The sequence below is a fragment of the Micromonospora parastrephiae genome (genome assembly GCF_016802865.1).
Taxonomy (GTDB): Bacteria; Actinomycetota; Actinomycetes; order Mycobacteriales; family Micromonosporaceae; genus Micromonospora; species Micromonospora parastrephiae.
Map to the genome: position 1 here is coordinate 1 of NZ_JAEVHM010000018.1, position 57,671 is coordinate 57,671.

The window sequence follows — 57,671 nt, forward strand, 5'->3', positions numbered from 1 at the left end:
CGGGCGGGGTGGGGTTGGCGCTGCCCGACGGGGCCGGCGTGGCGGCCGGCGGCGCGACGGCCGTGCCGCTGCCGTCGGCGGCCTTGAGCACCTTGCGGAAGCGCAACTCGGCGGCGCTGCCCACGTCGGTCAGGTCGCGGTTCTCACCGGGCAGGGAGATGACGATGTTCCGGTTGCCCTCGGTGACCACCTCGGCCTCGGCCACGCCGAACGCGTTGACCCGGCTCTCGATGATCTGGCGGGCCTCCTCGAGGTTGTCCGCCGTCGGGGGCTTGCCGTCGACGGAGTTGGTCGCCTCCAGCGTCACCCGGGTGCCGCCGATCAGGTCCAGGCCGAGCCGTGGCTCGAGCCGGTCCTTCAGGCTGCCGCTGGCGCCGGAGAAGAACACCAGAAGATAGAGGACCACGAAGATGAACCCGAGCACGGCGAGCTGCCGCCCGGGGCGCATCTGTCCCTGAGGTGGTGCCACGGCTGTCCTGTCTCCCTGTACGGTCGCGCCGCTGTGCGCAGCGGCGGCGGTGTCGGGCCGGGGGTCCCGGCCGACGGGTCTGACCTGGGTCGACGGAGCGCCGACACACAGGCCGGACGCGCCGGACGCGGGACGCCGACGGTCACGGGAACGTGCCGACGCCCGGTGTCGACCCAACTATCCAGTTTTCACGTCTCGTCCGCTGCCCCGTCGAGCGCGGCGGTCCCGAGGAAGGCTCGACCGGCCGTACGCCGGACTCACCACCGTCGGGAGGGAGGGTCACTCCTTGACGGTGTCCGCGTCCTCGGTGACCGGCTCGCTCGGCAGCTCCGCGCGGGTGACCACCCGGGCGATGGCGGGCCGGGCGTAGCGCGTCTGCACGCCGGGGGCGACCTCGATCAGGACCGTGTCGTCCTCGATGCCCGTGACCGTGCCGTAGAGCCCACCGATGGTGACGACCTCGTCGCCGGGGCCGAGCGCGGACTGCATCGCCTCCGCCTCGCGGCGGCGCTTCTGCTGGGGTCGGATCATCATGAAGTACATGACACCGAAGAGCAGGGCGATCATCAGGATCGGCGTGAAACCGCCGGCCCCGCCACCCGCTGCTGCGTAATGCACGGTTACTGACCTTCCCATTGGCCACCTGCCCGGCACGGGGGGTGCCGGAGCGGAGGCGGATTCTCACGTCCTGTACAGACCGCGGCGAAGTCTAATCCCTGCACCTGGGAACACCGAATGCGGCACAGATCACGTTCACATCACGGCTGATCGGTCTCCAACGAGAACAGATCGGGCACCGGTGGGACTTCTACACCAAATGTACCATTCGGTGGTGTTCGGCCCAGGTGCCGCCAGGCGGCCTCGGTGGCGACCCGACCTCGCGGCGTACGTGCCAGCAGACCGGCCCGCACCAGGAAGGGCTCACAGACCTCCTCCACCGTGTCCGGCTGCTCCCCCACCGCCACGGCGAGCGTCGACAACCCCACCGGGCCACCCCGGAACGAGTCGACCAGCGCGGTCAGCACCGCCCGGTCCAGTCGGTCCAGGCCCAGCGCGTCCACGTCGTACACCGTCAGCGCGGCGCGGGCGGTCTTCAGGGTGACCACGCCGTCGGCCCGGACCTCGGCGTAGTCGCGGACCCGGCGCAACAGCCGGTTGGCGATCCGCGGGGTGCCCCGGGACCGACCGGCGATCTCGGACGCGCCCTCGGCGGTGATCGGCACACCCAGGATCCGTGCCGAACGATGCAGCAGCGTCTCCAGATCGGCCGGGGCGTAGAAGTCCAGGTGCGCGACGAAGCCGAACCGGTCCCGCATCGGCCCGGTCAACAGGCCCGAACGGGTCGTCGCCCCGACCAGGGTGAACGGCTCGACGTCCAACGGGATCGCGGTGGCGCCGGGCCCCTTGCCGACCACCACGTCGACCCGGAAGTCCTCCATCGCGCTGTACAACAGCTCCTCGGCCGGCCGCGCGATCCGGTGGATCTCGTCGATGAAGAGCACGTCACCCTCGGCCAGGCTGGTCAGGATCGCCGCCAGGTCGCCCGAACGCTCGATCGCCGGGCCGCTGGTCACCCGGATGCCCGCGCCCAGCTCGGCGGCGACGATGTTGGCCAGACTCGTCTTGCCCAGGCCCGGTGGACCGGAGAGCAGGATGTGATCCGGTGGCGAGCCCCGCCGCATCGCGCCCTGCAACAACAGGTCGAGCTGGTCACGCACCCGGTCCTGGGCGATGAACTCGGCCAGCCGCCGAGGCCGCACCGTGGCCTCGGCGTCCCGGTCCGCGTCGCTCACGTACGCCGAGATGAGCCCGTCGGTCTCGCTCATCGGGTACGGCCCAGCAGGCGGATGGCCTGCTTGAGCAGGACCGGCACCGGCGGCGTCGCACCGTCGACGGTCTCCGCCACCGCGGCCACGGCCTGGTCGGCCTGTCCAGCCGTCCAGCCCAGACCGACCAGCGCCTGGCGGACCTGGTCGGGCCAGGCGCCACCGGTCACCCCGGCCACCCCGTCGGCGCCGATCGGCACCGGGCCGATCCGGTCGCGCAGCTCCAGCACCAGGCGCTCGGCGCCCTTCTTGCCGATCCCGGGCACCCGGGTCAGCGCCGCCGTGTCGGCGTTGGCGATCGCCTTGCGGACGGCGTCCGGGGTGTGCACGGCCAGCACCGCCTGGGCCAGCCGCGGGCCGACCCCACTGGCGGTCTGGAGCAGCTCGAACAGCGACCTGGCGTCGTCGTCGGCGAAGCCGTAGAGGGTCAGCGAGTCTTCCCGGACGATCAGGCTGGTGGCGAGCCGGGCGGTCTGGCCGACCCGCAGCTCGGCCAGTGTGCCGGGCGCGCAGTGCACGGCCAGGCCGACCCCGCCGACCTCGATCACCGCCTGGTCCGGACCCGTCGCGGTCACCGTGCCGCGCACGCTGGCGATCATCGCGTTCCTCCTCGTCGTGCCCGGTCGGCCGCCGCGGCCAGCTTGGAGCGGGTCCCGCCGCGCCACACGTGGCAGATGGCCAGGGCGAGGGCGTCGGCGGCGTCGGCCGGCCTCGGTGGCTCGGCCAGCCGCAGCAGTCGCGTCACCATCGCGGTCATCTGCGCCTTGTCGGCCTGACCGGAACCGGTCACGGCCGCCTTCACCTCGCTCGGGGTGTACGTCTGCACGGGCAGCCCGGCGCGCGCCCCGGCCAGCACGGCGACGCCGCTGGCCTGCGCGGTGCCCATCACCGTGCGGACGTTGTGCTGGCTGAACACCCGCTCGACGGCGACGCTCTCCGGCTGGTGCTCGGCGACCAGGTCGGTGAGGGACCGGTCCAGGTGCAGCAGGCGCAGCGCCAGGTCGTCGGCCGGGTCGGTGTGGACCACGTAGTAGGCGACCAGGGTGCACGGCCGGCCGGGCACGCCCTCGACCACGCCCACCCCGCACCGGGTCAACCCCGGGTCGACACCCAGAACCCGCACCACGCTCCCCTCCCCGCCAGTACGTGTGTTCGACACCCTACTTCCCGCCCTCCCACCAGCCCCACGGGACACGCCCTCACCTCCACTGCCGTGCTCCCAGAGCCAGGACCGTGACGGCCTGCCCGAGCCGCGAGCCTTGTCGATCATGGAGTTATGGTGGTGGATAGATCGGGCGAATCCACCGCAACTGGGCACCACGACTCCATGATCGACCGAGACCCTGGCGGGCGGCGGCGTGAGGGTGGGCGGTCGTTGCGGGTGTGGCCACACAGCTTTGCGCCGGAGTATGTGTCGCTGGCCCATGTGCCGGGGAGCACACAGCTCGTAACTTCTTGCGCCATGACGGCAGAACCCGTGGCGGTCCCCCACGTCGTACAGGTCGACCTCGCCGGTCGGACCGCCCTGGTCACCGGGGGCGGCAGCGGCATCGGGCGGGCGTGCGCCCTGCGGCTGGCCGCGGCCGGCGCCAAGGTGCTGGTGGTGGACCGCAACCTGGAGGCGGCCAAGGCGGTGGCCGCCGAGGCCGGCGGTCGGGCCGAGGGGGTGGACCTGGCCGACCCCGCCGCGGTGGACTCACTCGACGTGGACGTGGACATCGTGGTCAACAACGCCGGGCTCCAGCACGTCGCCCCGCTACAGGACTTCCCCGTCGAACGCTTCGAGTACATCCAGCGGGTGATGGTCGAGGCGCCGTTCCTGCTGGTCCGTCGCGCGCTGCCGCACATGTACGCCCGCGGCTGGGGTCGGATCGTCAACATCTCCTCGGTGCACGGGCTGCGCGCCTCGCCGTACAAGGCGGCCTACGTCTCGGCCAAGCACGCCCTGGAAGGGCTGTCGAAGGTGGTGGCGTTGGAGGGCGCCGCGCACGGGGTGACCGCCAACTGCATCAACCCGGCGTACGTGCGCACGGCGCTGGTGGAGAGCCAGATCGCCGACCAGGCGGCCAGCCACGGCATCGAGGAGTCCGAGGTGATCGAGAAGATCATGCTGGCCCGGGCCGCGATCAAGCGACTGATCGAGCCGGAGGAGGTCGCGGAGCTTCTGGCGTACCTCTGCTCGCCGCCGGCGGCCTTCATCACCGGCGCGTCGATCGCCCTCGACGGGGGCTGGACGGCCAACTAGTGCGCCCGAGCACAATGTCGACCATGTCGTCGCCGGTGGAGTTCCTGGAACTGCTCGCCCGTGAGGCGGCTCCGGTCGAGTTCGAGGGGCCGCTGGTCGCCGCGCGGGCCGCCGGCCTACCCGCCGACCGGCTGGCCGAGTTGGAGCAGGCCAAGACGGTGGCGCTGCGGGTCCGCGCGCTGCTGGAGCGTCGGCGCCGCCGGGAGACCGAGCTGTCCGGCCTGTACGACACGGTCAGCGACCTGGCCGGGCTGCGCGACCTGGACGACGTGCTGCGGGCGATCGTGCACCGGGCCCGCAACCTGCTCGGCGCCGACGTGGCCTACATGACGCTCAACGACGAGGAGCGCGGCGACACCTACATGCGGGTGACCGACGGGTCGGTCTCGGCCCGCTTCCAGCGGCTGCGGCTGCCGATGGGTGCGGGTCTCGGTGGTCTGGTGGCCCAGTCCGGCGCCCCGTACGTGACGGCGAACTACGGCGAGGACGAGCGCTTCCACCACACCGGGGAGATCGACGCCGGGGTCGGCGAGGAGGGCCTGGTGGCGATCCTCGGCGTGCCGCTGCGGCTCGGCTCCACGTCGATCGGGGTGCTCTACGCGGCCAACCGCTCCGCCCGGCCGTTCGCCCGGGAGGAGGTGGCGCTGCTGGTGTCGCTCGCCGCGCACGCCGCGGTGGCGATCGACACCGCCCGCTTGCTGGCCGAGACCCGCTCGGCGCTGGCCGAGCTGTCGGCGGCGAACACCACCATCCGGGCACACAGCAGCTCGGTGGAGCGGGCCGCGGCGGCGCACGACCGGATGACCGCGCTGGTGCTGCGCGGCGGCGGGGTGGAGGACGTGGCCGCCGCGGTGACCGAGGTGCTGGGCGGGGCTCTGCTGGCGTTGGACGCCGAGGGACGGCTACTGGCCCGGGTCGGCGAGATCGACGCGCCGGACCGGACGGACATCGTGGAGGCGGTGGCCGCGTCGCGTACCGAGGGGCGCAGCGTGCGCCGCGGCCCCCTCTGGTACGCGGCGGTGGTGGCGGGCGCGGAGAACCTGGGCGCCCTGGTGCTGCGCCCCGACGACGAGTTGGTCGACGCCGACCAGCGGATCCTGGAGCGGGCGGCGCTGGTGACCGCGCTGCTGCTGCTCTTCCGGCGTACCGTCGCCGAGGCCGAGGGTCGGGTCCGTGGCGAGCTGCTCGACGACCTGATCGCCCGGCCGTTGCGGGACACCGACGCGCTGCGCAGCCGGGCACGCCGGCTCGGGGTGGACCTGGATGCCCCGCACGTCCTGGTGGCCGTGGGCGACGACGCGATCGCCGCCACCGGCTCGGCCCGACAGCGGGTGCTCTCCTGGGCCACCACGTACGCCTCGGCGCGGGGTGGTCTGGCGGCGGCGCGCGACGGTCGGGTGGTGCTGATGCTGCCCGGACGCGACGCCGGTGGCAGCGCCCGCGCGGTGGCCCGGGACCTGTCCCGGGTGACCGGCCGCCCGGTGACCGCCGGTGCGAGCGGCCCGGCCGCCGGGCCGACGGCGTTGGCCGGCACGTTCCACGAGGCGGACCGGTGCCTGACCGCGTTGGGCGCGCTGGGCCGAGCCGGCCAGGGGGCGAGCACGTCGGAGCTGGGCTTCGTCGGGCTGCTGCTGGGCACCGTCGGTGACCGGGGCGAGACGGACGTGACGCAGTTCCTCAGCTCCACCGTCGGACCGGTGATCGACTACGACGCCCGGCGGGGCACGGCGCTGGTGAAGACGTTGGAGGCGTACTTCGGGGTGGGTGGCAGCCTGGCCCGCGCGGCCGAGCAGCTGCACGTGCACGTCAACACGGTGACCCAGCGGTTGGAGCGGGTCGGTCAGCTGCTCGGCGCCGACTGGCAGAAGCCCGAGCGGGCGCTGGAGGTGCAGCTGGCGCTGCGCCTGCACCGGCTGCGTACCCCCGCCGCCTGACCGTCGCCGGGCGGGCGGTTCAGCGGGCCTGGATGCCCGCCAGGACGGTGTCGACGACCTGCTCGGGCAGGGTCTGCTCGTCCAGTTCCGGATTCCATCGCAGCACCCGCTGGATCAGCATCGGCCCGGTGAGCAGCGCCATGGTCACCTCCAGGTCGATGTCGGCCCGGATCAGCCCCTCGTCGATGCCGCGGCGCAGCACCTCGCGCATCAGCTGTCGACGCGGGGCGATGATGTTCTGGTAGAGCCGGAAGTGGTCCGGGCTGCGGTTCACCTCGGGCACCAGGCACGGCATGATCTTCGACGCGCGGGGGTCGACGTTTCGCCCGATCGCTCCGACCAACAAAATCAAATCATCCCGCACGGAGTGCCCCTCGGGCTGCGCCATGACGCCCTTGAGCCGGCGGAGCGCGTCCAGCAGCAGTGCTTCCTTGCCGGCCCACCGGCGGTAGATGGTGGCCTTGCCGACCCCGGCGCGGGCGGCGATCGCCTCGATCGAGAGCGCCTCGATGGTGCTGCCCTCGGCGAGCAGGTCGAGGGCTGCCTCGACGATCGCCTCGTCGGCGCGGACGCTCCGCGGTCGCCCGGGCGACCGCGGAGCATCGGCGTTGGACGTCATGTCGGACATTGTCCCCGACCTATGCCGTGCCGGCCAGTTCCGGCTCGGCGACCGGTGCCGCCGGTGCGGCGGCCACGGTCTCCCGCCCCGGCATCCAGCGCATGACCACCAGCATCCCGAGCGCGGCGACCAGCGCGGAGATGGCCGCGGCCCAGTGCATGGCGGTGACGAAGGCGTCGTTGGCCGCCGCGATCAGTGTCGGCGCCGCCGGGCCGAGCTGCCCGGCCGCCGCGTACGCCCCGGAGATCGACTCGTTGGCCGCGTCCTGGGCCTGGGCGGGCAGCCCGGTCAGGGCGTCGCCCACGTCGGAGCGGTAGACCGCGGAAAGCACCGAGCCGAGGACGGCCACGCCGAGCGCGCCGGCGACCTGGCGGACGGTGTTGCTCACCGCGGAGCCGACGCCGGCCTTCTCCCGGGGCAACGCCGACATGATCGACTCGGTGGCGGGCGGCATGATGTTCGCCATTCCGACGCCCTGGATGAAGAAGACGACCAGCACGACCCAGATCGGGGTGGACGCGCCGATGAAGGCGAACGCGGCGAGCGCCACCACGGTCAGCGCGAGGCCGACGGCGGCGACCGCCCGGCCGCCGTAGCGACGGACCATCGCTGCGCTGCGCGGCGCGAAGATCAGCTGTGCGCCGGCGAAGGGCAGGAAGAGCAGGCCGGTCTGGAGCGGGCTGTAGTCGCGCACGAGTTGCAGGTAGAACGAGCTGAAGAACATCACGCCCATCGCGGCGAAGAACACGAGGCCGACGATGGCCACCGGCGCGGCGAACCGGGGCACCGTGAACAGCCGGACGTCCAGCGACGGGTGGTCGCTGCGGCGCTCGTGCTGCACGAACCAGGCCAGCACCGCGAGGCCGACCAGGATCGAGCCCCAGGCCACCGGGCGGTCGAAGCCGTGCTCGCCACCGTCGATGATGCCGTAGGAGAGGGCGACCAGGCCGACCACGGACAGCAGGACGCCGAGCACGTCGACGCGCCCGGGACGCGGGTCACGCGACTCGGGGACCAGCAGCGCGACCAGGACGACACCGGCGACCACCACCGGCACGTTGATCAGGAAGACCGAGCCCCACCAGAAGTGCTCCAGCAGCGCGCCGCCGAGGATCGGGCCGATCGCCACGGCCAACCCGACCGCGCCGGCCCAGACGCCGATGGCCCGGCCGCGCTCACGCGGGTCGAAGACGTTGGAGATGATCGACAGCGTCACCGGCATGATGGCCGCGCCGCCGACCCCCATCAGGGCGCGGGCCGCGATGAGCTGTGCCGGACTCTGGGCGTACGCGGAGAGCAGCGACGCCAGCCCGAACAGCACCAGGCCGATCATCAGGAAGCGCCGGCGGCCGGAGCGGTCGCCGAGCACCCCGAAGGTGAACAGCAGGCCGGCGAAGACCAGCGTGTAGGAGTTGATGGACCACTCCAGCTGGCCCTGGCTGGCACCGAGGCCGTGCACCGGGTCGGCCAGGGTGCGCAGGGCGACGTTGAGGATCGTGTTGTCGAGGACGACCACGAGGAGGCTGATCACCAGCACCCCCAGGATCGCCCACCTCCTCGGGTGTCCCGTGTTGTCGTGCAGTTCCATACCCGGTTCTCCCCCCGGTTCCACCCGCCGCGCAATACGATACGGGTCGGACTCGTAACGGCGATCAGACTACGGCCGGCATTAACGATACGGGACGGTTTCGTATCGAATGTGGTCGGCGTCACTCGCACCCGGGGCGGACTCAGCAGGATCGCGTGGTCGTCAGGTGAGCGTCGACCGCGGCCGGCAGCGTGTCCAGGCGGCGTGCCTTGCCCGGTTTCCACGGCCTCGGCCGGCGTCGGATCGGTCAGCACAGACGTACCCCCGGGTAGACGGTCTCTACCCGGGGTTCGCTACGACGAGGCGCGGCGGATGCGCCGGCCTCGGATCTACCGGCGGCGGGCCGCCAGCCGGTGTGCCAGAGCGGCGGCGCTACCCCAGACACCGCGCCGGAACAGCACCACCACGAGGACGAAGATGCCGCCGGTGACCAGGCCGATCGCCTCGAACCCGGAGAACGACAACCAGTCCTCCAACCGCACGACGATCCCGGCGCCGAGCACCCCACCCCAGAGGGTGCCGATCCCGCCGAGCACCACCACGATGACGGCCTTGCCGGAGGTCGTCCAGTGCAGCACGTCCAGCGAGACGAAGCGGTGGCCGACCGCGAACAGCCCACCGCCCAGGCCGGCGATGAAGCCCGAGAGGACGAACGCGGTCAGCTTGTAGCGGTGCACCGGGTAACCCAGCGCCCGGGCCCGGGCCGGGTTGTCCCGGATGCCGACCAGCACCCGGCCGAACGGCGAGTGCACGATCCGCCAGGCGGCGGCCAGCCCGAGCAGCACGATCGGCAGGATCGCGTAGTAGAAGTAGTAGTCGTCGGTGAGGTCGACGCCGAACAGCTCGCGGGGCACCCCCTGGAGGCCGTTCTCGCCCTGCGTCACCGACCGCCACTCGTTGGCGACGTAGTAGACCATCTGCGCGAACGCCAGGGTCACCATCGCGAAGTAGATGCCGGTCCGCTTCACCGCCAGGTAGCCGATCGGCACCGCGAGCACCGCGGCGGCGAGCGCGCCGGCCAGCACGGCGAGGGGGAACGGCAGGCCGGCGTGGATGGCCACCAATCCGGTGACGTACGCCGACGTGCCCCAGAACGCGGCGTGCCCGAACGACATCAGCCCGGTGAAGCCGAGCAGCAGGTCCACCGCGACGGCGAACAAGGCCCAGCAGAGGATGTCCACCGCCACCGCCGGGTAGAGGCCGTTGGGCAGCCACGCCGCGACGACCAGTCCGACGGCGAGCAGCGCGTAGCGCACCCAGCCGGGGGCGTGGGCAACGGCGACCAGACCGGACGGGGCCGGGCGGGACGCGTCGGCGGGAGTCTCCACGGTGCTGGTCATGCCGGCGCCTCCTCACGACCGAACAGCCCGGCCGGGCGCCAGAGCAGCACACCCGCCATCACGACGAAGACGATCGTCTGCGACACGATCGGGAAGTGCGACAGGTACGCCTCGCCCCACGCCTGCACCAGGCCGATGCCGAAGCCGGCGGCGACCGACCCGAAGATGGAGCCCAGCCCACCGATCACCACCACCGCGAAGACCACGATGATCAGGTCGGCGCCCATCAGCGGGTTGACCGCGCGCATCGGCGCGGCCAGCACCCCGGCCAGGCCGGCCAGCCCGATACCGAACCCGAAGACCGGGGTCACCCAACGCCCGACGTCGATGCCGAACGCGCGGGTCAGATCGGGGCGCTCGGTGGACGCGCGGACCACCATGCCGATCCGGGTCCGGGTGAGCACCCACCACACCGCGACGCAGAGCAGCACCGCGAAACCGAGGATGAAGACCCGGTACGTCGGGAAGTCGAAGAGTCCGAAGTTCACCGACCCGCTCAACAACGAGGGGGTGGCGTACGGGCTGGACTGCACGCCGTAGCGCAGCTTCACCAGGTCCTGAAGGATCAGCGTCAGGCCGAAGGTGAGCAGGAAGTTGTAGAGCGGGTCCAGCCTGGTCAGCCGGTGGATCACGGCGCGTTCCAGCGCCATGCCGAGCAGGCCCAGCCCCACCGGCATGATGAGCAGGGCCGCCCAGAACGGCACGCCCGCCTCGGTGAGCAGCACGTACGCCCCGAACGCGCCGAGCATGTAGAACGCGCCGTGCGCGAAGTTGACCACCCGCAGCATGCCGAAGATGACCGCGAGCCCGAGGGCGAGCAGGGCGTAGAACGCCCCGCTCACCAACCCGTTGAACGTGTTCTGCGCGAATCCGCTCACAGCGTCACATCCGTTCGTGACTGCGGGGCTCGCAAAACCGGCTCACTCCTCGCACTCACAGCTTGCAGTCCGCGGACGGCGCGCGGAACGCCTCCGCGGCGGGGATCGTCTTGAGCACCTTGACGTAGTCCCACGGCTCGGTCACCTCGGACTGCGGCTTGACCTGGGCCAGGTACGCGTCGTGCACCACCCGGTGGTCCTCGGCGCGGATCTTGCCGTTGCGCAGGAAGACGTCCTCGACCGTCTTACCCTCCAGGCCCTTGACCACGGCGTCCGCGTCGTCGGTGCCGGCGGCCTGCACCGCCTCCAGGTACTGCAACGCCGCCGAGTAGTTGGCCGCGTGCGCGAACGTCGGCCGAGTGCCCGCCTTCTGCTGGAAGCGGTCGGCGAACTCCCGGTTCTTCGCGTCGAAGTTCCAGTACCAGGCGTCGGTGTAGGTGGTGCCGGCCAGCGCGGCCGGGGTGAGCGAGTGGATGTCGGTGAGGAACATCAGCCCCACCGCCAGGCCGACGCCCTTGTCCCGCAGCTTGAACTCGTTGTACTGCTTCACCACGTTGACCAGCTCCGCGCCGGCCTGCATGGTGCCCAGCACGTCCGGCTTCGGGTTCAGGCCCGGCGCCTTGAGCAGGAAGGTGGAGAAGTCGCCGCTGGTGTTCGGGAACGGCGCGCCGTCCTTGCCGACGACCTTGCCGCCGGCCGCCGTGATGGCGGTGGAGAAGCTCTTTTCCATGTCCTGACCGAAGGCGTAGTTCGGGTACAGGATGTACCAGTTCTTGCCGATCTGCTCGGTGGTGGTCTTCCCCGTGCCGTTGGCCAGCATGTACGTGTCGTAGGCGTAGTGGAACGTGTACCTGTTGCAGCTCTTGCCGGTCAGGTCGGTGGTCGCCGCGCCGATGTTGAAGTAGAGCTTCTTCTTCTCCTTCGCCACGTCGGCGACCTTCAGCGCCGCCGACGAGGTGGGCACGTCCAGGATCAGGTCGACGCCCTTGCGGTCGTACATCTCCTGGGCCTTGGAGTTGGCCACGTCCGGCTTGTTCTGGTGATCGGCGGTCTCCACGCTGATGTCCTTGGTCACCGCCTTGTCGCCATACTTCGCGGTGAAGTCGGCAATGGCCATCTCCACCGCCGTCACCGAGTTCTTGCCGGACAACTCCGAGTACGCCCCGGACTGGTCGTTGAGCACGCCCAGCACGATCTTGTCGCCGGTCAGCTTCTGGTCGCCGCCCGACTGGGGGCCACCGCCGCCGCATCCGGCGACCAGCACCACCGCGGCCGACGCCGCGGCCACACCCACCGTCCTGCGCATGCCCACTCCATCCATCCCGCGCGTCGTCGCGCGGATCGTCGTTGGGAGAAATCAGATCCCGAGGTACGCGAGCAGCTCGCGTTCACGCGAACGCACCTCGGAGTTGTCCATCGCCTCGGCGACACGTCCCTCGGCCAGCAGGTAGTGCCGGTCGGCGACCCCCGTGGCGAAGTGCAGGTTCTGCTCGACCAGCAGCACGGTCACCCCGTGCCGCTTGGCCTCGCGCAGCAGGTCGCCGACCTGCTGCACCAGCAGCGGCGACAGCCCCTCGGTGGGCTCGTCGCAGAGCAGCAGCCGGGCGCCCATCCGCAGCACCCGGGCCAGCGCGAGCATCTGCTGCTCGCCGCCGGAGAGCATGGTGGCCGCCGAGTCCCGCCGGGTGTGCAGGGCCGGGAACGCCTCGTACACCCGCTCCAGCGACCACGGGTCGGGGCCGACGGTGGGCGGCAGCGTGAGGTTCTCGGTGACCGTCAGGGTGGCGTAGCTGCCCCGGTCGTCGGGCACCCAGCCCAACCCGAGGCGGGCCCGCCTGTGCGCCGGCAACCTGGTGATGTCCCGCCCGTCCAGCTCCACCGTGCCGCGCTGACCGGGGTGCAGCCCCATCACGCAGCGCAGCAGAGTGGACTTGCCGGCGCCGTTGCGCCCGACCAGGGTGACCACCTCGCCGGCGGAGACCTCAAGGCTGACGTCCCGCAGCACCTGCGCCTCGCCGTAGAAGGCGGACAGGTTCTCAATGCGCAGCATCAGCGGCTCCCAGGTAGGCGGTGATCACACGCTCATCGGCGCGCACCTGCTCGTACGGACCCTCGACGAGGACCTTGCCGGCCTGGAGCACGGTGACGGTGTCGGCGAGACGGCCGACCACGCTCATGTTGTGCTCCACCATCACCACGGTCCGACCCTCGCGGACCCGGCTGATCAACTCGACGGTGCGGTCGACGTCCTCCAGGCCCATTCCGGCGGTCGGCTCGTCGAGCAGCAGCACCTTCGGGTCCAGTGCCAGCGCGATGGCCAGCTCCAGGGCCCGCTTGCGGCCGTACGCCAGCGCCGCGGACGGCGCGTTCGCCAGATCGAGCAGCCCCACCATGGCCAGCAACTCGTCCGCCCGCTCGGTGTAGCGGCCCATCAGCTTCGCCGAACGCCAGAACCGCCAGCCCAGTCCGCTGGGCGACTGCAACGCCAGCGCGACGTGCTCCCGGGCGGACAGTTGCGGAAAGAGGCTGGTGATCTGGAAGGAGCGAGCCACGCCGAGCCGGGCGACCTGCTCCGGGGGCAGCCCGGTGACGTCCCGCCCGGCCAGCTCGATCCGCCCACCGCTGGGCGCGAGGAAGCCGGTGAGCAGGTTGAACAGGGTGGTCTTGCCGGCGCCGTTGGGGCCGACCAACGCGTGCACGCTGTCGGGCGCGACGTCCAGGTCGACCTGGTCGACCGCCCGGAAGCCCCGGAAGTCCCGGGTCAGCCCTCGGGCCGACAGGAGCGCTTGCCCGGCCATCGCCTCATCCTCCGCACGGTCCCGGCGACGGTCGATCCGGTGACCGTGGTCACAGGCCCGTCGCGTGGAGGAAACCTACGGCCGGTCGCGCGAGTCGAGCCATGTCGATGGGATCCATATTCGGCCCCCAGAAGGCGTGTGCCGCCGCCACTTCCCGCCGCCACGACCTTGACCCGACGTTCTAGGTTGATGATCCAATAGCCCGAGGAAAGGCCCCCAACCCATGCCCGTCGGCTTCACCATGGCGATCGTCTTCGCCGTCGCCCTGGTCGTCTGCGCCGTCCTGGCGCTCGTCGCCCCCAGAAGCGCGGTGAAGCGGACCGCCGCCCTCGCGGCGCTCGGCCTCCTCGCCGTCACGCTGCTGGTCGGTGTCGCCTCCAGCGCCCACTCCGTACCGATCCGCTCGGTCGGCATCGTGACCAGCTTCGGCAAGCCCACCGGCGAGGTGACCGGCTCGGGCCTGAAGTGGGTCGCCCCCTGGCAGAAGGTCGGCGAGTGGGACGCCGGCCGACAGAAGTACGACCACATCGGCGGCAACAACTGCGTAAGGGTCCGCACCGGCACACTCGCCGACGCGTGCGTCGAGGTGCTCGTCGAGTGGCAGGTCAAGCCGGAGAACGCGCCGAAGCAGTTCATGGACTACAAGGGAGACTTCGACAGCTTCCGGGGCCAGCGGATGGGCGTGCAGCTCGACAGCGCAGTCAACGACGCCTTCGCCGCGTACAACCCGCTGGAGAAGATCGACGGCCAGACCGGTGACGTCAACGTCGACCTGAAACCGTTCGCGGCGAACATCAAGACCAACGCGGAGACCCGGCTCGCCACCGACGTCGACATCCTCTCGGTGACCATCACCCGCGTGAACCACGACGACAAGACCGAGGGCAACATCAAGGCGTTCCAGGACAAGCTGGCCCAGACCCGAAACCTGGAGCAGGACCGCAAGAACGCCGAGATCTCCAAGCAGATCACGGAGACCAACGCGAAGGTCGACAAGGTCACCCGCTGCCTGGAGATCGCCGAGAAGAACGGCGCCAACCCTGGGCTCTGCATCAACCCGGGCATCGTCACCGGCAAGTGACCTCGCTGGGTCCACGAGCAGGGCGCCAGTGGGCCTGTCGGGGCGCACGGCCGCCGGACCAGAGCGGGGTCGTGACCAGACGGAAACCCGTCAGCCGCCGTTTCTGCTCTTGGGAGAACGGCTTGGTCGAAGCGCCCCGACAGCCGATCATCACAGGTGCCCCTCGCACCACCCGCGTGCGAGCCACCGCTGCTGTTCGACCCCGCGAGCTTCGAACCTCGGCGACACCATCATGGGAGTCGAACGACCTGGCGTCCCCAAGCTGCTCCACGCTGATCGCTGTCCTGATCCGGATGGAGGACCGATGCTGGCTCCCCTGCGGTACAGCGCGTTCCGGTACCTGGCTGTCGGCCGGCTGGTCAACATGCTGGGCAACGGTGTCGCTCCCATCGCGCTGGCCTTCGCCGTACTTGACCTGACGGGTTCGGTGCGCGACCTGGGCCTGGTGGTGGGTGCGCGATCGCTGATGACCGTGCTGTTCGTCCTCTTCGGCGGTGTGGTGGCCGACCGGGTTTCGCGCCGGCTGGTGCTGGTCGGCTCCAATGTGCTGGGTGCGCTGACCCAGGCGGCGGTGGCCGCACTGGTGCTCACCGGCACCGCGACGATCCCGCTGCTGCTGGCGCTCAGCGCGGCCAACGGCATCGTGAGCGCCCTGTCCCAGCCCGCCTCGGCCGCCGCGACGCCGCAGACGGTGCCGCCGGAGCTGATCCAGCAGGCCAACGCGCTCATCCGGCTCGGCATCAACGCGGCAATGATCGGCGGCGCCGCGCTCGGCGGCCTCCTGGTGGCCGCCGTCGGCCCGGGGTGGGGCCTCGCCATGGACGCGATCACGTTCGCTGTCGCGGCTCTCGCGTTCACCGGAGTCCGGGTCGCTGCCTCGCCGGCGAAGAGCACCAACACGGGCATCGTCGCCGACCTCCGTGAGGGCTGGACGGAATTCACCGCGCGGACCTGGGTCTGGGTGGTGGTGCTCGGCTTCATGGTCCTCAATGCGGCCCTGGCTGGCGGCGTGCACGTGCTCGGCCCGGTCGTCGCGGAGGACACGATCGGCCGTAGCGCGTGGGGTCTGGTGTTGGCGGCGGAAACCGCTGGCATGGTCGTGGGCGGGTTGATCGCCCTGCGGCTCAGGGTTCGCCGGCTGCTGCTGCTCGGGGTGGTCTGCATGCTCGCCGAGTCGTTCCTGCTGTTGGGGCTGGCCGTGGCGCCCACCATCGTCGTGCTGTTGTCGGCTGGAGTGGCGGTCGGCATCGCCGTCGAGCAGTTCGCGGTGGCCTGGGACACCTCGATCGCGCAGAACGTCCCGGCCGACCGGCTGGCCCGCGTCTACTCCTACGACATGTTGGGGTCATGGGTCGCCATCCCACTCGGCCAGATTGCGGTCGGACCGGTCGCCGCGGCGATCGGCACCCGGGACACGCTGCTGATCATGGCGACCCTGGTGGTGCTCGCCGTCCTCGGCATGCTGGCCAGCCGGGACGTTCGCCGGCTCGAGGTGGCGGCCCCCACCCGCGCTGGCACCGCAGCACCGATCACGCCGGTCGACACTGGACCGAGCGGCGGCCCTACCACGGAGTCCACCGAACCAGCCACCCGCGCCTGACCCGGCGTCGACCTCCTCGATGCCAGCCGCGCCTTCAGGTAGCGACAAGCAGGCGCAGGCCCACGGTGCCAAGCCGCGCGGTCAGGTGGATGCCGGTCTGCGGCGCAACTCCCGGATGACGCCGTGCCGCTTCAGCGCCCAGGCCAGGCGGCGGGCGGGACGGTGCCGCAGGAGCAGCAACACCGCCTCCCCGACCAGCGTCAGTCGACGGCTGCGGAACTCGTCCTCGACCACCTTCCACACCAGTGTCCGCATCCCCTGCGACTCGAGGGCGTCGCGGATCTCGGCGCGGACGGCGGGATCGTCCAGAGCAGACCGGATCGACGACGCGAGACCCGGGCGGTCGGCGAGGTTGTCCGAGATCGCGGCGGCGAGGCTGTGCCGGATGTCGTCGGTCTCTATCAGCAGCAGGACCGCGCCGCGGATCTCCGCTGTCTCCAACGCCGACCGCAGAAGCTCCATCGCCCGACGCCGCACCTCGTCGTCGTGATCGTCGACGGCCAGAGCGGCGAGCAGCGACGTCACCTCGTCAAGGTCGATCAGGTGCCGCAGGCCAGCCCGGAAGTCGGGTCGTTGCCAGGCGGCGAGCAGCACCTTGACCACGTTGCGATCCATGCCCTCACCTACCCGCTCGGCACTCGGAACGAAACGAGTGAGACATCTGCTGGAGCACGCGGCAAGGATCGAGCAGCGGCCGAGACCTCTCGGCTCAGTTCAGGGTGACCACCCAGCGGGCGCCCTCGCCGCGGGCGAGCCGGTCGAACGCCGTGGGCGCTTCGTCCAGCGGGATCGTGCCGCTGACCAGCACACGCAGATCCAGTGCACCGTCGGCCAGCTCGGCAGCCAACGCGGGTACCTCCCGGTCGGGGTCGGACGAGCCGTACACCGAGGAGCGCAGCGTACGGGCGGAGTGGAAGATGTCCAGCGCGCCGAGGCTCACCATGTCGTCCTTGGCGCCCATGCCGACCACGGTCACCGCTCCGCCACGCCGGGTGAGCCGCCAGGCAGCACGGATGGTGGCGGCGCGCCCGACGCACTCGAAGGCGTGGTCGACGCCCCGGCCCTCGGTGCGCGCCCGTACCTCCTTGGAGAGCCGGTCGTCGGAGAGCAGAAAGTCGGTCGCCCCCGCGGCGAGCGCCAGGTCCCGCTTGGCCTCGGCGACGTCGACAGCGAGGATCGTCGTGGCGCCGGCCCGGCGGGCGGCGGTGAGCACGGCCAGTCCGACCCCGCCCAGCCCGATCACCGCGACCGACTCGCCGGCGGCCACTCCAGCGGTGTTGTGCACCGCGCCGACACCGGTGAGCACCGCGCAGCCGAGCAGCGCGGCCCGCTCCGGGGGCAGACCGGCGGGGACCGGAATGACAGCCTTCTCGGGCACCACCACCGCCTCGGCGAGCGCGCCGAGGCCGAGGGTCAGGTGCAGCGGGACGCCGTCCTCGGTCTCGCCGCGCGGCACGGTCGGGGAGGTGGTGTCGGCGCAGAGCCACGGCTCGCCGCGCCGGCACCACCAGCACGCCCGGCAGGCCGGCGCCCAGTTGAGCACCACCGGGGTGCCGACCGCCAGCCGGACGCCGGGTCCGGTCTCGGCCACCACTCCGGTCGCCTCGTGCCCGAGCACCAGTGGGTACTTCGGGGCGAGGGTGCCGTTCACCATGGACAGGTCGGAGTGGCAGACGCCGGCGGCGCGGATCGTCACCCGCACCTCGCCGGGGCCGGGCGCGGCAGGCGTACCCGCTCGACCCGCCAGGCCGGCGCCGGACGCGCGCGCGACGAGCGCGCGCACGGTGACCGGCAGTGCGGCCCGCTCGGTGCCGCTCATCGCTGGATCGTCTTCAGCTCGCAGAACTCGGCGAGCCCGTGCACGCCCAACTCGCGGCCGATGCCGGACTGCTTGAAGCCGCCGAACGGGGCGAGCGGGTTGAACGGCGCGCCGTTGATGTCGACCGCGCCGGTGCGCAGCCGTCGCGCCACGGCGAGCGCGGCGTCGGTGTCGGCGGACCAGACCGCGCCGGCCAACCCGTACCGCGAGTTGTTGGCGATGGCGACGGCCTCGTCGGTGTCGGTGAACGGGATGACGGCGAGCACCGGGCCGAAGACCTCCTCCTGGGCGAGGGGGCTGGCGGGGTGCACGTCGGCGAAGACGGTCGGGGCGACGAAGTGACCCCCGCCCGGTACGGGGGCCTCCGGGCCGCCGGCGACCAGCCGGGCTCCGTCGGCGAGTGCCCGGTCGATGTGGCCGCGGACCCGTTCGGCCTGGGCGGCGGAGACCAGCGGACCCAGTCGGGTGGCCGGGTCGAACGGGTCACCGAGGCGGTAGCCGGCCACCGCCGTGGCGACCAGGTCGAGCGCCTCGGCGTACCGGTCGCGGTGCACCAGCATCCGGGTCCACGCCGTGCAGGTCTGCCCGGAGTTGAGCAGGGCGTTGCCGACGCCGACCTTGACCGCGGTGGCCAGGTCGGCGTCCGCGAGGATCACGTTGGCGGACTTGCCGCCCAGTTCCAGGGCGACGCGGGCGATCCGGTCGGCGGCGAGCCGCATGATCCGCGAGCCGGTGGCGGTGGAACCCGTGAACGAGACGAGGTCGACGTCACGGTGCCCGGCCAGGGCCTCGCCGACCACCGGGCCGGTGCCGGGGACGAGGTTGAGCACTCCCGGCGGCAGCCCGGCCTCGGTGACCGCGTCGAAGAGCAGGTACGCGGTCAGCGGGGTCAGCTCGCTGGGCTTGAGCACCACCGTGCAGCCGGCGGCCAGCGCGGGCGCCACCTTCGCCATCACCTGGTGCAGCGGATAGTTCCACGGTGTGATCGCGCCGACCACGCCGATCGGCTCGCGGACGACAAGCGAGTTGCCGATGCTCTCCTCGACCGCTGGGCGGGCGGCGAGCGTGACGTGGTCACGCAGCACGGTCAGCGGCAGTCCGACCTGCACCCGGGTGGCGAGTTTCAACGGTGCGCCCAGCTCGACGGCGATGGTGCGGGCGAGGTCGTCGGCACGCGCGGCGAGCGCGGTGTGCAGCCGGTCGAGGTGGGCGGCGCGTTCGGCGGGCGCGCTGGCCGCCCAGCCGGGGAAGGCGGCCCGGGCGGCGGTGACGGCGGCGTCCACATCGGCCGCCGTGCCGGCGGGCACCTGCCCGATCAGCTCGCCGGTGCTCGGGCTCTCCACGTCGATCACGTCGGCGCCGGCGGGGTGCGTCCACTCGCCGCCGATGTGCAGGTGGCGCCGGAGGCGCAGGGCGTCGGGTAGCTGCGACGGCGGGGCGGCGAGGTCCATGGCGTCCCTTCGGGGGTGGGCGACGGGGTCGCGGCGGGCGATGAAACTAGCGCTGGGAGTTTGGACGCTACCCGCTGGGCCGGGTGGACTCCACCGGGTCGACGGTGCGCGCGTACTCGGCGGCCAGACCGTGCAGGAGGGCGTCCAGCCCGAGGGCGAAGGCGCCCTCGTCCACGCTCTGCTGGTGTTCGGCGAGCCGGTGCGCCTGGCGCAGGTGCGGGTAGTGCGCCGCGTACAGCTCGGGGTCCTCGACGAAGCCGCGGGCGAACGAGCCGAGCGCCGACCCGGCCACGAAGTAACGCAGCGCCGCGCCGATGTGGGTGGCCCGGGCCGGCGGCCAGCCGGCGCGTACCAGCCCCCCGTAGACCGCGTCGGCCATGGCCAGTGCGGCCGGTCGCCGACCGGGCCCCTGCGCCAGGTACGGCACGATGTTCGGGTGCGCGGTGAGCGCCCTCCGGTACGACCAGGCCCAGTCGCGTAGCGCGGCGACCCAGTCCCGGCCGGCGAAGCCGCTGGTGTCGACGGCGCCGGTGACCGCGTCGGCGACCGCGTCGAGGATCTCGTCCTTGGTGGCGAAGTGGTTGTAGAGCGAGGGGCCGCGCACGCTCAGCTCGGCGGCGAGCCGGCGGGTGGAGAACGCCGGCAGTCCCTCGGCGTCGATGAGCGCGGTGGCGGTCTCGACGATGAGCTGCCGGGTGAGCCGGGGCTGACGGGGTCGGGGCACTGCGCTCCTCGCGGTCGCGACGGCCGGGTCTGGACGCGGCAAAACTTACACCGCTAGTTTAGGGGTGACCGGCAGCACCGACGCCAGGAGGACCACCGTGGACTTTTCGCTGACCGACGAGGAGCGGGCGGTGCGGGACACCGTCCGGTCGTTCATCCGCCGCGAGGTGATGCCGTTGGAGGCGGAGGTGCTGCGCCGGGAGCGGGCGCACCAGCCGGGCCTGGACCACTCCGAGGTGCGCGAGCTGCAACTCAAGGCGCGCAAGTTCGGCTTCTGGGGCCTGGCGACCCCCGAGGAGTACGGCGGGATGAACCTGCCGGCCGTCCTCCAGTCGTTGATCTGGACGGAGCTGGGCCGCACGTTCGTGCCGTTCCGCTTCGGCGGCGAGGCGGACAACATCCTGTTCCACGCCACCGAGGAGCAGAAGCGGGAGTTCCTCATTCCGACGATCGAGGGCGAGCGGCGTTCCTGCTTCGCCATCACCGAGCCGGGCGCCGGGTCGGACGCGGCGAACATCCGACTGTCCGCCCGCCGCGACGGCGACGACTGGGTGCTCGACGGCGAGAAGACCTTCATCACCGGCGGCCACGACGCCGACTTCGCCATCGTGGTCGCGGTGACCGACCGGGAGAAGGGCGCCCGCAAGGGCGGCGCACCGCCTTCCTGGTGGACCGGGAGATGGGCTGGCGCTCGGAGTTCATCCAGACCATGGGCGAGGGCGGGCCCGCGTCGCTCATCTTCGACGGGGTACGCGTGCCGCACCGCAACATCCTCGGTGAGATCGGGCAGGGCTTCACGCTCGGCATGGAGTGGATCGGCAAGGGTCGCTACACGATCCCGTCGCACGCCATCGGCATCGCCGAGCGGGTGCTGCAGATGGCGATCGACTACGCCAACACCCGGGAGACCTTCGGCGCGAAGATCGGCACCAACCAGGCCATCCAGTGGATGATCGCCGATTCGGAGACCGAGCTGGAGGCGGCCCGCTGGCTGGTGCTGCGCTCGGCGTGGACCGTCGACCAGGGTCTGGACCCCCGGCACGCCTCGTCGATGGGCAAGCTCTACGGCGCCGGGATGGTGAACCGGGTGGTCGACCGGGTGCTCCAGATCCACGGTGGCATGGGCTACACCCGTGAGTTGCCCATCGAACGCTGGTACCGGCAGGTCCGGCTCTACCGGATCTTCGAGGGCACCGACGAGATGCAACGACTGATCATCTCCCGCGACCTGCTGCGCGGGTACACCAAGATCGGCGGCCACCTGGCCTGAGACCGAACAGGGTGTGTCCGTCGTGGACCAGGTGGGTATGTCGAACATCTATCCATCACCGGTTCGACAGCCAACGGGGAGACGCGCATGCACCTACGTATCAAGGCCACTACGATGGCCCTGGCCACGGTCGGAACACTCGCCGTCGCGGCCGCACCGGCGTCCGCGGACGTCAACGAGGGGTACGTCACGGGCACGGGCACCTGGACGGACGACTGGGCGGACGAGGGCCCCATCTCCGAGGCGACGCACTCGTACAACAACGTCGTCGCGGCGTGGCAGATGATGCTGTACGCCGATGGCTATTTCCCCCAGTGGGCCATCGACTGCGGCTTCGGCCCGACGACGACCGCGGCCACCAAACGTTGGCAGGCCGCCCACGGTCTCGTCAGTGACGGCATCGTCGGACCGGAAACGTTCGCGAAGGCGGCGACGAAGCTCAGCGTCTATGAAGGGGAAGGCTGGTTCTACTACGACGGGCGCGGTGACCGGTTCGCCTACTTCGGTCGCGACGCCGACGGCAAGTGGGACATGAGCCTTGGACCGGATCTGGAGTGGCAGACCCTCACGTACACCGAGGCGACCTTCAGCATCTGCTCCTGATCACCGGGACTCAGGTCAGCGCCTCCAGGGCGGCATCCACATCGGCCTCGGTGGAATAGATGTGGAAGGAGGCGCGGACCCTCCCGGCGCGCACGGCCGCCCGGATGCCGGCCGCCGCAAGGCGCTGCTCCGCGTCGGGCACGTCGACGGTGACGATGGCGCTCTCCCCCGGTGGCCGGCCCAGGCCGGTCAGGAACCGGTTGGCCAGCGCCACGTCGTGTTCCCGGATCGCCGGCACGCCGATCTCGGCGACCAGCTCCAGGGCCGGTGCCGCACCGACCCAGCTGAACCAGGCCGGTGAGATGTCGAACCTGCGGGCGTCGTCGGCCAGTCGCAGTGGCGGGCCGTAGAAGGAGGCGTGCGGGTCGCGGCCGGCGTACCAGCCGGCGGCGTCCGGGCGCAGCCGGTCGCGCAACGCCGGGGCCAGATAGGCGTACGCGGTGCCGCGCGGGTTCATCAGCCACTTGTAGCCACCCACCGCCACCGCGTCGGCCCGGCTCCCGTCGAAGGGCAGCCACCCGCACGCCTGGGTCGCGTCCACCACCACCAGCGCGTCGTGCGCGCGGGCTGCGGCCACGATCTCGTCGTACGCGGCGACCGAGCCGTCGGACGACTGCACCAGGCTGAACGCGACCACGTCCGTGTCGGCGTCGATCGCGTCGACCAGCCGGTCCGCCGGCACCGTGCGGACCGTGACACCCCGCTCCTCCTGCACCAGCCAGGGGAACAGGTTCGAGGTGAACTCGATCTCCGGAACGACCACGGTGGCGCCGGTCGGCAGCGACGCCGCCACCGGCGCGAGCATCTGGGAGACGGTCGCGCCGACCGCCACGTCACTGGCCGGCACGCCGATCAGACCGGCGAACACGGTACGGGAGCGCTGTACCGAGTCGCCCCAGCCCTCCCAGGACGTGCTGCCGACCCGCCAGGCGGCCAGGGCCTCCTGCAACGCCGTCCAGGCCGGCTCGGGCGGCAGCCCGTAGGAGGCCGTGTTCAACCAGCCGGGCTCCGGCTTCCACAACTGCTGTGCCTGCGCGATCTCCATGTCGCCGACGCTAGACGGGCTCGTCGCGAAGGGGCACGGCCAATCGCAGTCCTGCGGCCTGCGGGCTCACGGTGGCTTGCGGGCTGCGCCCGGCACCCGCCGCTTGCCACCCGGAGCCAGGCGCTGGGGAGGGCGTGATGACCGCTGAGGTATAGATATGACTCTGAGGTATATCGCTCACGAGCAACCTGCCGCCGAGGAGACCACCCGGGCGCGGGCGGCGACGTCATCGACGCCGATTCGCGCCCGCGGGGTGGATCCGGGTGAGGCTGTCGGCGAGGCCGGCGAGCCATCTGTCGACCTCCACCAGGTGCCGCACCGCGGCGGAGTCGACAGCGCCGAGCAGCGGACGGATCCGGTCCACCTCGTCGACACAGTCGGTCGGGGCTGGCACCGTGCCCGAGGCCCGGCCCTGCGCCACCTCGGCGGCCAGCTCGTCGTACGCCGACCGCAGCTGACCGGCCGCATCGCGCAGCAGGACCGCCGCCGCCGGCCAGCCGGCGAGGCAGCCGGGCGGGTTGCGGCGCAGCAGCGACTCGACGCCGGGCACCACGTGCTGCCCGGCGCCCAGGGCGGCGTCCCAGTCCACGCGTGCGCGCTGCGGGTCGTGGCGCTCGGAGTGGTACTGGCAGTAGGACGAGTCGACCAGGACCATCCGCTGGCGAACCCGATCGAGGTCGTCCTCGGGCGGCGGCGCGTCGCCGAGCACCGCCTCGACGGTCTGCTCGACCGCGTTCCCGCTGGCCGTCAGGTAACGCGCGGCGTTGTGGCGCAGGTCGTGGCTCGCGCCGCGCGGCCACATCGCGACGCCGGCGAGCACCCCGATCACCGCGCCGAGCCCGACGTCGACCAGCCGCGCCTCGGCGAGCCGCCAACCCTCCGGGCTGAGCTGGCTGAACACGACGGTCAGCAGCAGGGTGAACAGCGCCTGCTGCCAGACCGGGCCGAGCAGGCGACCGACACCGAACGCCAGCAGCAGCGTGACCGGCAGAACGACGGCGTACACGATGGGGTCCCCGATGAGGAGCACCAGCAGGCCGCTGACGACCACGCCCGCGATCGTGCCGAGCACGGCGGGTCGCAGGGCGGTGCGGGTGTCGGCGGCCGAGGTCCGCAGGACCGTGAGTGTCGCCAGGAGCACCCAGAAGCCGTGGTTGAGCTGCAACACCCCGGCGGCCACCCGGGCGACCGACAGCGCCACGGCCAGCCGCAGCGCGCTGTGCAGGTGGGCGGAGCGGGGAGCCAGGTGGGAGCGGAACTGCCACCAGTACAGCGTCCACGGGCTGTGGCGCGCGTACTCGAAGAGTTTGGGGTATGCCTCGCCCCCGGCGGGCCGTGCCCCGACGGCGACCCGGGCACCGACGGCGAAGACCCGCACCTGGTCGGCGAGGGCCAGCGCTGTCGCGTCCCGGCACATCCGGGGTACGTCCGGCGCGTCGCCGCCGCCCCGCCCCACCGGGTAGGCGGCCTCGGCCGCGCGGATCGCGACGTCCAGGCCAGCGAGGTCGATCGGCGGCGCACCCGGTGACAGGCTCCGACCGGCGGCCCGGGTCGTGTCGGCGCAGGTGCGCAGCAGCCGCGCCGCCGCCAGATCCGGGATCGGCTCCGGCGGGGCGTCCCCGGCGAGCCGGTCCGCCTCGGCGAGCACCTCCCGCAACGCCGCCGCCGAGATCCGCAGCGCCCGGTCCTGGGCGCCCGCCGCGGTCGGCGCCCGCTCCGGCGGGTTACGACCCAGACCGAGCGGGGCCACCAGGTCGTACGCCCGAGCGCGCCGACTGTCCCGACCACCGTGACCGGCGTGCGGGTCGGTCAGCGCGTCGGCGGCGTCGTCGAGGAACGCCCCGACGCCGTCCGCCGCCCGGGTGAGCATCTGCCGGAAGGTGACAGGCACCGGATCGGGCCAGAGCAGCACCTCGGCCGCGGCGAGCAGCACGACCGCGAGCGTGACCCCGGCCAGTCGCTGCGGCAGGGTGTTCGGTTGGTACGGCGGAAAGGACGCCAGGATGTAGAAGAGCTGGAACGCGCTGGCCAGACCCACCAGGCGCGGATTACCGACCCCCGCGAACGCCACGACGAACCCGACGACAAGCATTCCGCCGGCCGCCGCCCACGTGCTCCACGCCAGCAGCGTGCCGGCCGCGATCAGCGCCCAGATCGCCGGCAGCGACGTGACGAGGATCCGCGCCCGCTGCGGCGCCGGACCGGGCAACTGCGCGAACGACCCGGCGGCGATCGTGCCGAACAGCCCGTACGTGGCGAGCACCGGGCTGCCCGCCCCGTAACGGCAGGCGTAGAAGATGACCGACGCGACGAGCGTCAGGCGCACCGCGCGCCGCAGGACGGCGTCCCCCGGGTCACGGCGGCGCAGCCGGCCAAGGAGGCTGGTTGCGAGCACGCCTGCTCCCCCGGTTTGTCGCGGCACCCCTTCCCGACCCACAATTGTTCTCCGGGTCGGCCCGGGGGCGGCGCGTTTCGCGACTGAATCACCGCCGCGAGGGCCACCGGCCGACAGCGCGCTACGCGGTGGTGCGTCGCCACTGCTGGCTGGTGCCGGTGCCGCAGGTCCACTGCACGGCCTGAGCACCGTCCGCCGTGGCGGCGTTCAGCACGTCGAGGCACTTCCCGCTGTGGCGGGCCACGAGCCGAACGTAGCCGGTTCCGAGGTCCTCGACGCGCCACTGCTGGTTGGTGCCGCCGTTGCAGGTCCACTGGATCACGCGAACGCCGTCGGCGGTGGCACCCGCGCCGCCGTACACGTCGAGACACTTGCCGCTGCTGACACTGGTCACCGTCGAGTAGCCGCCACCGGCGTCGGAGAACCGCCACCGCTGGTTGGCCTGCCCGTTCGCGCCCCACTGGACGACGTTCGCGCCATCGGCGGTGGACGCGTTGAAGACGTCGAGGAGCTTGCCGCTGTGCCGCGCGGCCACCGTGTAGGTGGTCGGCGTGGGGGCGGTGGTCAGCGGCGCCACCCGGTACAGGCCGCTGCCGTGGGCGGGGATGGATCGGGTGAGTGTGCCGGTGACGGTGCCGAGACCGGCGCCGGACCACAGGTCGGTGACGGTGGCCGAGCCGATGCCCAGGTCGGCCAGGTTCACCGAGACGTTGGCGGTCGCGCTCTCGCGGTTGAACAGCGCCACGTACCGGTGGTCGGTGCCGGGGACGTCGGCGGTCCACACCTGCCGGGTGCCGCCGACGAGCTGCCGGTTGTTGGCGCTGTTCTGGTCGACGGCGAGCACCGCCGCGTTGGTCATCAACGCCAGCTCGGTGGCGCGGTTCTCAACCAGGTTGCCGCCCCACATCAGCGGCGCCCGGTTGATCGACCACAGGGTCATCAGCGTGCGCTGCTCGTCAGCGGTGAGCCCGGAGTAGCGGGGTGCGCCCACCGGGCCGTACTTCGACAGCCGCCCGATCGGGATCATGTCCGGATCAGGCCACGCGCCCGTCGTCCGGTACGGCGTCCAGTTGCGCAACTGGTCGAACAGCGCGTCGAGCGACGACCAGTTGTCCCACAGGTCGTTGACGATGCGCCACATGTGCGCGTTGTCCCGCACGTGCCCGCCACTCGCCAGCGGTGTCGCGCCGGGCGAGAGGCTCAGCACCATCGGCCGACCGCTGTGCTGGATCGCCGTCCGGTAGCCCTCGACCTCGGCCTGCCGGTACGTCGGGGCCGCGATGTCGTCCACCTTCACGTAGTCGACACCCCAGCTGGCCAGGAGCTGGAAGACCGAGTCCAGGTACGCCTGCGCGCAGGCGTTGGACATGTTCAGACCCCACATCAGGTTGAGCCAGGCCGCAGTGGTGCTGTTGTTGATCTGGTTGGCGCGGCAGGTGGTGCCGAGGATCGGCACGTTGTCCGCGACCGCCTGCCGCGGGATCCCGCGCATCAGATGAACGCCGAACTTCAGCCCCTGGTCGTGCACGTAGTCGGCGAGAGGCTTGAACCCGTTGCCGCCCGCCGCCGAGGGGAACCGTGTGGTGTCCGGCAGCAGCCGTCCGTTGGCGTCCATCCGCAGCCGGGGATTGAGGTTGGCGTCCTGGTTGGGGCTGTTGTTGTGCTGACCCGGGTAATACCAGGCCCAGTCGATGACGACGTACTCCCAGCCGTGCCGGCGCAGGTTGTCGCGCATGTAGTCCGCGTTGGCCCGGACGTCCGCCTCGGTGACGCGCCAGTTGAACGAGTCGTAGCTGTTCCACCCCATCGGCGGGGTGTTCGCCGTGCCGTTGTCCCACGCCGCCGCCGGCTTCGGGGAGATGACGGTGAGGCCGACGGCGAGCAGCACGACCAGAGCAGTGAGGCCGGCCATCCGCCGTGCGGTGGAACGCGCGAGGACGAGCGTCATCGAACCTCCAACGGGAGCGCCGACCAGGTTCGGCAGGCAGTGGTGGTTGTCGATGTTAACGCTCACACATCGTGTGTCAAGTGCACCGGGGGTAGACAGAATCCGTGACCTACTTCGCGGACCTGACGCCGTACACGTACCTGGAGCGGCATGACGAGGACGGGCATGGGGCATCCGACGAGCTGCTGCTCAACGTCGGCTGGCTGGACGCCTCGCATCCGTTCCCGACCGGCGCTTCCCCGGACGAGCTGATGCCCGCTCTGATGAACCTGGCCACGGTGCGAGTCCGCCAGACACGCGGCTACCACTACTGCGAAATCTGCATCCTGGACATGGGCGACGACGCCATGGAGGCCATCCGGCAGGGCACCATCGCCCGCGAGAGCGCCGAATTCGAGGTGCGGGGCGAAGGCTTCGTGTACGCCGCACCTCAACTCCTGCTCCACTACCTGGCCGCCCACGAATACCTGCCACCAGCCGAGTTCTGCACGGCGGCCCTAGGGGCAACGAGTTGACGCGGGTCAGCGCGTCATACCAGGCGTTGGATGCGGACCTTTGGGCGCTCGTTCCGCAGGTGACCCTGCTTGTGCTGGCGGACCTGCTCGTCCCAGATTCCCTGGTCATAGTCGGGGGTTGGGCGGGATCCACCTGTGTGACCCGTCGCTGTAGTGGAACTTCTCGTCTCCGGGCCGAAGGATGCTCACCGCACCCAGCCGAGGAATCGGTGGTGCAGGTGACCGGCGGGGACGCAGGCCAGGTGTTGCGTAGCAACGACGAGTTGTGCGGCCAGGTAGACGGTCAGGGACAAGCGACATCCGTCGTACTCGGCCAGCAACTCCCGCCGGCCCGGCTCGCAGGGCCAGTCGGCGCCACAACACCCGCAGCTCCAGAGGGGCGAGACCGGTTGATGAGTGGTCGTCACGACGTGCCCTGGCTGGGCCAGTGGTCGCGGTTGATTGGGAGGCGATGACGGCTTCGGCACGGCAGGTCGGTTCCGCAACGGCAGATACGTCGCCAGTGCCGCCAGGACCAGACGGGCCGATGCCTGCGAGCCAGGGTCAGGGCGACCGCCGAGAGATATTCGTCGTACGAGACGCGTCGCACGCGTCCTCCCCGTCATCACGAGGGCGGCCAGCCGCCCCTGAGGTTGAGGGGGACGCGGCGGCCAGGCGAGTCCGCACCGCCCGCCGCATCCCGTGACGGGGACGTTACGGACGGTCGTGGCGTCGCATGGGTAGGGTTCGTACCCCTAGATCAAGAGACGAGGCCGACCTTCAGTGCGAGATCTCGGGCGTCCTTGCGGGTGGATGGCGGCCCGTTGAGCAGATCCAGGGTGATCTGTCGGGCGTAGCCGTTGAAGCGGATCGTCTCCGGAGCGGACTCGTACGCCTGGCGAAGGCTCACCATGGCGGTTTCACCGTCGTCCCTGCCGTAGTGAGCGCGAGCGACCTCGATGAGGTGTCGCGCGCGGCGCGGCCGCGACGGGATGGCCGCTGCATCATGGCGATGTGCCTGTCGCACCGCTTCGCCGGACTTCTGCAACTCGACGGCCACGGTGACGGCGTGGGCACCCATGATGACACGGGAGAACGATGTCTGCGGCTGGTAGAAGCCCTGCGGTAGGCGCTGTGCGACCCGATCGGCGCGGTCCCAGTACCGCCAGGCCCGGCCTTCCTCACCCGCCCTCGCGGCGGTGTAGGCAGCTTCAAACTGAAGCGCTCCGACGAGGGCCAGAAGGTTGGTGGTGGCATCCGCCGCGCGCGACTCCAGTGCGGAGAGGACGTCGAGCGTCACCGCCATGGCGGTGTCCCAGTCACCGGCGTCCCGGTGCACCTGGCACAGGAACCACCCCGCGCAGGCCAGCGCCTCGGGATCCCCGGACTCCTGCGCGGCCACCATGGCACGGTCGGCGACCCGCCACATGATCTCGGCGGCTGGCTGGTAGGCGAGGAACATCTGCGCGAGCCCGAGCGCCTCGGCCAAGAGTGCCTGAGCACGTCGGCGCTCGGCACCCTCGTACGTCAGCGCCGCGCATTGGGCATTTCGAAGCAGGTCGGGCAGGAGGGCGCCCAGCACTCGGCGCTACGCCCAACCAGGCCACCGAGCACGGCACGAGTCTTGCCCGAGCGCTCACGGTAGACCTTCAGCCGCTGACCGAAGGTCAACTCCGGCATGGAATCCATCCCGAACCTCCTCGTGGCGCGGGACGCCGTACCGGCTCATCCGCCGCCACGCCCCACGCTACCGACAGGGCTGCCGCCCGGTAACCCTCACACGCGTCGGCCGGCGCCTCTCGGTGGTGATCGACACGAGATCAGCGATATCGGGGTGTCCTACGCGCTCGGATACCCCGATATCGCCGATCTGAAGTCGATCACCACCGTGGGCGGTCAGGCCGGCAGGGCCGTCGCCTTCTCGTCGTCGGACCGACGCGGCTCCGAGTCGTCCTCGTCGTCGTGCTCGTCGAGCATGGTCGCCTCGTCGAACGGGTCGTCGCCGCGCAGCACGCCGGCCGCCCGGTCCCGGTCGAACTCGCCGGTCCAGGTTCCCACCAGGACGGTCGCCACCGCGTTGCCGGCGAAGTTCGTCAGTGCCCGAGCCTCCGACATGAACCGGTCGATGCCGACGATCAGCCCGACCCCGTCGACGAGGTCCGGTCGGTGCGACTGAAGTCCACCGGCCAGCGTCGCGATGCCGGCACCGGTGACGCCCGCCGCACCCTTCGACGCGATGATCATGAACAGCAGCAGCGACACCTGCTCGCCGATGGACAACGGCTTGCCCAGCGCGTCGGCGATGAACAGCGACGCCATCGTCAGGTAGATCGCCGTGCCGTCGAGGTTGAAGGAGTACCCGGTCGGCACCGTGATGCCCACCACCGGCTTGCTGACACCGAAGTGCTCCATCTTGGCGATGAGCCGGGGCAGCGCCGACTCGGACGAGGAGGTCGACAGGATCAGCAGGAACTCCCGGCCCAGGTAGCGCAGCAGCGAGAAGATCGAGATGCGGGCCACGAACCACAGCAGCGCGCCCAGGATCACCAGCACGAAGATCAGACAGGTGGCGTAGAAGCCCACCATGATCTGGGCGAGGCTCTTGAGGGCGTCCACGCCGGTCGCGCCGACCACGGCGGCCATCGCGCCGAACGCGCCGATCGGCGCCAGCCACATGATCATGGCGAGGATCTTGAAGACGACCCGCTGGATGACGGTGATGGCGCCGAGCACCGGTTCGCCGCGCCGGCCCATGGCCTGTACGGCGAAACCGACCAGCAGTGCGACCAGCAGCGTCTGGAGCACCTCGCCCTCGGTGAGCGCGGAGACCAGCGTGCTCGGGATGATCCCGAGCAGGAAGTCCACCGTGCCGGCGGCCTCGTCGCCGGCGGCGGCCTTGCCGGAGCCGGCGAGGTCCTCGCCGAGGTTCAGGCCGGAGCCGGGTTGGATGATGTTGCCGACGACCAGGCCGATGGCGAGCGCGACGGTCGACATGGTCAGGAAGTAGCCGAGGGCGAGACCGCCGACCTTGCCGACCTTCGCGGCCTGCCGGACGGAGCCCACGCCGAGCACGATGGTGCAGAAGATGACCGGGCTGATCATCATCTTGATCAGGTTGACGAACCCCGTGCCGATCGGCTTGAGTTCCTTGCCGAAATCGGGGGCGACCAGGCCGACCACGACGCCGGCGAGCACGGCCACGATGACGGCCAGATACAGGTAACGGGTACGGTCCCGGCGGACTGCCGGTTCCGGGGTGGTGGCGGATGCGGTGGTGTCCATGTCGACAATGTGAAGCGCGTCTCACCCGTTGACAGCCTTGCGGTCATTCTGTTCACCGCGAATGCGGCAACGGCGGCGCGACGGGGAGGTGGTGGAGGTGGCCCGACGTCAGTGGAGCATCGCGGGGCAACTCTTCGCCCTCCAGGCGGTGGTGGTGACACTGCTCGTGCTGGCCGGGGCGGCGGGCGCCGTCTGGCTGGCCCGCAGCGACTCCCGTCAGGCCGCGCAGGAGGAGGTGCTGTCGGTGGCGCAGACCGTGGCCGGCTCCCCCGACGTCCGCGCGGCCCTCACGACCGCCGACCCGGCGAGCGTCCTGCAGCCGTACGCCGAATCGACCCGGCACGCGACGGGCACCGACTTCGTGGTGGTGATGGCCCCCGATCGCACCCGTTTCTCGCACCCCACCCGGGACCTGATCGGCCAGCCGTTCGTGGGGGAGATCGGGCCCGCCCTGGCGGGCCGTCCGTTCACCACCACCAACGTCGGAACGCTCGGCGAGTCGGTGCGTGCGGTGGTCCCGGTGTACGACGAACAGCAGCGCATCGTCGGCCTGGTCTCGGTGGGCATCACCACCCGCGCGATCGACCGTAAACTGCTCGGCCAGTTGCCGGTGCTGCTGGGTGTCGCCGCACCGGCTCTCGCGCTCGCCGCGACGGGTTCCTGGCTGCTCAGCCGGCGGCTGCGACGCCAGACGCACGGTCTGGGGCCGGCGCAGATGACCCGGATGTACGAGTACTACGACGCGGTTCTGCACTCGGTGCGCGAGGGTCTCGTGGTGCTGACCACCGACCGGCGGGTGGCGTTGATCAACGACGAGGGTCGCCGGCTGGTGGGGCTCGACGCGGACACGCCGGTGATCGACCAGCCGGTCGACGGGATCGACCTGCCGCCCGCGGTGGCCGAGTTGCTCGGCTCCGGCCGTGACGCCCGCGACGAGCCCGTCCTCGCCGGTGACCGGGTGCTGGTCGCCAACCAGCGGACCACCCGCTTCGAGGGCGTGGTGCTCGGCACCGTCCTGACGCTGCGCGACCAGACCGAGTTGCGCACGCTGGCCAGCGAACTGGACTCGGTGCGAGCCCTCACCGAGGCGTTGCAGGCGCAGACCCACGAGTCCGCGAACCGGCTGCACACGGTGCTGACCCTGGTCGAGTTGGGCCGTACCGAGGAGGCCGTTCGGCTCGGCACCCGGGACCTGGCCCTCGCCCAGCAGCTGACCGACCGGGTGGTCGCGCGGTCACCGAGCCGGCGCTGGCGGCGCTGCTGCTCGGCAAGTCGGCGCAGGCCGGCGAACGTGGGGTGGACCTGGTCATCGAGCCGGACTGCCGCCTCGACGACAGCCCGCTGCCGAGCGGGGACCTGCTCACCGTGGTCGGCAACCTGGTCGACAACGCGCTCGAAGCGGTGGCCGCGACGCCGGCGCGCGCCGGGTGCGGGTCTTCGTCGGCGCGGTCGACGACGAGCTGGTGGTCCGGGTCGCCGACAGCGGCCCCGGGCTGGCCCCGGAACGGGTGGCCGACGCGTTCCGGCGCGGCTGGTCCACCAAGAGCACCGGGCGGGGCCTCGGCCTGGCGCTTGTCGGTCAGGTGGTCCGCCGGCACGGAGGCAGCTACGAGGTGGGCCGCTCGGACGACGGCGGCAGCCTGTTCACCGTCCGCCTGCCCGGCGGGGGTGAGCGCTCGTGACCGACATCCGGGTGCTGGTCGTCGAGGACGAGCCGCTGCTGGCCGAGGCGCATTCCGCGTACACCGAACGGGTTCCCGGTTTCACGGTCGTCGGGGTGGCGCACACCGCGCGGGCGGCGATGGCGGCGTTGCGCGCCAACGACGGCGGCGACGTGGACCTCGTACTCCTTGATTTCCGGCTGCCCGACCTGCACGGCCTGGACGTCTGCCGGGCGCTGCGGGCCGCCGGCAGCAGCGTCGACGTGCTCGCGGTGACCTCCGCGCGGGACCTGGCGGTGGTACGCACCGCCGTGTCCCTCGGGGTGACCCACTACCTGCTCAAGCCGTTCACGTTCGCCGCGTTCCGCGACAAGCTGGAGCGCTACGCCGACTACCGCGCCCAGGCGCTCGCCGACGGCGAGGTGGCCGCCCAGCACGACGTGGACCGGATGTTCGCCACGCTGCGCGGCACCGCCGGGCACAGCCTGCCCAAGGGGCTCGACGCGCAGACCCTCAACCGGGTACGCGCCGCGCTGGCCGGCGGAACCGGCGCGCAGGTGGGGCTGTCCGCGACCGAGGTGAGCGCGTTGACCGGCATCTCCCGGGTGACCGCCCGCCGCTACCTGGAATACCTGGTGACCATCGACCGGGTCGTCCGCAGCCCCCGCTACGGCACTCCCGGCCGCCCCGAGGTCGAGTACCGCCCAAGGTGAGCGGGTCCCGCTCCCCGCGCTCGGCGCCTCTCACGTCGATCATGGAGTTGTGGTGCCCCACAAATCGGGCAGCGGCTGACATGACGCCCACCACTACTCATGATGACCCGCCCTATCGCCTGGCGGGGCGAAGATCCGTTGTTAGACTCGGCGCGTTGGGTTAGCGGTACGACCAGGGAGACCAGACATGGCGGGTGACGACGACATCTCCGGGTGAGACCGGATGTGTTCGGCCATCGGTTCGGCGCGCCTCCCGCGCAGCCGCGGTGGCCAATTGTCGTTCCACCGGTTCCCGTTGTCGTCGGGCGGCTACGGCGCGCCCACCCCACCCTCTGAGGTCACTCGCATGTCTGATGCGTTCATCGTCTGCTCGAACCTGTCCTTCTCCTGGCCGGACGACACCCCGGTCTTCTCGGAGCTGTCCTTCACCGTCCCGGGCGGTCGCACCGGCCTGGTCGCGCCCAACGGCGCCGGCAAGAGCACCCTGCTGCGGCTGATCGCCGGGGAGCTGCGGCCCAGCGGCGGCAGCGTCACCGTCGACGGCCTGCTCGGCTACCTTCCGCAGACGCTGCCGTTGGCCGGTGACCTGACCGTGGCGCAGGTGCTGGGCGTCGCCGAGCGGATCGCGGCGCTGCACGCCATCGAGGGCGGCGACGCCAGTGAGGAACACTTCGCCACCATCGGCGACGACTGGGACATCGAGGAGCGTACCCGCGCCGAACTGGACCGCCTCGGCCTCGGTGGGCTGGCACTCGACCGGCGAATGCACACGCTCAGCGGCGGCCAGGTGGTCTCCCTCGGCCTGGCCGCGCAACTGCTCCGACGCCCGGACGTGCTGCTGCTCGACGAGCCGACCAACAACCTGGACCTGGACGCCCGGCACAAGCTGTACGGCGTGCTGACCGACTGGCCCGGTTGTCTGCTGCTGGTCAGCCACGACCGGGAGCTGCTGGACCGGATGGACCGCATCGCGGAACTGGACCGCGGTGAGATCCGCTGGTACGGGGGCAACTTCACCGCGTACACCGAGGCGGTGCAGGCCGCCCGGGAGGTGGCCGAGAGCAACCTGCGCAACGCCGAGCAGGAGGTCAAGCGGGAGAAGCGGGAGATGCAACAGGCCCGGGAGCGGGCGACCGGCGGGCCAGCAACGCCTCCAGGAACCTCAAGAACGCCGGCCTGGCCCGGATCGTCGCCGGCGGGCTGAAGCGCAGCGCGCAGGAGTCCGCGGGCCGGGCGCAGGAGACGCACTCCAGTCGGGTCGGTCAGGCCCAGGCGCGCCTCGACGAGGCCGGCCGGGCGGTACGCGAGGAGGACCGGATCGTCGTGGACCTGCCGGACACCACCGTCCCGGCCGGCCGCACCGTCTTCTCCGGCCAGGGGATGCGGGCCCGCTTCGACGACCGGGAGCTGTTCACCGGCGACGGCGCCGACCTGGTGATCCGGGGGCCGGAACGGATCGCGCTCACCGGGGCCAACGGCGTCGGCAAGTCGACCCTGCTACGCCTCGTCAACGGTGACCTCGAACCGGCCGGTGGCGACATCCGCCGCGCCGACGGGCGGATCGCGTACCTGTCGCAGCGGCTGGACCTGCTGGACCTCGACCGCACGGTGGCGGAGAACCTCGCCGCGTACGCGCCGAGCCTGCCGGACGCCAGGCGGATGAACCTGCTCGCCCGGTTCCTGTTCCGGGGTGCCCGGGTGAACCTGCCCGTCGGGGTGCTCTCCGGCGGTGAGCGGCTGCGCGCCACCCTGGCGTGTGTGCTCTGCGCCGAACCGGCACCGCAACTGCTGCTGCTCGACGAGCCGACCAACAACCTGGACCTGATCAGCGTGGCCCAACTGGAGAGCGCGCTGACCGCGTACCAGGGGGCGTTCGTGGTGGTCAGCCACGACGAACGGTTCCTCGCCGAGATCGGCGTGCAGCGGTGGTTGCGGCTGGCCGACGGGCGGCTGCGGGAGATCGCGGCCCCGGACCGGGACTGAGCCGGCGCCCCGGCCCGGTCAGCTCACGTTGGCCGGGCCGAGGACGCTCTTCAGATCACCCATCAGCGCGGTCGTCGCCGCCACCCGGAACGGACCCAGCCGCAGGGTGGTGGTGCGCCCACCGTTGAGCAGCTTGACGTGCACCTCGGTGTCGCCGGGGTGCAGCACCAGGGTCTCCTTGAGTCGTTCCACCAGCGGTGGCGTGCACCGGTGCACCGGGATGGTGAGGGTGACCGGCTTGTTGGTGGCGCTGGTGCTGACGTCCGGCATGGACATGTCCATCGCCATGATCCGTGGGGTGTCGTCGCGGCGGTCCACGCGACCCTTGACCACCACGATGGCGTCCTCGGCGATGTACTGCCCGATCACCTCGTACGTGTTGGGGAAGAACAGCGTCTCCACCCCACCGGCAAGGTCCTCCAGGGTGGCCGAGGCCCAGGCCCGGCCCTGCTTGGTGACCCGGCGCTGCACCCCGGAGAGGATGCCGGCGAGGGTGACGACCGCGCCGTCGGGCACCCCGCCCTCCTCGGCCAGCGCGGCGATGGTGGTGTCGGCCGCCGCGTTGAGGATGTGCTCCAGGCCGAACAGCGGGTGGTCGGAGACGTACAGGCCGAGCATCTCCCGCTCGAAGGCCAGCTTGTCCCGCTTGTCCCACTCACCGTCCCCGATGACCGGCATCACGGTCGTGCTGCCGGTGTCGGCGTCGCCGAAGCCGGCGCCGAACAGGTCGTACTGGCCGACGGCCTCCTTGCGCTTGACGTCGGCGTACGCGTCGATGGCGTCGGCGTGCACCGCCAGCAGCGCCTTGCGGCTGTGCCCCATCGAGTCGAAGGCGCCGGCCTTGATCAGCGATTCGATGGTCTTCTTGTTGCAGACCACCGCGTCCACCTTGGACAGGAAGTCGTAGAAGTCGGAGTACTCGCCCTTCTCCTCCCGGCACCGCATGATCGAGGCGACCACGTTCGCGCCGACGTTGCGCACCGCCGCCAGTCCGAAGCGGATGTCCCTGCCGACCGGGGTGAACGGCCCGGCCGAGGTGTTCACGTCCGGTGGCAGCACCTGGATGCGCATCCGGCGACACTCGGACAGGTACAGCGCCATCTTGTCCTTGTCGTCGCCGACGCTGGTCAGCAGCCCGGCCATGTACTCGGCCGGGTAGTGCGCCTTGAGGTACGCCGTCCAGTAGGAGACCAGGCCGTACGCGGCGGAGTGCGCCTTGTTGAAGGCGTACCCGGCGAACGGGACCAGGACGTCCCACACCGCCTGGATCGCCTCGTCGGAGTAGCCGCGCTCGCGGCAGCCGTCCCGGAACGGGATGAACTCTTTGTCGAGGATCTCCTTCTTCTTCTTTCCCATCGCCCGGCGCAGCAGGTCCGCCTGACCGAGGCTGTAGCCGGCCAGGATCTGCGCGGCGCGCTGCACCTGCTCCTGGTAGACGATCAGGCCGTGGGTCGGCGCCAGGATCTCCCGCAGCGGCTCCTCCAGCTCCGGGTGGATCGGCGTGACCTCCTGGAGGCCGTTCTTGCGCAGCGCGTAGTTGGTGTGCGAGTCGGCGCCCATCGGGCCGGGCCGGTACAGCGCGATGACCGCGGAGATGTCCTCGAAGTTGTCCGGTTTCATCATCCGCAGCAGCGACCGCAGCGGCCCACCGTCGAGCTGGAACACGCCGAGGGTGTCGCCGCGGGCCAACAGCTCGTAGGCGATCTTGTCGTCGAGCGGCAGGGCCAGCAGGTCGAGCTTCTTGCCGTGGTTCAGCTCGATGTTCTTGACCGCGTCGTCGATGATCGTCAGGTTGCGCAGGCCGAGGAAGTCCATCTTCAGCAGCCCGAGCGACTCACAGGTCGGGTAGTCGAACTGCGTGATGATCGCCCCGTCGGCGTCGCGGCGCATCAACGGGATGTGCTCGATGATCGGCTCGGCGGACATGATGACGCCGGCGGCGTGCACGCCGGTCTGCCGGATCAGCCCCTCGATGCCCTTGGCCGTGTCGATCACCTTGCGGACGTCCGGGTCGGAGTCGTACAGGCCACGGATCTCGCCGGCCTCGGCGTAGCGGGGGTGCTTCGGGTCGAAGATGCCGGTGAGCGGGATGTCCTTGCCCATCACGGCCGGCGGCATCGCCTTGGTGATCCGGTCGCCGACCGCGTACGGGAAACCGAGGACCCGGGCCGAGTCCTTGATCGCGGCCTTCGCCTTGATCGTGCCGAAGGTGGCGATCTGGGCGACCTTGTCCTCACCCCACTTGTCGGTGACGTACTTGATCACCTCACCGCGCCGACGCTCGTCGAAGTCGATGTCGACATCCGGCATCGAGACGCGCTCGGGGTTGAGGAACCGCTCGAAGATCAGGCCGTGCTGGATCGGATCCAGGTCGGTGATGCCCAGCGCGTACGCGACGAGCGAACCGGCGGCCGAACCACGACCCGGGCCCACCGAAATGCCCTGGTTCTTGGCCCACTGGATGAAGTCCGCGACCACGAGGAAGTACGACGGGAAGCCCATCTGGTTGATGACACCCAGCTCGTACTCGGCCTGGACGACGTGCCCCTCCGGGATGCCGCCCGGGTAGCGGCGGGCCAGGCCGGCGAAGGTCTCCTTGCGGAACCAGGACTCCTCGGTCTCCCCCTCCGGCACCGGGAAGCGCGGCATGAGGTTGTGGAACTCGAACATCCCGGTCGGGTCGACCTTCTCGGCCACCAGCAGGGTGTTGCGGCAGCCCTGCTGCCACAGCTCGGACGAGTCGACCGCGCGCATCTGGTCGGCGCTCTTGATGAAGTAGCCGCCGCCCTCGAACCGGAACCGGTTGGGGTCGTCGATGTTGCTGCCGGTCTGCACGCAGAGCAGCACGTCGTGCGCGGTGGCCTGCGCCTCGTGGGTGTAGTGCGAGTCGTTGGTGACGACCGGCGGGATGTCGAGTTTGCGGGCGATCTCGGTGAGCCCGTCACGGACCCGGCGCTCGATGGAGAGGCCGTGATCCATGATCTCCAGGAAGTAGTTGTCCCTGCCGAAGATGTCCTGGTAGCTGGCGGCGACCTTGAGCGCCTCGTCGAACTGCCCCAGCCGCAGCCGGGTCTGCACCGCGCCCGACGGGCAGCCGGTGGTGGCCATGATGCCCTCGGCATGCTCGGCGATCAGCTCCATGTCCATCCGTGGCCACTTGACGTAGTGCCCCTCCATGGACGCGCGCGAGTTGAGGGTGAACAGGTTCTTCAGGCCCTGCGCGTTCTTCGCCCACATGGTCTTGTGGGTGATCGCGCCGTTACCCGAGACGTCGTCGCTCTTCTGCTCCGGCCGACCCCACTTGACCCGCGCCTTGTGATAGCGCGACTCCGGCGCCACGTACGCCTCGACACCCAGGATCGGGGTGATCCCGGCGGCCATCGCCTGCTTGTAGAAGTCGTTCGCGCCGTGCATGTTGCCGTGGTCGGTGATCGCCACGGCCGGCATGCCGAGCCGGTTGGCCTCGGCGAACAGGTCCTTGAGACGGGCCGCTCCGTCGAGCATCGAATACTCCGTGTGCACGTGCAGATGCGCGAACGAATCGGCCATGCCTGGCGCCCCCCGGCGGTGTGGATCTCGATGGTCGGAGCCGACCGGGACCTACCCTACCGAGGTGATCTCGACGGCTCCACCGTCCGCGCCGACGGTCGTGGCCCGCATCTCGTCCGCCGCCCGGGCACGGGCGCGTCCGCGCTCGAACTACCTGGCGAACCCGACTTCCCCGTCGGCCCGCCGAACGTGAGGGCGAGGCCAACTGCCGCGAGAAGGGGCGCCAGCCCGAACGCCGCACGGTGCCCGGACTGGTCGACGAGGAGGCCGGCCACCGCTTGACCGGCGGCCGTACCGACCGGTCCCGCCGCGCAGACGATCGTCATCGTCGCCGTGACGCGAGTGGGAGCCAGCCGCTCGGTTGTGGCGTAAATGGTGATCATGTGAGGCGCGATGGCGAGCCCCGCCACGAGGACCACCGCCCACAGCGGTATCCAGAAGTGACCAACAGGTAGCAGGGCCGTCGCGATCAGAAGCCCGAGGTTGAAGGTCCGGTGGCGAGTCCGCAGGGACACACGTGCCGGGATCCAGGCGTAGGCGATACCGGCGACGGCACCGCCCAGTCCGAGGGCCGCGTACAGGAGTCCGGCAGCGGAGGGGCGGCCTGCCGCCATGGCGTACGCCGTCACTCCCACCTGCACCGCGCCGAAGATGCCGCCCATGATCGCCATGGCGGCGACCATGAGCGCCACACCAGCCCATGGCAATGGCGAAACCGATGGTCGGGAGGACGTGCTGATGGGTGCGGTCGCGTAGAGAAGCGCCACCGGCGTGGCCGCCGCGAGGAGGAGCACGATGCACGCGAGCAGCGGCGCGGCCGATGGCACGGGAAGGTGGACCGCCGCGAGGAGTCCCACCAGCGCGGGACCGACGATGAAGCTGGCCTCGTCCGCGGCCGCCTCGTAGGACAGCGCGGTGGTCATCAGGCCAGGCCGTTGGGGACGGGAACGCGCCAGGTAGGACCAGTGGACCCGGATCAGGGGGCCCACCTGGGGTTGTGTCGCGCCAACGAGGACGGCAGCGGCGAAGACCACGGGGCGGCCGGCGGCGGTCGCGGTGATGAGGCCCGCCAGAGCGGCCGCGTTCGCCATCGCCATCCAGACGCCGAGACGGCGGATGCCCATGGTGTCGGCGAGCCGCCCGACGACGATGCCACCCGCGCCGATGGCGAGACTCTGCGCCGCGGCCGCCAGACCGGCGAAGGCATAGCTTCCCGTGGTGTGCTGGAGCAGCACGAGCGTACCCAGAGGCGTCATCGCGTACGGCAGTCGCGCCAGGAAGCCGCCGGGAAAGACGGCGACGTGGGTTGCGCGAACGAGCTCTCGATATGACACGACGGTCTCCTCGCACAGCGAAGAGACGCGCCTACCCAGCCACCGGACGCGTGCTGATCCCGATTCTTCGCGCAGGATATCAACGTCGATGTCGTCGCGCCCGGAGCCCTCGCCCTCGCCCGCGCCCGGGACGGGCATGCCTCCTGGGCAGCGCCTACGCTCGGGGGATGGCGAGGTACTACGACGTACACCCGGAGAACCCCCAGCCCCGGATCATCGGTCAGGTCGCCGACCTGATCCGAGGTGGTGGGCTGGTCGCCTACCCGACGGACTCCTGCTACGCGCTCGGCACCCGGCTGGGCGACCGGGACGGGCTGGACCGGATCCGCGAGATCCGACACCTCGACGACCGGCACCACTTCACCCTGGTCTGCCGGGACTTCGCGCAGCTCGGTCAGTTCGTCCAGATCAACAACGCGGTGTTCCGGCTGGTGAAGGCCTCCACGCCGGGCAGCTACACGTTCATCCTGCCGGCCACCCGGGAGGTGCCGCGCCGGATGCTGCACCCCAGGAAGCGCACCGTCGGCGTCCGCGTACCCCGGCACACCGTCACCCAGGCGCTGCTGGCCGAGCTGGCCGAGCCGCTGGTGTCGAGCACCCTGATCCTGCCCGGCGACGACGAGCCGATGACCCAGGGATGGGAGATCAAGGAACGGCTCGACCACCAGCTCGACGCGGTGCTCGACGCCGGCGACTGCGGCAAGGAGCCGACGACCGTGATCGACCTGTCCGGGCCCGAGCCGGAGATTCTGCGCCGGGGCGCCGGAGACGTCTCCCGCTTCGAGTAGCACCAGTTCGGCTTGCCAGCAGGGCCCGCGCCACCCGGTGCGGGCCCTGCTTCTTGTCTCACCCTCCGACACAACACTGTCGCCGTAGACAATGCTGTGTGGCACACAGTATGGTGTGACACATGGTTAGCGAGGATGTTCTACGGACGCATCTCCAGGAGCTGCGTCGAGGCACCGTCGTGGTGGCCAGCCTGGTCGCGCTCCGCCGACCGAACTACGGCTACGCACTGCTGCAACGGCTCACCGACCACGGCTTCCCGGTGGACGCCAACACGCTCTACCCACTGCTGCGCCGCCTGGAGGACCAGGGCCTGCTGACCAGCGAGTGGAACACCGAGGAGAGCCGGCCGCGCAAGTTCTACCGGACCAGCGACGAGGGCGAGTCCATGCTGAGCCGGCTCCTCGACGATCTCGCCGCCGTGCAGACCTCCATCACCGGGCTCATCCAAGGAGTGGACCGATGAACACCCTGACCGACCGCTACCTCGCCGCCACCCTGCGCTCGGTGCCCGCCCCGCGACGCGACGAGATCGCCACGGAGCTGCGCGCCTCCATCGGAGACATGGTCGAGGACCGCACGAGCGGTGGCGCGGACCCCGCCGCCGCCGAGCGCGAGGTGCTCACCGAGCTGGGCAACCCCGACCGGCTGGCCGCCCGCTACGCCGACCGCCGTCTGCAACTCATCGGCCCGACGTACTACCTGGTGTGGTGGCGGCTGCTGAAACTGCTGCTCAGCTTCATCCCTGCGCTCGTCGGCACCGTGGTCGCCATCGTCGACGTCGCGGACGGCAAGGGCTTCGGGGCCATCGGGACGGGCATCGCCACCGCCCTCCAGGTGGCCGTGCAGATCGCCTTCTGGCTCACCCTGACCTTCGCCCTCATCGACCGGTTCCAACCCACCGCCGACCTGCCGGACTGGACGGTCGACCAACTGCCCGACGTCCCGGCGCACCGGGACATCTCCCTCGTCGAGACCGTCGCGTCGGTGGTGATGCTGCTGGTGACCATCGGATACCTGCCGTTCCAGCACTACCGATCATGGGTACGCGCCACCGACGGTGACAACATCCCGATCCTCGACCCGGCGCTCTGGTCGTTCTGGCTGCCGGCGCTGATCGTCGTCCTGCTCGCCAGCGTGGCGTTCGAAATCGTCAAGTACCGGATCGGGCGCTGGACCTGGGCGCTGTTCGGGACGAAGGCGCTGCTCAACCTCGCGTTCACGGTGTCGGTGGTGTGGTTGGCGCTCTCCGACCGGCTGCTCAACCCGGCCCTGGGCGAGCGGCTCAGTTGGCTGGCGGACGCGGACAACCGCAACGTCCTCGGCACCGCCGTCGCGGTGGGTGCGGCCGTGATCGTGGTCTGGGACCTGATCGACACCGCCCTGAAGGCCCGCCGCCAGACGGTGTGAGCGAGACCCCACACGGCGCCCGGCGCGTACCTCGCGCCGGGCCGCCGCCCGTCGACGTGACGGAGCGGCACCGGCCCGCCCGGTCGGCGGGCACGACGGGTGACGTGGCATCGTTCCCGGATGACCGTGGCACCGCGCGAGGAATGGCGTCGTCCGGGCCCGACGCCTGAGCAGCGCCGGATCGACCTGTGGCTCGGGCTGGCGGTGACCGGGCTGGCGCTGGTCAGCCTCACCCTGGCCCGTAGCACCGGAGCATTCCTGCTGGGGCCACCACCGTCCGGGCCGGAGCAGCTGGTCTGGACCGTCGCGGTGACCCTGCCGCTGGTCTGGCGGCGGCGCTGGCCGGCCGCGACCCTGCTCGTCGTCTCCGTGGCGCTCATCGCGGCGCAGGCGCGATCGGCCCCGGAAACCCAGTTCTCCTCCTGGGCCCTGTTCTGCGCCCTCTACACGCTGGGCGCCTGGGGACCGGACCATCAGTTGGCCCGTCGACTGCGGATCGGCGTGATCGCCACGATGTTCGCCTGGCTGGGCGTCTACTACGCGGTGACGATCGACCACATCCCGCCCGGCGCCTTCGCCGACGCGGTCGGACCGGTGCCGCCGGTGCTCGCCGCGATGGTCACCGGCGTCCTGGTCAATGTGCTGGTCTTCGGGTTCGCGTACTTCTTCGGCGAGACCGCCTGGGTGGCCGCGCGGCGCGAGCACGAGCTGCGCGAACAGGCCGAGGACCTGCGCCGGTCCCAGGCCGAGGCCCGGGAGCGGGCGGTGCTCGGCGAACGGGTCCGGATCGCCCGGGAGTTGCACGACGTCGTCGCGCACCACGTGTCGGTGATGGGGGTGCAGGCGTCCGCCTGCCGCCGGGTGTTCGACCGCGACCCGGGCAAGGCCCGCACGGCGCTGACCGCCATCGAGCAGAGCGCCCGCACGGCCGTCGACGAGCTGCGCCGCATGCTCGGCGTGCTGCGGGCCTCCGGCGACGCCGACGTCGGGCGGTCCGCGGCCGGCGACGTCGAGCGGATCGGTGAGCTGGTGGAGCGGGCGCGGGCCGCGGGCCTGACGGCCACCCTCGGGGTGTACGGCAATCCCGTGACGCTGCCCGAGTCGGTCTCGCAGGCGGCCTACCGGGTGACGCAGGAGGCGGTGACCAACACCCTGAAGCACGCCGGAGCGGACCTGCTGGACGTGCGGGTCCGGTACCTGGCCCGGGAGGTGGAGGTCGACGTGACCGACGACGGACGGGCCGGCGGCCGACTCGACGCCGCCGGGCTCGGCCTGATCGGGATGCGCGAGCGGGTCACCGCACACGACGGCGACCTGGAGGCCGGACCCCGCGCCGGCGGCGGTTGGCGGGTCCGCGCCCGCTTTCCGCTCGCGGACCCCGTGCGCGGGCAACGGGAGACCAGCGACGGAGGATCCCTGACGGCCGCCGCGGAGCAAACGGCGTGAGCGCCGCACCGGGTACGCCGATCCGGGTGCTGCTCGCCGACGACCAGCACCTCGTCCGCACCGGCTTCCGGGTCATCCTCGAGGTGGAGGACGACATCGAGGTGGTCGGCGAGGCCGCCGACGGCGAGCGCGCCGTCACCATGACCCGGGCCACCAGCCCGGACGTGGTGCTGATGGACGTGGAGATGCCCGGGATGGACGGGCTGGAGGCCACCCGGCGGATCAGCGGTGACGGGCCCGGCGCGCCCGCGGTGCTGATCCTCACCACGTTCGACCGCGACGACTACCTGTTCGCCGCCCTGCGGGCCGGGGCCAGCGGCTTCCTGCTGAAGAACGGCACACCGGAGGAACTCGTCGAGGCGATCCGGGTGCTGGCCCGGGGCGACGGCCTGCTCGCCCCGGAGATCACCCGCCGCGTGATCTCCACCTTCGCCCGTCCCGGCGACCCGTCCGGCACCGCCCACCGGGGTCCGGACGCCGACGCCGCGCTGCGCGGGTTGACCCCGCGCGAATCCGAGGTGCTGGTGCTGCTCGCCGCCGGGGCGAGCAACGCGGAGATCGCCGTCGAGATGCACCTGGGTGAGGCGACGGTGAAGACCCACGTGAGCCGGGTGCTGGCCAAACTCGGTCTGCGCGACCGGGTCCAGGCGGTGGTCTTCGCGTACGAGAACGGGGTGGTACGCCCCGGCGGCTGACCGGCCTCCGTCGCGGGACGGACCCGTCGACTCAGCCGCCGGGCGGACGGCACGCAGACGTACTGGATCTAGCGTGGGTGCGTGACCAGAGCGCTGCGCCTGGACGGCGTCGACCGCAGCTTCGGCGACCGGCAGGTACTCAAGAACGTGTCCTTCGAGGTGGCCGCCGGCCGCATGACCGGCTTCGTGGGCGCCAACGGCGCCGGCAAGACCACCACCATGCGCATCATCCTGGGCGTGCTCGCCCCGGACGCGGGCGACGTGAGCTGGGGTGGCGCGACGTTGACCCGGCAGGATCGGCGGCGCTTCGGCTACATGCCCGAGGAGCGGGGCCTCTACCCCAAGATGACCGCGCGGGAGCAGGTGACCTACCTGGGCCGGTTGCACGGCCTGGACGCCGCCGCCGCGCGACGCGCCACCGACGCCCTGCTGGAACGGGTCGGTCTCGCCGAACGGGGCGACGACCTGCTGGAGACGCTGTCGCTGGGCAACCAGCAGCGCGCCCAGATCGCCGCCGCTCTGGTGCACGATCCGGAGGTGCTGGTGCTCGACGAGCCGTTCTCCGGGCTGGATCCGCTGGCCGTCGACACGGTCGTCGCCGTGCTGCGGGAACGGGCCACCGCCGGTGCTCCGGTGCTCTTCTCCAGCCACCAACTCGATGTGGTCGAGCGGCTCTGCGACGACCTGGTGATCATCGCCGACGGCGTGATCCGGGCCGCCGGCAGCCGGCAGCAACTGCGCGACACGTACACCGTGCCCCGCTACGAGCTGGTCGTGGCGACCGACGCCGGCTGGGTACGCGACGAACCCGGGGTGACCCTGGTCGAGTTGGACGGCGCGCGGGCGGTGTTCGACCTGCCGGCCGGCGCCGACGAACAGTCCGTGCTGCACGCCGCGCTGGCCCGAGGCCCGGTCCGCGCCTTCCGCCCGGTCAGCCCCTCGCTCACCGAGATCTTCCGAGAGGTCACCCAGTGAACGTCACCCAGGCCACCCGGCTGGTCGCCGAACGCGAGATCCGGGTCAAGCTGCGCGACCGTACCTTTTTGTTCGGCACGCTCTTCTTCCTGCTGATCGCCGCGGCGGGCACGATCCTGCCGCCGCTGCTCTCCGGTGGACCGGACAGCGTGGCGGTCACCCAGGGCGCCGCCGATCCGCTGCGGGCCGCCGGCCTCGACGTCCGCGTCGTGCCCGACGACCGGGCCGCCGAACAGGCCGTCCGCGACGGGGACACCGACGCCGCGGTGGTCGCCGGCCGACGGTGCTCGCCATGGACGAGGCACCCGACGACGTCGTACGCGCACTGAGCAGCGCGCCGCCGGTGCGGCTGCTCGACCCGGACGCGGTCGACCCGGTGGTGGCGTTCCTGGTGCCGTTCGTCTTCGCGTTCGTCTTCTTCGTCACCTCGCAGACGTTCGGTGTGCAGATCGCGCAGAGCGTCACCGAGGAGAAGCAGACCCGGATCGTGGAGATCCTGGTGGCCGCGGTGCCCGTCCGGGCGCTGCTGGCCGGCAAGGTGGTGGCCGGGGCGCTGCTGGCGCTGGGCCAGATCGCGCTGATCGCGGTGGTCGCGGTGATCGGTATGGGCATCGGCGACAGCGGCGGTCTGCTCACTCTGCTCGCCCCGGCGATCGGCTGGTTCGTGCCGTTCTTCCTGCTCGGCTTCGTGCTCCTGGCGGCGATGTGGGCGGCCGCCGGGGCACTGGTCAACCGGCAGGAGGACATCGCCGGGGTGTCGACCCCCGTGCAGCTCGCGGTGATGCTGCCGTTCTTCGCGGTGATCTTCCTGAACGACAACGCCGAGGCCATGCGGGTGCTGTCCTACCTGCCTTTCTCGTCACCCACGGCGATGCCGCTGCGGCTGTTCACCGGAGACGCGGCCGGCTGGGAGCCGTTCGTCTCGCTGGCCCTGCTGCTGGTCAGCGCCGCGGCGTTCCTCGTCGGTGGCGCGCGGATCTACGAGGGGTCGCTGCTGCGGACCAACGGTCGGACGTCGCTGCGCACCGCGTGGCGGGAGCGGGAGACGATCGGCTGAGTCGACGGTCCGCCCGGGCGGGCGCGGGCGTCCTTCTCGGACGCCGGCGCCCGCTGTCGTTCGGCACCGTCCCGACCATGCGTTCGGCAGCTGCGAACAGGGCGAACGCTCCTACGCTGAGCCGATCCACAGGGCAACGGCCTGGTCGTCGCCCGGACCGGAAAGGCTCTCCATGACCCCATCGAGCGGCCCGCGACACCGCGCACGGCACCTGTGGCGTCTGCTCAGCGCGGTGCTCGCGGTCGTCACGGGCCGGACGGGAGCGGCGTGTCGTCACCTGGCGGACTCGCAGTGCCAGTGGCCGAAGCCGCCGGTCCGCGACCAGACACCCCGGGCCGCCCGGATGTTCCATCCCGGGTCCAGCGCGGTCCGGCGGTCGACGCCGAACCGGGACAACTCCATGTCGCTGAACTGGAACAGCCCCCAGCGGCGCGACCCGTCCGCCTGGACCTCCACCCGGTACGGGTCCAGTCCGGACAGGCACCGAGCCAGCTCGACCGCCCGGGCCGGATCCTCCGGGAACAACTCGCGGACATACTTGCCGATCCGGTCTTCCGGCCAGACGGTCGTCGCCACCGGATCACCGGCCAACTCGTCGAGCACCTGCCCGTCCGCGGTGCCGCTGACCGGCATTCCGCCCAGCGCCTGGAAGGCGATCACCCGGCTGGTGGTGTCCGGGCCGAACCAGCCGTCCGCCGCCACCGGCAACCCGCTGGCCACCAGCCGTTCCTGAAGGTTCAACACGCAAGGGCCGTACATGCCCTGGCGCAGGACCAGCGGGCAGCCTTCGGTCGGGCCGTCCGGGCCGCCCTGCTGGGACACCAGCACTCCGGACGCCCCCACCGTCAGCGCGCCGAGCAGCGCGAACACCGCCAGCCGAAGCCGTCGACGGGCCGACCGGGGCGCCCTGGGTGTCGGTCGCCGAGGCGCGGGCGGGTCACCGGCGCGAGGCGGTTCGAGGATCGCGGACGGGTCGACAGCCGCCGGCGGGTCGGCAGCCGCCGGCGTTTCCTCAGTCGCTGGCGTTTCCTCAGCCGCCGGCGATTCCTCAGTCGCGCGGGCGGCGGGCTGCGCCGCCCACGTCTCACCGTGCTCACGCTCGCCGAGGCGGGCCTCGATGTCGCGCCGCAGCGCCACCCACCGCTCGATCTCGGCCGCCGTCGTACCGCAGGCTGCCAAGAACGCCACGACGGTCCGTTCCCGGGGCAGCGTGGTCCGCCCCAACATGGTGGCGAGGGTGCTCGGCGGCAGCCAGTGCCCTTCCGACGAGGCCCGCCGGAGATCTCCCGGTAGGTCAGTCCGGACCGTCGACGCACGTCCCGCAGCAGCGCGACGTACCCGACCGCAGTCTGCGGATCTCGGGCAGTGTCATCCATCGAAATCTCCCCGTGTCGACGATGTCGTCGGGTCCGGACCGGCGGCGGTTCGCACCCGACGGCCGAACGCCGTTCGGCGGCGCGGCCATCGAGAATCGACGCTAGATAAGACGGCTGGCGGGGACAATGCCCTGGTCACAGCGGCAGGACGTCCGGGCAGCTCAGCGGCCCTTGTCCGGGTTCTGTCCGACCACGTCGGACAGTTGTCCGACGGCGACTTGCCGGACGCCTTGCGGTGTCTGGAGAATCGGGCAATGACCACGGGGGACCTACGACCGGACGACGCAGCCAACCCGGCCGAGTTCGTCGACCTGCTGCGCCAACTCAAGGACCGGTCGCGGCTGACCTACCGGCAACTGGAGCAACGCGCGGCCGCCTCCGGTGACGTGCTGGCCCGCAGCACCGCCGCCGACATCCTGCGTCGGTCCACCCTGCCGCGAGCCGAGGTGGTGGCCGCGTTCGTCCGCGCCTGCGGCGCGCAGGATCAGGTCGAGGCGTGGCTGCGGGCACGCAACCGCCTCGCCGCCGGTGGGTTCGCCCCGACGTCGCCGGCACCGGACGTCCCGCCGGTCGACGTGGACGCGACGGCGGCCCCGCGGCGTTCCGGCCCGGCCCGGCCACGCTGGTTCGCGCGACCCGCGCCGCTGGCGCTGCTCGTCGTCGCCACCCTGCTGGCCGCGCTCGGTGTGGGCGCCTGGATCATGCGACCCGACGACGAGCAGCGAAGGGCCGCGCAGCTCACCGAACCGACCGCGTCGGCCGGTGGCCCCGCCTCGACCACCGCCGGCGGCAGCGCCAGCGCGTCGAGCACACCGAGTGCCGGCCGCAGTCAGATCCGTCCCGCCCGCACCCCGCGATTCTGTGTCACCGAGGGACGTGACCGCACCGGCCAGTACACCAAGGAGATAGCGGTCCAGCGGCCCTGCGCGCAGGCCACCCCACCGGACACCCATTTGAAACCGGTGGACCACGGGCTGTACTTCATCGAGTGGATCCACCCCGTGCACGGGGAGGGCTGTCTCACCATCCGCGAGGACGATCCCGGCCGGAACCTGCTCGAACCCTGGGAAGACTGCAGCGCGAGCAACTGGGCGCAGGTGTTCCGCTTCGAGCCGACCGGATCGGCGCCAGACGCGTACCGCATCCGGCCGGCCCGTACCGAGCTGTGCGTCGGCCTGCGCGACGACGACACCGACGTGTCGGCCGAGGCGCTGGTCGAACCATGCACCGGCGGCGCGGACCAGGTGTTCCTGGTCGACGCGCTCCCCGGAGGCTGACGACGACGCGGGTCAGCGGGCCGGCGGGACCTGGTCCCAACCGGCGGGCAGCGGAGGCGCGACCACGCCGGGTCGGGCTGCCACTGCGCCCAGGCCGGGTCCCACCAGCGCTCACCGGCGTCGAGCTGCGCCGCGATCCGGTCACCCTCGCCCCGGATGGCGTCCGCCATGCCCGGGTAGCGCCCCTCGACGAGGCGCTGCGCGAACATCTCCACGTCCTTCCAGACGTACCCCTCGGCGTCCGCGGCCCACCACAGGTCCAGCTCGTGGTCGAGGGTGTCCACCCCGATCGGCGTACGCCGCACCGGGTCCTGGAGATTGAAGTACCAGCCGGCGAAGGCGCGCTCCGGCCCCGTCCAGAACACGTCCACCGAGTGCGACTCGCCGGGTCGTTGCAGCATCAGCTTGCCGTGCCCGGACCACGCACGGTGCCCCGCGGTCTCCCACGGGTGCCGCCCGCACGGGAACACACCCGCCTGCGGGAAGCCGAACTCGGCCCCCGGCGGGAGGTAGAGGGCGAGCAGGTCGGGCGTGTCCTCGACGCAGATCGTCGGGCAGCCGAACCACACCTCGCCCCGCAGGACCTCGCGCCGGACGACCACGTCGCCCGGCGCGAACCGTCGTTCCGTCGCCATCCTCAGGCGTCCACCGCGGCCATCACGTCGTCGCTGACGTCGAAGTTCGCGTAGACGTTCTGCACGTCGTCGCAGTCCTCCAGGACGTCGATCAGCTTGAAGATCTTGCGGGCGCCCTCCTCGTCCAGCGGCACGTTCATGCTGGGGATCAGGGAGGACTCGGCCGACTCGTACTCGATGCCGGCGTCCTGCAACGCGGTACGCACACCGATCAGGTCGGTCGGCTCGGAGACCACCTCGTACGCCTCACCGAGGTCGTTGACCTCCTCGGCGCCGGCGTCGAGGACGGCCAACATCACGTCGTCCTCGGTGGTGCCCTCCTTGGGGACGATCACCACGCCCTTGCGGGAGAACATGTACGACACCGAGCCGGCGTCGGCGAGGGACCCGCCGTTGCGGGTGAGCGCCGTGCGCACCTCGGTCGCCGCGCGGTTGCGGTTGTCGGTGAGGCACTCGATGAGCATCGCCACGCCGTTGGGGCCGTACCCCTCGTACATGATCGTCTGCCAGTCGGCGCCGCCGGCCTCGAGGCCGGAGCCGCGCTTGACGGCGCGATCGATGTTGTCGTTCGGCACCGAGCTCTTCTTCGCCTTCTGGATGGCGTCGTAGAGCGTCGGGTTACCGGACGGGTCGCCGCCACCGGTCCGCGCGGCCACCTCGACGTTCTTGATCAGCTTGGCGAACATCTTGCCGCGCTTGGCGTCGATGACGGCCTTCTTGTGCTTGGTCGTCGCCCACTTTGAGTGGCCGGACATCTTCTACCTCCGTCTGTCATTCCACGCCTGCGTCGACTGCCGCACCGATTCCGCGCCGCATCCGGCGATCCGGCGGCCGGTCGGCTCCGCGGGAAATGCCGCGCCGGGCGACGGCCCTGCCGAACCGCCGCAATCTTACCGAGGTCGCACCCCGGCGTGTCACACCCGCCACCCGCCCGGGCTGCCGAGCCGCGCCGGGGGGTCCGCTCAGGCGGCGCGGACCAGCTCCGCGAAGTACGCGTGCACGCGCAGGTCACCGGTCAGCTCGGGGTGGAACGAGGTGGCCAGCAGGTTGCCCTGCCGCACCGCCACGATCCGGTCGGCGGCCGGGCCGCCGGTCACCGTGCCGATCACCTCGACACCGGCGCCGACCCGTTCGACCCACGGCGCCCGGATGAAGACCGCGTGGAACGGCTCCCCCGGCACCCCGTTGATCTCCACCGCCGCCTCGAACGAGTCGACCTGGCGACCGAACGCGTTGCGTCGCACCGTCATCTCGATGCCGGCGAAGCCCCGCTGGTCGGGGCGGCCGTCCAGCACCTCGGCGGCCAGCATGATCATGCCGGCGCAGGACCCGTAGACCGGCATCCCGCCGGCGATCCGCTTGTCGATCGGCTCGCGCAGCTCGAAGATGTCGACGAGCTTGCTGATGGTGGTGGACTCGCCCCCGGGGATCACCAGCCCGTCGACCGCGTCCAGCTCCCCCGGGCGGCGGACCGGGCGGGCGTCCGCACCCACCGCGGCCAGCGCCGCCAGGTGCTCACGGACGTCCCCCTGTAGCGCGAGCACACCGATCACGGGTGCCGTCACGTTCGCACCATTCCTCTCCGCGTCGCGCCGTTCGGGCGGGCGTCGGCCGTCACCAACCCCGCTCGGCCAGGCGGTGCGGCTGCGGGATCTCGTCCACGTTGATGCCGACCATCGCCTCGCCCAGACCGCGGGACACCTTCGCCAGCACGTCCGGGTCGTCGTGGAAGGTGGTGGCCTTGACGATCGCGGCGGCCCGCTGGGCCGGGTTGCCGGCCTTGAAGATGCCGGAACCGACGAAGACGCCCTCCGCGCCGAGCTGCATCATCATCGCCGCGTCCGCCGGGGTGGCGATGCCGCCCGCGGTGAACAGCACCACCGGCAGCCTGCCGCTCTCGGCGACCTCCTTGACCAGCTCGTACGGGGCCTGCAACTCCTTGGCCGCGACGTACAGCTCGTCAGCCGGCAGTGAGGAGAGCCGGCGGATCTCCTGACGGATCTTCCGCATGTGGGTGGTGGCGTTGGAGACGTCACCGGTGCCGGCCTCACCCTTCGAGCGGATCATGGCCGCGCCCTCGGTGATCCGGCGCAACGCCTCGCCCAGGTTGGTCGCACCACACACGAAGGGAACCGTGAACGCCCACTTGTCGATGTGGTTGGCGTAGTCGGCCGGGGTCAGCACCTCGGACTCGTCCACGTAGTCCACGCCCAGCGACTGGAGGATCTGCGCCTCCACGAAGTGCCCGATGCGAGCCTTCGCCATCACCGGGATGGAGACCGCCTCGATGATCCCGTCGATCATGTCGGGGTCGCTCATCCGCGACACCCCACCCTGCGCGCGGATGTCGGCGGGCACCCGCTCCAGGGCCATCACCGCGACCGCGCCGGCGTCCTCAGCGATTTTGGCCTGTTCGGCGTTGACCACATCCATGATCACGCCACCCTTGAGCATCTCCGCCATGCCCCGCTTCACGCGAGCGGTGCCGACGACGGGAGTGGTGCCGGTGGTCGGGGCAGTGGTTTCAGGCACGGGACATCGCTCCTCGAACGTGCTCTGGGGGTGGCAGCGAAAATGCTACGCGGCACTCAACGCCACGCCGACAGCCAATCAGACCCCCGGTGGCCTGCGGTGTGGCACTGCTCACCGGCCCGCCGGCGACCGCCCGCCGTCAGCTCGCGGGCACGTCCGCGGGCACCGTCAGGGTCGGATCGTCGATGTCGAAGTACCGCGGCCACTCCCGGCCCCGCCCCATCCGCAACAACCGCACCAGCGGGCGGCCGCGCGCCGAGCGGGCGTCACGGACCAGGTCGGTGTGCACCTGCCGGGACAGCGCCAGCCGGCGACTCGCGGCGATCACCGCCGCGCAGTCCGGATCGGCCGGATCCAACCGCACCGTCCGCAACTGCCGGGTCAGGTCGTTCTCCGCCGCCTCCCGCTCGTCCGGCTGGGCGTCCAGGGCGACCCGGGCCGCCGCGTACAACTCGACGCCGAAGCGGCGCTCCGCCAGCACGGCGGCGGCCGCCGCCCGGCGCAACAGGTGGGCGTCGAGAGCCCGGGCCGCCAGCTCCGCGCGGCCCTGCAACCGCTCGACCCGCCCCGCGGTCCAGATGAGGTACGCCGCGACCAGCCCCACGACCACGCTCGCGGCCACCACCCACCACATGTGCCGCATCGTAGTGCTGCTCCGTTCGCCTCCGATTAGGCGCGCTCACGCCGGTCGCAACCGTCACGATCGCACCACCCGTCACCACCGGCTCAGCCCAGCCCCACCCACTCCTGGTCGATGACCCGCCCGTCGGTCGCCTCGATCGCCGCTGCGTATACCTCCAGAACACGGCGAGCAACCACCGGCCAGTCGAAATTCGCCACCACCTGATCGCCGCAGGCGCTCAGACCGGCCCGGCCGGCCGGATCGTCCAGCAGCTCGGTCAACGCGTCCCGCAACCCCACCGGATCGCCGGTCGGGAAGAGCCGCCCGGCCCGCCCGCCGTCGAGCACCCGCCGGAACGCGTCCAGGTCACTGGCGACCACCGTCGTACCGGCCGCCAGCGCCTCGGTGAGGATCATGCCGAACGACTCGCCACCGGTGTTCGGCGCCACGTAGAGGTGCACACTGCGCAGCATCCGCGCCTTGTCCGGTTCGGTGACCAGGCCGAGGAAGGTCACCCGCTCGTGCAGCTCGGTCGGGAACTGGTCGTACAGGTCGTCGGGGTCACCCGGGCCGGCGACCAGCAACCGCAACCCGGGACGGGTGTCGGCCAGCGCCACGAACGCGTCCCGTAGCACCGGGAAACCCTTGCGCGCCTCGGTGAACCGGCCCAGGAAACCCAGCGTGCCGCCGGTGCCCTCAGCGCACTCCCCCGGCCAGCCCGGCAACGGCTCCGCGTCGGCGAACTTGGCCACCGCCACCCCGTTGGGGATCTCCACCGCGCCGCCGTCCATGTGCTCGACCTGCACCTTGCGGGCCAGCGCGCTCACCGCGATGCGGGCGGTGATCCGCTCCAGCACGATCTGGAGGACGCCCTGCGCGGCGGCCAGCACCCGCGAGCGGGTCATCGCGGTGTGGAACGTGGCCACCACCGGCCCGCGCGCGGAGAGGACGGCCAGCAGCGACAGGCTCAACGTCAGCGGCTCGTGCACGTGCAGCACGTCGAAGTCCCCGTTGGTGATCCACCGCCGCACCCGGGCCGTGGAGACCGGCCCGAACGCGATCCGGGCCACCGAACCGTTGTACGGCAGCGGCACCGCCCGCCCGGCCGACACCACGTACGCCGGCAGCGGGGAATCCTCGTCGGCCGGGGCGAGCACGCTGACCTCGTGGCCCAGGGCGATCAGCGCCTCGGCCAGGTCCATCACGTGGTTCTGCACCCCGCCCGGAACATCGAAGGAGTACGGGCACACGATGCCGATCCGCATGCGTCAGCGCCCCTCGTCCGCGACTGCGGGACACCACCTCACCGTGCCCACCCCCTCAGGACCGACCGGCAGACGGCGAGGGCAACGCCGTGCCGCCCCCCGACCCCCGCTGGTCCAGCCACATCCGCTGCAACATGTGCCAGTCTTCCGGATGCCGGGCGATACCCGCCGCCAGATGGTCGGCGATCAGCTGCGTCAATGATCGGACGCGCTGGTCCAAAGGCCCCACCTCGGGCCCCGGCACCGGCAGCGGACCGGCGAGCGACGCGCACGCCGCATCCGGCTCGTACCACATCGAGGCCACGTAGAGCGGCGCGCCGGTGTGCAGCGCCAACAGCGCCGGACCGGCCGGCATCCGGGTCTTCGCGCCGAAGAAGTCCACCTCCACGCCCCGGGCGGAGAGATCCCGGTCGGCCAGCAGCGGCACCACCGCACCGGCACGCAGCCGGTCCAACAACACGTCGAACGCCGGCCGCGACCCGCCGTGGGTGGGCAGGATCTCCATCCCGAGGCCCTCCCGGAAGGCCAGGAACCGCTCGTAGACGCCCTCGGGCAGTCGCTCGGCGACCGTGGTGATCGGCCAGCCGGTGGCCGCCACCCAGGCGCCCGCGGCGTCCCAGTTGGCGGCGTGCGGCAGCGCCACCACCGCACCCCGACCGGCGGCCACGTCGGCGGCGAGCAGCTCGGCACCGTCGAGCCGGAACCCGGACAGGATCTGCTCCCTGCTCAACGCGGGCAGCCGGAACGCCTCCATCCAGTACCGGGCGTACGAGCGCAGCCCGCGCTTGACGAGATCGTCCAACTCGGCGTCGGGCAGCTCCGGGCCGACCACCCGGCGCAGGTTCGCGCGCAGTCGGGCCGTACCCCCGCCGCCGGCGCGGTGGGCGCGGTCCGCGCCCGCCTTGAACGCCGCCGCCACCAACGGCCGGGGAAGGGCACGGACCAGCCGCCAGCCCGCGACGAAGCCCAGCTCGGTGAGGTTCACGCGACCCGGCCGTCGGTCGCGCTTCGCCGCGCCTCGCGGGCCCGTCCCCTCACGCCTGGCCGTCCGGCTGGAGCTGCTGGGCCTGGCGGTAGACGTGCGCCACCCGCTGCCCCACCGTGAAGATCGACACGGCGGCGAGCAGCCAGAGCGCGATCTCCAGCGCCGGTCGGACCCCGACGCCGGTGAGGAGCCCGCCGACCCCGACGATCAGCAGCCGCTCGGTGCGCTCGGCGATGCCCACGTTGCAGGTCATGCCGAGCCCTTCGGCGCGGGCCTTCACATAGGAGACGAGCCCACCGGCGGCAAGGCAGAGCAGCGCGGCGGCCACCCCGGAATGGTCACCCTCGGTGGCCAGCCAGTACGCGACGGCGCCGAAGACGGCGCTGTCGGCGACCCGGTCCATGCTCGAGTCGAGGAACGCTCCGAACCTGGTGGAGCCGCCGCTCATCCGGGCCATCGTCCCGTCGAGCAGGTCGGTGAGCGCGAACACGGTCACGATCAACGCGCCCGCGACCAGGTGGCCGCGAGCACCGAAGCCGAGCGCGCCGACGAGCACACCAACGGTGCCCGCGACGGTGACGGCATTGGGGGTGACGCCCGCGCGCAGCAGGGCGCGAGCGATCGGCTCGACGACGCGGGTCATCCCCGCGCGGGCCGACACTTGGAAGATCTTCGCCATGGCGGTCCCCACGATAACGGTCCGCCCAGGTCCGGCGATACGGCCGGTCCCGCCGACCCGCCCGGAGCAGGCTTGTGCCTACCCGACAACGGGTGTGAGATCGAGCCGGGAGGTGAGCCAGCTCACCCGCCCGCCCGTTGAGTTCCCGCTGTGCAGCAGACCACCGGAGGATATCGCCGCGCACTCGCCCCGGGCCGCTTCCCGTCGCGCGGCGGTCGCCACCCACCACCGGCTGAGGGAGGTGCGCCCCATGGCGCAGAAAAATCACGAGAAGGGGTCCACCGGCGGCACGCCGGTGGTGACCGAGCCCGAGCGGCTTCGCAACGTGGTGCTCGTCGGGCACTCCGGAGCGGGCAAGACCACCCTGGTCGAGGCGCTGCTAGCCGCCACCGGCACCATCGGCCGGGCCGGCAGCGTCGTCGAGGGCACCACGGTCGGCGACCACGACCCGGCGGCGGTACGCCAGCAGCGCTCGGTGAGTCTGTCCTGCGCGCCCCTGCTGCACGACGGCATCAAGGTCAACCTGCTGGACACGCCCGGCTACGCCGACTTCGTCGGCGAACTGCGCGCCGGGCTGCGGGCCGCCGACGCCGCTCTGTTCGTCGTCTCCGCGGCCGGCGGCATGGACGCGGCGACGGTGGCGCTCTGGGAGGAGTGCGCGGCGGTCGACATGCCCCGCGCCGTCGCGGTGGCCCGGCTGGACCAGCCCCGCGCCGACTTCGACGAGACGGTGGCGCTCTGCCAGCGGGTCTTCGGCGACAACGTGATGCCCCTGTACCTGCCGATGCTCGGCGACGACGGTGTCTCCACCGAGGGCCTGCTCGGCCTGATCACCCGCCGGGTCTTCGACTACACCGCCGGGCTGCCCGCCGACGTACGCGACCCGGACCCGGAGCACCAGCCCGCCATCGACGAGTCCCGCAACGAGCTGATCGAGGGGATCATCGCCGAGAGCGAGGACGAGACCCTCATGGACCGTTACCTCGACGGCGAGGAGATCAGCACCGAGGTGCTCATCGAGGACCTGGAGAAGGCCGTCGCCCGCGGCCACTTCTACCCCGTGGTGCCGGTCTGCGCCGAGACCGGCGTCGGCCTGGACGCGCTGCTGGAGGTGCTGACCGCCGCGTTCCCGTCGCCGCTGGAGCACGAACTGCCCGCGGTCACCGGCGTGGACGGCTCACCCCGTCCACCGCTGACCTGCGACCCGGCCGGGCCGCTCGTCGCGGAGGTGGTCAAGACCACCGTCGACCGGCACGTCGGCCGGGTCTCGCTGGTCCGGGTCT

Annotated in this window: 45 protein-coding genes and 7 pseudogenes (1 of these 52 running past the window's edge); 20 read left to right on the forward strand and 32 right to left on the reverse strand. The window is 71.5% G+C overall.

Features of this window, described 5'->3' with window-relative positions; all coding sequences use genetic code 11:
* The 5 genes and pseudogenes from JNW91_RS06400 to ruvC all read right to left on the reverse strand — a co-directional run.
* Positions 1-469, reverse strand: a pseudogene (locus tag JNW91_RS06400) (protein translocase subunit SecD); the annotation flags it as partial.
* Positions 470-748: 279 nt separating this feature from the next.
* The gene (gene yajC / locus JNW91_RS06405; RefSeq protein ID WP_238424480.1) at positions 749-1,105 is read right to left on the reverse strand and encodes a preprotein translocase subunit YajC; all 357 of its coding nucleotides are present in this window, start codon (positions 1,103-1,105) and stop codon (positions 749-751) included.
* Positions 1,106-1,227: 122 nt separating this feature from the next.
* Positions 1,228-2,295 (reverse strand): Holliday junction branch migration DNA helicase RuvB, encoded by a 1,068-nt coding sequence (gene ruvB / locus JNW91_RS06410; protein ID WP_203173994.1) that lies wholly within the window; start codon positions 2,293-2,295, stop codon positions 1,228-1,230.
* Complete coding sequence (gene ruvA, locus JNW91_RS06415) at positions 2,292-2,894, reverse strand: Holliday junction branch migration protein RuvA (protein WP_203173995.1); 603 nt, start codon at positions 2,892-2,894, stop codon at positions 2,292-2,294. The genes ruvB and ruvA overlap by 4 nt, the downstream gene beginning before the upstream one ends.
* Entirely contained in the window at positions 2,891-3,418 is a 528-nt protein-coding gene (gene ruvC, locus JNW91_RS06420; RefSeq protein ID WP_203174035.1) for a crossover junction endodeoxyribonuclease RuvC, read from the reverse strand. The genes ruvA and ruvC overlap by 4 nt, the downstream gene beginning before the upstream one ends.
* Positions 3,419-3,757: 339 nt before the next feature.
* Between ruvC and JNW91_RS06425 the strand changes: the two genes are divergently transcribed.
* Both JNW91_RS06425 and JNW91_RS06430 read left to right on the forward strand, forming a co-directional pair.
* The gene (locus JNW91_RS06425; RefSeq protein ID WP_203173996.1) at positions 3,758-4,540 is read left to right on the forward strand and encodes a 3-hydroxybutyrate dehydrogenase; all 783 of its coding nucleotides are present in this window, start codon (positions 3,758-3,760) and stop codon (positions 4,538-4,540) included.
* Between the two features lie 14 nt (positions 4,541-4,554).
* Positions 4,555-6,474, forward strand: coding sequence for a helix-turn-helix domain-containing protein (locus tag JNW91_RS06430; RefSeq protein ID WP_203174036.1), 1,920 nt, complete (start codon positions 4,555-4,557; stop codon positions 6,472-6,474).
* Positions 6,475-6,493: 19 nt separating this feature from the next.
* Here the strand turns inward: JNW91_RS06430 and JNW91_RS06435 are convergent, their stop codons facing one another.
* The 7 genes from JNW91_RS06435 to JNW91_RS06465 all read right to left on the reverse strand — a co-directional run bounded on the left by JNW91_RS06435 (position 6,494) and on the right by JNW91_RS06465 (position 13,697).
* On the reverse strand, positions 6,494-7,102 hold the full coding sequence (locus JNW91_RS06435) for a TetR/AcrR family transcriptional regulator (RefSeq protein WP_203173997.1): 609 nt from the start codon (positions 7,100-7,102) through the stop codon (positions 6,494-6,496).
* A gap of 10 nt (positions 7,103-7,112) precedes the next feature.
* A complete protein-coding gene (locus JNW91_RS06440) occupies positions 7,113-8,681 on the reverse strand; it encodes an MFS transporter (RefSeq protein WP_203173998.1) in 1,569 nt (522 codons plus the stop codon).
* 329 nt (positions 8,682-9,010) lie between these two features.
* Positions 9,011-10,021, reverse strand: a complete 1,011-nt coding sequence (locus JNW91_RS06445) for a branched-chain amino acid ABC transporter permease (protein WP_203173999.1) — start codon at positions 10,019-10,021, stop codon at positions 9,011-9,013.
* Entirely contained in the window at positions 10,018-10,899 is an 882-nt protein-coding gene (locus JNW91_RS06450; RefSeq protein WP_203174000.1) for a branched-chain amino acid ABC transporter permease, read from the reverse strand. Before JNW91_RS06450 ends, JNW91_RS06445 begins: the two co-directional genes overlap by 4 nt.
* A gap of 55 nt (positions 10,900-10,954) precedes the next feature.
* Positions 10,955-12,205: an ABC transporter substrate-binding protein gene (locus JNW91_RS06455; RefSeq protein WP_203174001.1), complete on the reverse strand. Its 1,251-nt coding sequence runs from the start codon at positions 12,203-12,205 to the stop codon at positions 10,955-10,957.
* Between the two features lie 51 nt (positions 12,206-12,256).
* Positions 12,257-12,949: an ABC transporter ATP-binding protein gene (locus JNW91_RS06460; protein WP_203174002.1), complete on the reverse strand. Its 693-nt coding sequence runs from the start codon at positions 12,947-12,949 to the stop codon at positions 12,257-12,259.
* Entirely contained in the window at positions 12,936-13,697 is a 762-nt protein-coding gene (locus tag JNW91_RS06465; RefSeq protein ID WP_203174003.1) for an ABC transporter ATP-binding protein, read from the reverse strand. The genes JNW91_RS06460 and JNW91_RS06465 overlap by 14 nt, the downstream gene beginning before the upstream one ends.
* A gap of 223 nt (positions 13,698-13,920) precedes the next feature.
* On the opposite strand from JNW91_RS06465, the gene JNW91_RS06470 reads away from it, so the two are divergent.
* Together JNW91_RS06470 and JNW91_RS06475 are read left to right on the forward strand one after the other, a co-directional pair.
* The gene (locus JNW91_RS06470) at positions 13,921-14,778 is read left to right on the forward strand and encodes an SPFH domain-containing protein (protein WP_203174004.1); all 858 of its coding nucleotides are present in this window, start codon (positions 13,921-13,923) and stop codon (positions 14,776-14,778) included.
* A gap of 304 nt (positions 14,779-15,082) precedes the next feature.
* On the forward strand, positions 15,083-16,378 hold the full coding sequence (locus JNW91_RS06475; RefSeq protein WP_203174005.1) for an MFS transporter: 1,296 nt from the start codon (positions 15,083-15,085) through the stop codon (positions 16,376-16,378).
* 81 nt (positions 16,379-16,459) lie between these two features.
* On the opposite strand, the gene JNW91_RS06480 is transcribed toward JNW91_RS06475, so the two are convergent.
* From JNW91_RS06480 to JNW91_RS06495, 4 genes are all read right to left on the reverse strand, one after another.
* Positions 16,460-16,993 (reverse strand): hypothetical protein, encoded by a 534-nt coding sequence (locus JNW91_RS06480; protein ID WP_203174006.1) that lies wholly within the window; start codon positions 16,991-16,993, stop codon positions 16,460-16,462.
* 94 nt (positions 16,994-17,087) lie between these two features.
* Positions 17,088-18,197 (reverse strand): alcohol dehydrogenase catalytic domain-containing protein, encoded by a 1,110-nt coding sequence (locus JNW91_RS06485; protein ID WP_203174007.1) that lies wholly within the window; start codon positions 18,195-18,197, stop codon positions 17,088-17,090.
* The gene (locus JNW91_RS06490; protein WP_203174008.1) at positions 18,194-19,648 is read right to left on the reverse strand and encodes an aldehyde dehydrogenase family protein; all 1,455 of its coding nucleotides are present in this window, start codon (positions 19,646-19,648) and stop codon (positions 18,194-18,196) included. Before JNW91_RS06490 ends, JNW91_RS06485 begins: the two co-directional genes overlap by 4 nt.
* A 67-nt stretch (positions 19,649-19,715) precedes the next feature.
* Positions 19,716-20,372, reverse strand: coding sequence for a TetR/AcrR family transcriptional regulator C-terminal domain-containing protein (locus JNW91_RS06495; protein WP_203174009.1), 657 nt, complete (start codon positions 20,370-20,372; stop codon positions 19,716-19,718).
* A gap of 97 nt (positions 20,373-20,469) precedes the next feature.
* Between JNW91_RS06495 and JNW91_RS33495 the strand changes: the two are divergent.
* A pseudogene (locus JNW91_RS33495) lies at positions 20,470-21,641 on the forward strand (acyl-CoA dehydrogenase family protein).
* 87 nt (positions 21,642-21,728) lie between these two features.
* Positions 21,729-22,244 carry a peptidoglycan-binding domain-containing protein gene (locus JNW91_RS06505; RefSeq protein WP_238424482.1) on the forward strand — a complete coding sequence of 172 codons (516 nt, stop codon included), beginning with the start codon at positions 21,729-21,731 and terminating at the stop codon, positions 22,242-22,244.
* Between the two features lie 10 nt (positions 22,245-22,254).
* Here the strand turns inward: JNW91_RS06505 and JNW91_RS06510 are convergent, their stop codons facing one another.
* The 3 genes from JNW91_RS06510 to JNW91_RS06520 form a co-directional block, all read right to left on the reverse strand.
* Positions 22,255-23,289, reverse strand: a complete 1,035-nt coding sequence (locus JNW91_RS06510) for an aminotransferase class V-fold PLP-dependent enzyme (RefSeq protein ID WP_203174010.1) — start codon at positions 23,287-23,289, stop codon at positions 22,255-22,257.
* 226 nt (positions 23,290-23,515) lie between these two features.
* Positions 23,516-25,684: an FUSC family protein gene (locus JNW91_RS33500; protein ID WP_203174011.1), complete on the reverse strand. Its 2,169-nt coding sequence runs from the start codon at positions 25,682-25,684 to the stop codon at positions 23,516-23,518.
* A 121-nt stretch (positions 25,685-25,805) separates the two neighbouring features.
* Positions 25,806-27,632, reverse strand: coding sequence for an alpha-galactosidase (locus tag JNW91_RS06520; protein WP_203174012.1), 1,827 nt, complete (start codon positions 27,630-27,632; stop codon positions 25,806-25,808).
* A 104-nt stretch (positions 27,633-27,736) separates the two neighbouring features.
* Between JNW91_RS06520 and JNW91_RS06525 the strand changes: the two genes are divergently transcribed.
* Positions 27,737-28,147, forward strand: a complete 411-nt coding sequence (locus JNW91_RS06525) for a DUF7919 family protein (protein WP_203174013.1) — start codon at positions 27,737-27,739, stop codon at positions 28,145-28,147.
* Positions 28,148-28,886: 739 nt separating this feature from the next.
* On the opposite strand, the pseudogene JNW91_RS06535 reads toward JNW91_RS06525, so the two are convergent.
* Positions 28,887-29,714 (reverse strand): annotated as a pseudogene (locus JNW91_RS06535) (XRE family transcriptional regulator); the annotation flags it as partial.
* Between the two features lie 308 nt (positions 29,715-30,022).
* Positions 30,023-31,408 carry a cation:dicarboxylate symporter family transporter gene (locus JNW91_RS06540; protein ID WP_203174015.1) on the reverse strand — a complete coding sequence of 462 codons (1,386 nt, stop codon included), beginning with the start codon at positions 31,406-31,408 and terminating at the stop codon, positions 30,023-30,025.
* A 61-nt stretch (positions 31,409-31,469) separates the two neighbouring features.
* Here JNW91_RS06540 and JNW91_RS31985 point away from each other — a divergent pair.
* The 4 genes and pseudogenes from JNW91_RS31985 to abc-f all read left to right on the forward strand — a co-directional run.
* Positions 31,470-31,949 (forward strand): annotated as a pseudogene (locus JNW91_RS31985) (histidine kinase); the annotation flags it as partial.
* A 922-nt stretch (positions 31,950-32,871) separates the two neighbouring features.
* The gene (locus JNW91_RS31990) at positions 32,872-33,090 is read left to right on the forward strand and encodes an ATP-binding protein (RefSeq protein WP_309244260.1); all 219 of its coding nucleotides are present in this window, start codon (positions 32,872-32,874) and stop codon (positions 33,088-33,090) included.
* The gene (locus tag JNW91_RS06550; RefSeq protein WP_203174016.1) at positions 33,087-33,782 is read left to right on the forward strand and encodes a response regulator; all 696 of its coding nucleotides are present in this window, start codon (positions 33,087-33,089) and stop codon (positions 33,780-33,782) included. Before JNW91_RS31990 ends, JNW91_RS06550 begins: the two co-directional genes overlap by 4 nt.
* Before the next feature lie 346 nt (positions 33,783-34,128).
* Positions 34,129-35,765, forward strand: a pseudogene (gene abc-f, locus JNW91_RS06555) (ribosomal protection-like ABC-F family protein).
* Between the two features lie 18 nt (positions 35,766-35,783).
* On the opposite strand, the gene dnaE reads toward abc-f, so the two are convergent.
* Positions 35,784-39,314 carry a DNA polymerase III subunit alpha gene (gene dnaE, locus JNW91_RS06560; protein WP_203174017.1) on the reverse strand — a complete coding sequence of 1,177 codons (3,531 nt, stop codon included), beginning with the start codon at positions 39,312-39,314 and terminating at the stop codon, positions 35,784-35,786.
* Between the two features lie 56 nt (positions 39,315-39,370).
* Complete coding sequence (locus JNW91_RS06565) at positions 39,371-40,786, reverse strand: MFS transporter (RefSeq protein ID WP_203174018.1); 1,416 nt, start codon at positions 40,784-40,786, stop codon at positions 39,371-39,373.
* 29 nt (positions 40,787-40,815) lie between these two features.
* Between JNW91_RS06565 and JNW91_RS06570 the strand changes: the two genes are divergently transcribed.
* From JNW91_RS06570 to JNW91_RS06600, 7 genes and pseudogenes are all read left to right on the forward strand, one after another.
* A complete protein-coding gene (locus tag JNW91_RS06570) occupies positions 40,816-41,436 on the forward strand; it encodes an L-threonylcarbamoyladenylate synthase (protein WP_203174019.1) in 621 nt (206 codons plus the stop codon).
* A gap of 122 nt (positions 41,437-41,558) precedes the next feature.
* Positions 41,559-41,900, forward strand: coding sequence for a PadR family transcriptional regulator (locus JNW91_RS06575; protein ID WP_203174020.1), 342 nt, complete (start codon positions 41,559-41,561; stop codon positions 41,898-41,900).
* Positions 41,897-42,844: a permease prefix domain 1-containing protein gene (locus JNW91_RS06580; protein WP_203174021.1), complete on the forward strand. Its 948-nt coding sequence runs from the start codon at positions 41,897-41,899 to the stop codon at positions 42,842-42,844. Before JNW91_RS06575 ends, JNW91_RS06580 begins: the two co-directional genes overlap by 4 nt.
* Before the next feature lie 120 nt (positions 42,845-42,964).
* The gene (locus JNW91_RS06585; protein ID WP_203174022.1) at positions 42,965-44,290 is read left to right on the forward strand and encodes a sensor histidine kinase; all 1,326 of its coding nucleotides are present in this window, start codon (positions 42,965-42,967) and stop codon (positions 44,288-44,290) included.
* The gene (locus tag JNW91_RS06590; protein WP_203174023.1) at positions 44,287-44,985 is read left to right on the forward strand and encodes a response regulator; all 699 of its coding nucleotides are present in this window, start codon (positions 44,287-44,289) and stop codon (positions 44,983-44,985) included. The genes JNW91_RS06585 and JNW91_RS06590 overlap by 4 nt, the downstream gene beginning before the upstream one ends.
* An 81-nt stretch (positions 44,986-45,066) precedes the next feature.
* Entirely contained in the window at positions 45,067-45,960 is an 894-nt protein-coding gene (locus tag JNW91_RS06595; protein ID WP_203174024.1) for an ABC transporter ATP-binding protein, read from the forward strand.
* Positions 45,957-47,017: pseudogene (locus JNW91_RS06600) on the forward strand (ABC transporter permease). Before JNW91_RS06595 ends, JNW91_RS06600 begins: the two are co-directional and overlap by 4 nt.
* Before the next feature lie 273 nt (positions 47,018-47,290).
* Here the strand turns inward: JNW91_RS06600 and JNW91_RS06605 are convergent.
* Complete coding sequence (locus JNW91_RS06605) at positions 47,291-48,244, reverse strand: peptidoglycan-binding domain-containing protein (RefSeq protein ID WP_203174025.1); 954 nt, start codon at positions 48,242-48,244, stop codon at positions 47,291-47,293.
* Between the two features lie 403 nt (positions 48,245-48,647).
* Between JNW91_RS06605 and JNW91_RS06610 the strand changes: the two genes are divergently transcribed.
* On the forward strand, positions 48,648-49,670 hold the full coding sequence (locus JNW91_RS06610) for an RICIN domain-containing protein (RefSeq protein WP_203174026.1): 1,023 nt from the start codon (positions 48,648-48,650) through the stop codon (positions 49,668-49,670).
* 284 nt (positions 49,671-49,954) lie between these two features.
* On the opposite strand, the pseudogene JNW91_RS33505 reads toward JNW91_RS06610, so the two are convergent.
* The 8 genes and pseudogenes from JNW91_RS33505 to pgsA form a co-directional block, all read right to left on the reverse strand.
* Positions 49,955-50,305: pseudogene (locus JNW91_RS33505) on the reverse strand (DUF402 domain-containing protein); the annotation flags it as partial.
* A 2-nt stretch (positions 50,306-50,307) separates the two neighbouring features.
* The gene (locus tag JNW91_RS06620) at positions 50,308-51,060 is read right to left on the reverse strand and encodes a YebC/PmpR family DNA-binding transcriptional regulator (protein WP_203174027.1); all 753 of its coding nucleotides are present in this window, start codon (positions 51,058-51,060) and stop codon (positions 50,308-50,310) included.
* Positions 51,061-51,267: 207 nt separating this feature from the next.
* A complete protein-coding gene (gene pdxT / locus JNW91_RS06625) occupies positions 51,268-51,870 on the reverse strand; it encodes a pyridoxal 5'-phosphate synthase glutaminase subunit PdxT (RefSeq protein ID WP_203174028.1) in 603 nt (200 codons plus the stop codon).
* 49 nt (positions 51,871-51,919) lie between these two features.
* Complete coding sequence (gene pdxS / locus JNW91_RS06630; RefSeq protein WP_203174029.1) at positions 51,920-52,837, reverse strand: pyridoxal 5'-phosphate synthase lyase subunit PdxS; 918 nt, start codon at positions 52,835-52,837, stop codon at positions 51,920-51,922.
* A gap of 139 nt (positions 52,838-52,976) precedes the next feature.
* Positions 52,977-53,480 carry a hypothetical protein gene (locus JNW91_RS06635; protein ID WP_203174030.1) on the reverse strand — a complete coding sequence of 168 codons (504 nt, stop codon included), beginning with the start codon at positions 53,478-53,480 and terminating at the stop codon, positions 52,977-52,979.
* An 83-nt stretch (positions 53,481-53,563) separates the two neighbouring features.
* The gene (locus JNW91_RS06640) at positions 53,564-54,724 is read right to left on the reverse strand and encodes a glycosyltransferase family 4 protein (protein ID WP_203174031.1); all 1,161 of its coding nucleotides are present in this window, start codon (positions 54,722-54,724) and stop codon (positions 53,564-53,566) included.
* A 55-nt stretch (positions 54,725-54,779) separates the two neighbouring features.
* Positions 54,780-55,709, reverse strand: a complete 930-nt coding sequence (locus JNW91_RS06645; RefSeq protein WP_203174032.1) for a phosphatidylinositol mannoside acyltransferase — start codon at positions 55,707-55,709, stop codon at positions 54,780-54,782.
* A gap of 49 nt (positions 55,710-55,758) precedes the next feature.
* Positions 55,759-56,388, reverse strand: coding sequence for a phosphatidylinositol phosphate synthase (pgsA, locus tag JNW91_RS06650; RefSeq protein WP_203174038.1), 630 nt, complete (start codon positions 56,386-56,388; stop codon positions 55,759-55,761).
* Between the two features lie 250 nt (positions 56,389-56,638).
* Here pgsA and JNW91_RS06655 point away from each other — a divergent pair, with 250 nt between their 5' ends.
* Positions 56,639-57,671, forward strand: the 5' portion of a protein-coding gene (locus tag JNW91_RS06655; protein WP_203174033.1) for an elongation factor G-like protein EF-G2. It continues 1,124 nt past the right edge of the window; 1,033 of the gene's 2,157 nt are visible here — the first part of the coding sequence; the start codon lies at positions 56,639-56,641; its stop codon lies beyond the right edge, outside the window.

Bases quoted from the DNA above. Each gene is read 5' to 3' on its own strand.
- JNW91_RS06640 (WP_203174031.1), bottom strand. From the start codon at position 54,724: ATGCGGATCGGCATCGTGTGCCCGTACTCCTTCGATGTTCCGGGCGGG.
- JNW91_RS06435 (WP_203173997.1), bottom strand. From the start codon at position 7,102: ATGTCCGACATGACGTCCAACGCCGATGCTCCGCGGTCGCCCGGGCGA.
- JNW91_RS06455 (WP_203174001.1), bottom strand. From the start codon at position 12,205: ATGCGCAGGACGGTGGGTGTGGCCGCGGCGTCGGCCGCGGTGGTGCTG.
- JNW91_RS06490 (WP_203174008.1), bottom strand. From the start codon at position 19,648: ATGGACCTCGCCGCCCCGCCGTCGCAGCTACCCGACGCCCTGCGCCTC.
- JNW91_RS06430 (WP_203174036.1), top strand. From the start codon at position 4,555: ATGTCGACCATGTCGTCGCCGGTGGAGTTCCTGGAACTGCTCGCCCGT.
- JNW91_RS06610 (WP_203174026.1), top strand. From the start codon at position 48,648: ATGACCACGGGGGACCTACGACCGGACGACGCAGCCAACCCGGCCGAG.
- JNW91_RS06580 (WP_203174021.1), top strand. From the start codon at position 41,897: ATGAACACCCTGACCGACCGCTACCTCGCCGCCACCCTGCGCTCGGTG.
- JNW91_RS06485 (WP_203174007.1), bottom strand. From the start codon at position 18,197: ATGAGCGGCACCGAGCGGGCCGCACTGCCGGTCACCGTGCGCGCGCTC.
- JNW91_RS06470 (WP_203174004.1), top strand. From the start codon at position 13,921: ATGCCCGTCGGCTTCACCATGGCGATCGTCTTCGCCGTCGCCCTGGTC.
- ruvB (WP_203173994.1), bottom strand. From the start codon at position 2,295: ATGAGCGAGACCGACGGGCTCATCTCGGCGTACGTGAGCGACGCGGAC.
- JNW91_RS06475 (WP_203174005.1), top strand. From the start codon at position 15,083: ATGCTGGCTCCCCTGCGGTACAGCGCGTTCCGGTACCTGGCTGTCGGC.
- JNW91_RS06480 (WP_203174006.1), bottom strand. From the start codon at position 16,993: ATGGATCGCAACGTGGTCAAGGTGCTGCTCGCCGCCTGGCAACGACCC.
- JNW91_RS06510 (WP_203174010.1), bottom strand. From the start codon at position 23,289: ATGGAGATCGCGCAGGCACAGCAGTTGTGGAAGCCGGAGCCCGGCTGG.
- JNW91_RS06460 (WP_203174002.1), bottom strand. From the start codon at position 12,949: ATGCTGCGCATTGAGAACCTGTCCGCCTTCTACGGCGAGGCGCAGGTG.
- JNW91_RS06540 (WP_203174015.1), bottom strand. From the start codon at position 31,408: ATGGACACCACCGCATCCGCCACCACCCCGGAACCGGCAGTCCGCCGG.
- JNW91_RS06505 (WP_238424482.1), top strand. From the start codon at position 21,729: ATGCACCTACGTATCAAGGCCACTACGATGGCCCTGGCCACGGTCGGA.
- JNW91_RS06520 (WP_203174012.1), bottom strand. From the start codon at position 27,632: ATGACGCTCGTCCTCGCGCGTTCCACCGCACGGCGGATGGCCGGCCTC.
- JNW91_RS06425 (WP_203173996.1), top strand. From the start codon at position 3,758: ATGACGGCAGAACCCGTGGCGGTCCCCCACGTCGTACAGGTCGACCTC.
- JNW91_RS06620 (WP_203174027.1), bottom strand. From the start codon at position 51,060: ATGTCCGGCCACTCAAAGTGGGCGACGACCAAGCACAAGAAGGCCGTC.
- JNW91_RS06465 (WP_203174003.1), bottom strand. From the start codon at position 13,697: ATGGCCGGGCAAGCGCTCCTGTCGGCCCGAGGGCTGACCCGGGACTTC.
- JNW91_RS06440 (WP_203173998.1), bottom strand. From the start codon at position 8,681: ATGGAACTGCACGACAACACGGGACACCCGAGGAGGTGGGCGATCCTG.
- JNW91_RS06445 (WP_203173999.1), bottom strand. From the start codon at position 10,021: ATGACCAGCACCGTGGAGACTCCCGCCGACGCGTCCCGCCCGGCCCCG.
- JNW91_RS06605 (WP_203174025.1), bottom strand. From the start codon at position 48,244: ATGTTGGGGCGGACCACGCTGCCCCGGGAACGGACCGTCGTGGCGTTC.
- dnaE (WP_203174017.1), bottom strand. From the start codon at position 39,314: ATGGCCGATTCGTTCGCGCATCTGCACGTGCACACGGAGTATTCGATG.
- JNW91_RS06570 (WP_203174019.1), top strand. From the start codon at position 40,816: ATGGCGAGGTACTACGACGTACACCCGGAGAACCCCCAGCCCCGGATC.
- JNW91_RS06565 (WP_203174018.1), bottom strand. From the start codon at position 40,786: ATGCCCGTCCCGGGCGCGGGCGAGGGCGAGGGCTCCGGGCGCGACGAC.
- JNW91_RS06585 (WP_203174022.1), top strand. From the start codon at position 42,965: ATGACCGTGGCACCGCGCGAGGAATGGCGTCGTCCGGGCCCGACGCCT.
- pgsA (WP_203174038.1), bottom strand. From the start codon at position 56,388: ATGGCGAAGATCTTCCAAGTGTCGGCCCGCGCGGGGATGACCCGCGTC.
- yajC (WP_238424480.1), bottom strand. From the start codon at position 1,105: ATGGGAAGGTCAGTAACCGTGCATTACGCAGCAGCGGGTGGCGGGGCC.
- ruvA (WP_203173995.1), bottom strand. From the start codon at position 2,894: ATGATCGCCAGCGTGCGCGGCACGGTGACCGCGACGGGTCCGGACCAG.
- JNW91_RS06575 (WP_203174020.1), top strand. From the start codon at position 41,559: ATGGTTAGCGAGGATGTTCTACGGACGCATCTCCAGGAGCTGCGTCGA.
- JNW91_RS06635 (WP_203174030.1), bottom strand. From the start codon at position 53,480: ATGCGGCACATGTGGTGGGTGGTGGCCGCGAGCGTGGTCGTGGGGCTG.